Source organism: Mycobacterium colombiense (genome assembly GCF_001953985.1).
GTDB classification, from domain to species: Bacteria; Actinomycetota; Actinomycetes; order Mycobacteriales; family Mycobacteriaceae; genus Mycobacterium; species Mycobacterium colombiense_B.
Genome location: NZ_MBEI01000046.1, coordinates 1 through 56434 on the forward strand (window position 1 = coordinate 1; position 56434 = coordinate 56434).

Sequence of the window (56434 nt, forward strand, 5' to 3'; positions counted from 1 at the left end):
AAGTTCGGTCAGTCGGTCACCAACGCCAACGCCTTGCTTGATGATGTGAATCCGCAGCTGCCGCAGGCGCGCAAGGACATTCAGCGGTTGGCGGCGTTGGGCGACACGTACGCGAACGCGTCGCCGGATCTGTTCGACTTTTTGAACAACGCGGTGATCACCTCGCGCACGATCAACGCCCAGCAGAAAGATCTGGACCAGGCGTTGTTAGCGGCGGCCGGGTTCGGCAACACCGGCGCGGAGCTGTTCAACAAGGGCGGCCCGTATTTGGTCCGGGGCGCCGAAGACCTGGTGCCGACGGCGCAGCTGCTGGACACCTACAGCCCGGAGATTTATTGCTTGATGCGCAGCGAACACGATGCGCTGCCCGCCACCGGCGCGGCCGAGGGCGGGTTCAACGGCTACTCGTTGAACATGGACACCGAGGTGCTCTCCGGCCTGGGGCTGATCGCGAACCCGGTGTCCGCGGTGCCCGTCATCGCGTCGCTGGTGGGCGGCATCGCCGGAGTCGTCGGCGGCGCGCCCAACCCGTACATCTACCCCGAGAACCTGCCGCGGGTGAACGCTCGCGGCGGCCCCGGCGGCGCCCCCGGGTGCTGGCAGCAGATCACCCGCGATCTGTGGCCGGCACCCGAGCTGATCATGGACACCGGCAACAGCATCGCCCCCTACAACCACCTGGACACCGGATCGCCGTACGCGATCGAATACGTCTGGGGCCGCCAGGTCGGCGACAACACCATCAACCCATAACATTGTGCGCCGGCTGGCGCGGTGCGGTGAAAATGCTTACCGGGCAAGGTAATGCGTCGGCCGCTCAGGCTTGGGAGGCGGCCTTCGGCCTGGCGCTGGCCTTCACGTCACGCCCCGCGCCGGCCGACATGGAGGCGGCCTCGCCGCGAGCCAAGCCGATCGTCGCCACGATCACCACGACGAGCGTCGCCGCGAGGACAAACCACTCCCAGCCGCCGGCTGCCAACGTCTCGGCGAGCACGACGATGCCGAGGATCCCACCCACCACGGGCTTCGCCACGATGATCGTCGGCAGCGAGGCGGTGAGCGCGCCGGCTCGATAGGCCGACTGGTGATAGATCATTCCGGCGACCCCGCAGAACACCAGGGCGTACAGCTCGAAGCTTTGCCATATGTGGCCCGGCTGGTGTTCCAGGATGTCGACGACGCCCTTCATCAGGACCGCGAACACCGCCAGAAAGGTGCCCGCCACCGCCGCCAGCAGCAGCGCCGCGACCGGGCGATCCGACCAAATTCGCGCGCCCAGCAAACCCAGCAGCAGCAGTGGTCCGATCACCACGGCCACCACGATCCACGTGTGCAGCGGCGCCCGCTGCTGCCCGCCGGTCGGGTCTCCGACCGCGATGAGAAAGGCCAGCGCCACCGCCAGCACCAGCGCCCAGCTCCATTCCCGCCGGGTGATGGGGTTACCGGTCATCCGCGTGTAGATCGGCAGCGCGAACAGGAGCGCCGTCACCTGCAACGACATCACCAGCAAAACCGAGCCCTTGTCCAGCGCGGCGGCCAGCAACACATAGCTGCCGATGTCGCCCAAACCGCCCAGCCACCAACGCTTGTCGCGCAGCAGCATGCCGAACAACGTCAGGTGGCCCACCCGTTTGTCGGTGACCTCCTGCGCGGAACGTTGCCGGACGACGTTGCCGATCGCGGACGCCAGCGCGGCGCAGAGGGCGAGAATGGCCGCCAGATTCGCGTCCGACATGGCATTTCCTCCTCGCTGGGTGCGGTCGCGCTATCCATCCAATCTAGCCGTGGCCCGCGCGGTGGGCGTGCCGCAGGGTTGCCCGGGCCGTAGGGCGGGGGCGGCGGGGAAGCCTCAGAGCGGGAATTTCGTCCCGGTGAGCCGCTCGGACAGTTCCCAGAGAGCGGTTGCGGTGCCGGCACGCTTTGCCGGCCAGTTGCGCCACGTCGGCTGGGTGCGGCCGTACAGTCCGAATCGCGGGCCGACGAAGGTGTCGCCCGGCAAATCCTGCGAGACCGCGTACAACGTCTGGCGGGCGCCGAAGTCGGCGTCGGTGGACACGATCCGGTCGACCGCCAGGACCGCCGCGTCGCCCAGCTTGCGGCCGGAGTTTCCCTGCAGGTTGGTGTGCGACCAGCCGGGGTGGGCGGCCAGCGCGCGCAGCGATGTGGGGACGCCGTCCAGGCGCCGCTGCAGTTCCTTGGTGAACAGCAGGTTGGCCAGCTTGGACTGGCTGTAGGCCAGCCAGGCCGAATACGGCCGGGACTGAAAGTTGAGGTCTTTGAGGCTGATGTAGCCGAAATGGTGCATCAGCGAGGACACCGTCACCACGCGGTCGGTCAGCTTGGGCAACAGCAGGTTGGTCAACGCGAAGTGGCCGAGGTGGTTGGTGCCGATCTGGCCTTCGAAGCCGTCGACGGTGACCGCGTGCTTGGTGGCCATGATGCCGGCGTTGTTGATCAACACGTCGACCGATTCGATGTCCTCGGCAAAGCGCCGCACCGAGGAGAGGTCTTGCAGGTCGAGCCGGCGTACCTCGGCCGTCCCAGCCGTCTTCCCGGTCGCCGAATCGGTCATGCGCGCGGCGGCGGCCCGGCCCTTGTCGGTGTTGCGGACGGCCAGGATGACGTGGCCGCCGACCCGAACCAACTCGCGGGCGGTGATCTCGCCCAGCCCGGCGTTGGCCCCGGTGATGATGACGGTTCGGCCGGCGAACGAGGGCAGCTCCGCTGCGGTCCAATCGGGCATGGCAAACACCCTAACTTCGCGATTGCGGCGGGGGCCCGCGGGCCGCGGCGCCGTGTGGCTGTGTACGGGAGCGTTACTTGTCCACCGGTACGCCCGGGTATCGTGCCTGGGATGTCCAGCGAAATCCCACCTGAGCGGTTGCCCGAAGGGCGGAATTTTGTCGGGTACGCATCGGGGATCGCCGGATGTATCTAGGCGTCATCGTCAATCCGAAAGCGCGGAAGAATCGTGCCGCTTCCGCCGACCGCATCGCCGAACTGCGTCGCATCGTCGGCTCCCGCGGCGAGGTGCACGAGACCAACTCGATCGAGGAACTTCGCGACGCCATCCGGCAGCTCGCGCCACGGGTCACCCATCTGGTGGGCGACGGCGGCGACGGCGCGCTGCACTGGTTGATCAACGAGATTGAGCGCTGCATCAGCGATCCGCAACGCTGGCCCGCGTTCGTCCCGACCAACGGCGGCAGCGTCAACGCCGTGGCCCGGAAGGCCCGGGTGCGTGGGCGGCCCGAAAGGATCATCCGTGCGCTGACGGCCGCCGCCGAGGCGGATCGACCACCACCCGACGTGAGCCTGGACACGTTGTCGCTCGACGGCGAAACCGCCGACGGCGCGGCGTTTCACCGGCTCTGCTTCGGGCTGGCGGCCGGCGGGGTCGGAAACCGGTTCTACGACCGGTATTACGACTCACCCGATCACGGTCGGCTGGCCGTTGCGCGGGTGATCGGCCGCAGCTTCGGCGACTACATCACCTCCAAGGTCGCGCCCGGCCACGTGAAGACGCCGAATTACGCGTCCATCCTGTTCACTCCGACGCGAGCGCGCGTGGTGATCGACGGCGACGAGGTCCCCGCGCGCATGCACAGCCTGCTGCACGCCGGCGCGATCGACCTGCGCATCGGTGGCCCGCTTCGGTTGTTCCCCAAGGCTTCCGAGCCCGGAGCGCTGCATTTTCAGGCCGGAAACCTGCGGCCTTCCAGGATCGTGGCGCAGCTCCCGATGGCCCTGACCAACGGCATGATGCGCGGCGAAGGGCTACGCGATGTCATCGGCCACGAGATGATCATCGAAGCCGAGGACGAGCCGCTGTCGCCCATCATCGACGGTGAGCGTTTCCTCGGCATCGTGAAATTGGTGGCCCGCGCGGGTCCGCGCATCCGCCTAGCCCGGCCCGCGTAGCCGGCTACGGCCGGCGCCCGGCCCGCCGATGGCTTGCCGGGCCCGCTGAACCTCGTCGGAAATTGGCGTTTTTCGCTTTGCGACATCGTCAATAGGCGTGGCGAAGATACAAAACTTAATTTGAGTCGGTCGCGCGTTCGGCTGCGAATAGTAAATCCGTGAATTCGTAGATACGTAGTTCAGTATTTCATGCGTGAGAGCCGTAGTAATGCCTGGTCGTACACCACTGAGATACTGAAGTGCGTATGCGCGTAGATCAGGATCCGTGCAATTAATTTTGGCCTCTAAGTTTATCCTGTGAATGTAGTGTGCGATGGCCATTAATGCTGGTCGATGTTTTGCTCAGGCCAGGTGCGCGGCGCTACATTGGATTTATCTTTTCGACGGAAGTCGTTCTCGGGCTAGGCCAACCTGGAAGGGGGATCACTCCTACGATGGAGACGCTGATCGATTACCTGCAGATGTGGGAAGCGCAGAGGCCGGACCAGACCCTTTTCCGGTTTGTCGACGCCGACGGCCGCGAACTCGAGCACTACACCTACCAGGCCTTCGCCGAACGCAGCCGCGAGCTGGCCGCCTACCTGTCCCAGGAGGCCGGCCTCAAGTCAGGCGAACGGGCGCTGCTTGTTTATCCGCCCGGCCTGGAGATGATCGCGGCGCTGTATGCGTGCGCGCGCATCGGGGTGATCGCCGTTCCGGTCAGCCCTCCCTTGCCGATGTCCTTCGATTCCGGGCTCGCCAAGCTCAGCTTCATCGCCCGCGACTGCCAGGCCGTGGCCGTGCTGTCGACGAAGCAGTTCGAGTACGACTTCCGCCAGCTGCTAGGGCAGCGCCCTGACGAACAGGTCTGGACGGGCGGGACCAACGCCGGCCTGCCGGAGCTGCCGTGGTACGCGACCGACGGCGCACAGGACTTCGGCGGCGCCCCGGTCGCGGACACTCCCGGCGAGGTGCTCTTCCTGCAGTACACCTCGGGCTCGACCAGCGATCCCAAGGGCGTGATCGTCACCCACGCCAACATCATCGCCAACGGCTTCGCCTTCAGCGGCGGCGAAGTGGTGCTGGCCTCGTGGCTGCCGCAGCACCACGACATGGGGCTGATCTCGGCCTACATGTTCGTCATGCTGTTGGGCGGGACCACGCACGCGATGTCCCCCCTGGACTTCCTCGCCCGGCCGTCGTCCTGGCTTCGGCTGATCAGCGACGTGCACGCCACGCACACGCCGGGACCCAACTTCGCCCTCGAGTACTGCCTGCGCGAGGACAAGCTGCCCGCCTCCGAATTGGCCGGCGTCGACCTGAGCAGCCTCGAATGCATTGTGGTGGGCGCAGAGCCGCTGCGCGCCAACACCTTTGCTCGCTTCCGGCAGCGGTTCGCCGAGTACGGTCTGCGGCCCGAGGCGCTGACCGGCGCCTACGGCATGGCCGAATTCACCTTGACCGTGTCGATCCGCGGGCGCCAGACCATTGCGGTGAACAAGCGTGGGCTCGAGCGCAACGTCGCTCGCGTCGAAAAGGCGCTGCCGGAAAACAGCAACCAGGTCACTCTGGTCAGCTGCGGCAAGCCCATCGACGGAGCCCTGGTTCGCATCGTCGATCCCGAATCGCGGCAGGCGTTGCCCGACGGCCGGGTCGGTGAGGTCTGGCTGGCCGGACTTTCGAAGGGGGCCGGGTACTGGAACCGACCGGAGCTCACCGCGGAGATTTTCGGCGCGCGCGTCGTCGGCGATGACGAGCACACCTACCTGCGGACCGGCGATCTGGGCTTCCTCTACGAAGGCGAGCTGTTCGTCTGCGGCCGTAGCAAGGACCTGATCATCGTCCGCGGCGTCAACTGCTATCCCTCCGACATCGAAGCCGTCGTCGAGCGCACGTCCGCGCAGGTCCGTAACGGCTGCGTCGCCGCCTTCTCTGTCGAGCACGATGAGTCCGAAGCGCTGATCGTCGTCGCCGAGGTGCGCGACGAGCACAACCTTCCGGACGCCAAGGCCATGGCCCGCGCGATCCGCCGGCACTGCCACATCGACCCGCACGCGATCGTCTTCGCGCCACCGCGCAGCATTCCTAAGACCACGTCGGGCAAGATCCGGCGTTCGTCGACACGTCAGCTGTGGCTGGACGACAAGCTGCCCGCCTTCACGAGCTGGATCAACCAGTCGGCCAACCGGACTCACGATGGCGTGGCTACGGGTCCGTTGGAGCGCTTCCGAAACCTCATCGAGAGCTACGACCTCACGGGCGACGAGGACTGCTCGTTCGCCGATCTCGGCATCGACTCGCTGGCGCTGGCCGAACTCCGCACGGACCTGCAGGCGCTGCTGGAAGAGAACGGCGCGGGCGAGCTGGCCGACGAGGTCAACACCCGCCTGTTACAGCGGCTGACGGTGTCCGAATTCTTCGGGCTGATAAGCCAATTCGGCGCAGGCTCCGGGCAGCCGCTCGACGCCCTGCGCCGGGCGCTGGATCAGATCTCCGCCGAGTACGAGGCCAACGAGGCCGCCCAGATGCGGGCCGACGCGGCACTTCCGCTGCCGGAACTGGCGCCCGCGCGGCCGGGTGAGCCCACCGACCTGCTGCTCACCGGGGCGACCGGATTCCTGGGGCCGTTCCTGGTGAGCAGCCTGCTGACGCGCACCTCCTACACGGTGCACGCACTGGTGCGCGCCACGGACGCCGCGCACGGTCTGGACCGCATCGTCGCCTCGCTGCGCCGCGCCCAGCTGTGGACGCCGGCGCTGGAAGCCGACGTTCGCGCACGGGTCCGCATCGTCTGCGGCGATCTCGCCGAGCCCGCGCTGGGCATCGGCGAGGCGGCCTTCCAGCAGCTGGCGCAGGACGTCGATGCCGTCGTGCACAACGGCGCCCTGGTCAACTACGTCCGTACCTACGACGCCCTGCGTCCCGCCAACGTGGAGGGCACCCGCGAGCTGTTGCGGCTGGCAATGACCAACCACCGCAAGGCTTTCCACCTCGTCTCCAGCACGTTCATCTACGGCTGGAGCACCCAGCCGGTGGTCGGGGAGTGGGACGCCAACGAAAAGATGGCCGGCCTGGACTTCGGCTACTCGCAGACCAAGTGGGTCGGCGAGCAGCTGGCACTGGCCGCGCAGCGCAAGGGACTCGACGTCCGCATCTACCGGCCCTCGCTGATCTCGCCGACCCGCGCGGGTTTCGGCAGCCAGGACGACATCCTGGTGCGGCTGACGGCGTTCATGATCGAGCACGGCGTCGCCGTCAACGCGCTCAACCAGATCAGCCTGCTGCCGGCGGACTTGATCGCGGACCACATCGTCACGCTGATGGGCCTGCCCGACGAGTCGGGCAGCGTGTTCAACATGACCGCGGACGACTACTACAACCTCACCGACGTCACCCGGATCCTGTCCGAGCGGTACGGGTATCGCTTTGAGTACCACGACATCCCGTCGTTCACCGAGCAGCTGAACCGCCGCTGCACGCCGAACGACCAGATGTACCCGCTGGTCGACTTCCTCACCCGGTCGGCGGACAAGATCGCGGCGATGCGGGACAAGCGCTACGACAACACGCAGTACCGCCACCGGCGGGGGCTGACCCAGGTTCGCCTGCGCGAGCCGGCCCTGACCGAAACGGTCGATCATCTGGTCCGGTTCTTGCGCAGCGAGCGTTTGATCACTGAGGTGGAGGACGAGGCGCAGCGCAGCGCCTAGCCTTACGATCTGACGGAAAGGGATGGCGACGATGTTCACCGTCGATGACAAGGCAACGGGCCCGCACGACGCTTCGCTCGACCATGAGCGGATCGTCCTGCAGGCGCGTGACGTCGACTTCGACTGGTCGACGTTGCCGTTCTACTACGTGCCCAACGAACCCTTCACCACCCACTTCTGCAACGTGCTGCACCTGTTGCTGCCGGCGGGCGAGGAGTTCATCGTCGACGCCTTCAAGGACACCTTGCCGCTGATCAAAGACGATCAACTGCGACGCGACGTGCAGGGATTCATCAGCCAGGAGGCCATGCATTCCCAGGCGCACGCGGGGGTGCTCGGACATTTCGCGGTCAAAGACATCGACGTGACGCCGTTCACCGACCAAATGCGTTGGCTGTTCACCCAACTCATCGGCGACCGGCCGCGGTGGAGTCCGCGCCGGCGCCAAAGCTGGTTACTGGAGCGGGTATCGATGGTGGCCGCACTCGAGCACTACACCGCCATCCTGGGCGAATGGATTCTCGACACCCCGCAGCACGACGCCATGGGCACCGACCCGGTGATGCTGGACCTGTTGCGCTGGCACGGGGCCGAGGAAGTCGAGCACAAGGCGGTCGCCTTCGACACCATGAAGCATCTGCGCGCCGGCTACTGGCGGCAGGTGCGCACCCAGCTGCTGATCACACCGGCGCTGCTGTGGTTGTTCGTCCGCGGGGTGCGGTTCATGTACTCCGTGGATCCCTACCTGCCGCCCGGCACCAAGCCGCGCTGGCGAGACTACTTCCGCGCTGCACGACGGGGTTTGGTGCCCGGGCCTTTCCAGTTCCTGCGGGTCATCGGCGCCTACTACACGCCGAGTTTTCATCCATCCCAACTGGGCAGGGTGGGCCGCGCGGTCGACTACCTGGCCCGCTCACCCGCAGCCCGCGCATCGCACTGACGATGACGACCGAAGTGGCTTCAACCACGGTCGCCGCCTCCGACGGCGTGCGACTGGCGGTGCACACCTATACCGACATCGATCCCGGGCGCCCGACCATCCTGGCCATCCACGGCTACCCGGACAACCACCACGTGTGGGACGGGGTGGCCACGACATTGGCTCGCCGATTCAATGTCGTGGCGTACGACGTACGTGGCGCCGGCCAATCCTCAACGCCGGCAGACCGTTCGGGGTACCGGCTGCCACAGCTGGTCGCCGACGTCGGCGCGGTGATCGACCGCCTGGGCGTGGACAACGTACACCTGCTGGCCCATGACTGGGGGTCGATCCAGGCCTGGGCGGCGGTCACCGACGACGCGGTGATGGGCAAGATCGCCTCGTTCACCTCGGTCTCCGGTCCCCACCTGAATTACGCGGGCAAGTTCTTGCGGTCAGCGCGCACCCCGCGGGCGCTTGTGGACGTGGCCAAGCAGATCCTGGCCTCGTCCTACATCTGGTTCTTCCTGTGCCCGGGCGTACCGGAGCTGGCGATCCGGTCCCGGGCGACCGTGAAAGTCTTTGAGGCGGTTGAGCGCATCGGTGGATCGGGCGGGCGCGGGGCGGCATACCGCTCCGCCGACGACTACCTCAACGGGCTTAATCTGTACCGCGCCAACATGCCCGCACCGATCCTGTCACCCCCTGCGCAATTGCCGCAGACCACCGTTCCGGTGCAGGTGCTGGTCGCCCGCCAGGACTACTTCGTATCGCCTGCCCTGCAACGGTTTACCGGGTCCATCCCGCAGGGCAGCAGGGTCGTCCCGATCGAGGGCGGCCACTGGGTGGTCAGCGCCTATCCCGACGTCATCGCACGGCTCACCGGTGAGTGGGTCGACCTGATCGCCCAGTCCACCGACCGTCGCGGCCTCGGCCAGATGTGAGGATGATTGTGGCACAGACTATTTGGAACGGAATTCCGGCCGACTTGTACGGCCGCCGTAAGCGCGACCGGATGTACACCGCGTTGTACGGGGTCGGTGCGTTGTTCGGCGGCCTGGCGTCGGCGTCGCGGTGGACGTCCTCGCGGGTGCAGTCCGTGCAGCGCACCACCACCGCGGTCGTCACGCACCGCGAACTGCTGGCGCCCGATGTGGTCGCGCTGACACTGGCCGACCCGGCCGGGGGGTTGTTGCCGTCCTGGACGCCCGGCGCACATATCGACGTTCGGCTGCCATCGGGTCGCCGCCGGCAGTACTCGCTGTGCGGTTCGCCCGGACGGCGCACCGACTACCGCATCGCGGTGCGCCGCATCGCCGAGGGCGGCGGTGGCTCGATCGAAATGCACGAGACCTTCGAGGTGGGCGACAAATTCGAGTTCGAAGGGCCGCGCAACGCATTCTATCTCGTGACCGACGAGCGCGAGGTGCTGTTCGTGATCGGCGGCATCGGAGTGACACCGATCCTGCCCATGATCCAGACGGCCCAGCAGCGCGGAATCAATTGGCGCGCCGTGTATGCCGGTCGCGGCCGGGAGTACATGCCGCTGCTCGACGAGGTGGTGGCGGTGGACCCCGACCGGGTCACGGTGTGGGCCGACGACGAGCGCGGCCGATTCCCCACCGCGTCCGACTTACTTGCCGAAGCCGGGCCCACGACGGCCGTCTACGTGTGTGGCCCCACCGCCATGCTGGAATCGGTGCGCAGCGCGCGTAACGAACACGCCGATGCGCCGCTGCATTACGAACGTTTCGGCCCTCCACCGGTGGTCGACGGGGTTCCCTTCGAGCTGGAGCTGGCCCGCTCGCAGCGGGTGCTCAGCGTGCCGGGGAACCGGTCGGCGCTCGACGTCATGCTCGACCGCGATTCGACCACCGCGTACTCCTGCCAGCAGGGGTTCTGCGGCACCTGCAAGGTGAAAGTTCTTGGCGGGCAGGTGGATCGCCGCGGGCGTACCGCGGAGGGTGATGACGAAATGCTGGTCTGCGTTTCCCGCGCGAAATCCGGGCGCGTGGTGATCGACGCCTGAGCGCTCAGATGCGCCACGTTTGACCCCGCACCGTGCAAAATGACCACGTGCAGGGATTTGGCTTTCACACCTTGGCGCTGCTGACCGCTGTCGGTTTCGCCGGTCCCCTGCTGGCCTCCGTGCCGCGCCTGCGGATACCGGTGATCGTCGGGGAATTCCTCGCGGGCCTGGTGATCGGCAAGACCGGCTTCGGCGTCATCGATGCCACCGACCCGACCTTCCAATTGTTCGCCAACATCGGCTTCGCGCTGGTGATGTTCGTGGTGGGCAGTCACGTCCCAGTCCGCGACCCCGGGATGCGTTCGGCCGTGCCGAAGGCGTTGGCGCGGGCGGCCCTGGCCGGCGCCGCCGCGGCCGCCCTGGGCTTCGGGCTGGCCACGCAATTCGGCATCGGACACGCCGCGCTCTACGCCGTGCTGATGGCCTCGTCCTCGGCGGCCATGACGCTGCCGATGATCGACTCGCTGCGCCTGCGCGGCCCGCAGGTACTGTCCGTGACCGCGCAGATCGCCATCGCAAACGCGGCCTGTATCGTATTGCTGCCCTTGGTCATTGACTTCCGTCACGCGGCGACGGCGGCGCTGGGCGGGTTGGCGATCACGGCCTGCGCCGCGCTGCTTTACGTGGTGCTGCGCTGGGTCGACCGCCGGGACTGGCGGCAGCGCATGCACGACTATTCGCACCGGAATCAGCTGGCGCTGGAATTGCGGATCAACCTGCTGGTGCTGTTCGGGCTGGCGATGCTGGCCGTCAGCACCGACGTGTCGATCATGCTGGCGGGCTTCGCGCTGGGTCTGGTGATCGCCATGGTCGGTGAACCGAGGCGGCTGGCGCGCCAGTTGTTCGGCATCACCGAGGGTTTCTTCAGCCCGGTGTTCTTCGTCTGGCTCGGCGCCTCGCTGCAGGTGCGCGAGCTGGGATCGCAGCCGAAATACATTCTGCTCGGCGTCGGCCTTGGGCTGGGCGGTGTGCTGGCGCATTGCGCGGGAAGGCTGCTCGGCCAGCCGCTCACGTATGCGGTGATGTCCTCCACTCAGCTCGGCGTGGCGGTGGCCGCCGCCACCATCGGCACCCAGCAGCACCTGCTTGCCGCGGGCGAAGCGTCGGCGTTGATGTTCGGTTCCCTGCTGACCATCGCCTGCACGTCGATAGCGGGCGCGATCGCGGCGCGCGGCCAGGCCGCAACCGACCCGGGGGAGCCCGCCAAGGCCGCCAGGTCCGTTCCGTAAAAAGACCTCGCGGCGGACCCGGCCGCGGATATTGGCCAAAAGTCCCTTGAGCTAGAGCCGTCGTGCTCTCGTGGGGCCGCCGAGAACGCGTGATCGTGGATACCGGCAAGGCGCTAGGCGAGAGGGGACGGGTATGGACACCCGCTTTCCGGACGCCGGAACGATCCGGACGGCCCTGACTTTGGCATCGCGCGCCCCGTCGGTGCACAACACCCAACCGTGGCGGTGGCGCGTCGACACGACGAACCTGCAGCTGTACGCCGATCCCGGCCGTCAACTGCCCAACACCGACCCCGATGGCCGCGACTTGATCCTGAGTTGTGGCACGGCGCTGCATCACTGCGTTGCGGCGTTCGCGGCGGTCGGATGGCGATCCCGGGTGAGCCGGTTGCCGAACGACGACGACCCCACCCACCTCGCCACGATCGAGCTCTCCCCTCATGTCGCCGATTACGTCGACATCGCACTCGCGGCCGCCATCCCGCGGCGGCGCACCGATCGGCGCCACTACAGCTCCTGGCCGGTGCCCATGGGTGATATCGCGCTGATGGCGGCGCGCGCCGCCCGCACCGGCGTCACGCTGTGCCAGGTGGAAGACATCGACAGGCTGCACGACATCGTCGCCGAATCCGTCCGCGATCACCTCACCCAGGACTATCTCGCCGAGCTCACGGCGTGGAGCGGGCGCTACTTCTCGGTCGCGGGCGTTCCCGCGCACAGTGCGCCGATATCCGATCCGGACGCCAAGATCCCGAGTCGCCTGTTCGCCGGTGCGGTCCTGCCGATGGCACCGGACTCGTCCTCGGCCGACGACAACGCCGTGGTGCTCGCGCTCGGCACCCGCCACGACGACCGGCTGGCCCAGCTGCGCGCCGGGGAAGCCACCAGCGTTGTGCTGCTCACCGCGACGTCGACGGGACTGGCCAGTTGTCCGGTCACCGAACCTCTGGAGATGGCCGCAACCCGCGAAGCGGTCCGCTCCGACATCTTCGGCGACAACAACTACCCGCAGATGCTGCTTCGGGTGGGCTGGGCGCCGATCAACGCCGACCCGCTGCCGGCGACGCCGCGACGCGACCTCGGCGACTTCGTCGAGTGGGCGAACTGATCGCGGGCGCTAAACGTCACCCGGCGGTGACCCGAACTGGAACCGGCGGCCGGTGACGCTCTGGGGAACGATGCGCACATAGTGCGTCTTCTCCGGCCTGGTCCACGGCAACACCTGCGCGCGCTCGGCCTCCTCGAGTTCCTCGGGCGTGTGCAGCGACCGCGCGGTGCCCCGGACGATCACGCTCCACGCCTCGGCGACGTTGTGGTCGTCGACCTCGAACAGCACCTTGTTGTTGATCGCGGAGCTGACCAGCTTGGTTCCCGCCGCGGTGCGGAACAGCACGGTCCGGCGCTGAACGACGTAGTTGACCGGAAAGATGTCGGGCTGACCGTCGGCGTAGGTGACCAGCCGGCCCAGTGCCAGGCTGCCGAGCAGCTCCCAGCACTCGTGCACCGGGAGGATGGTGACTCCGTCATCGGTCATCAAGATTCCTTCCCGCGAACGCGACTGCCGTCCACAATGGGCCACTGTCGCAATAGGCCACTGCCGCAAGGCTATTGACGCGCCGCTCGCCGGAGCGCCGGCCGAAGGTCCTCAGCCGTGGGGACCAAAGTCGTTGAACCCGTTGCTTCTCGACGGCTCCCGTCGAGAATATGGGATATTGGTTTGGTCTGCCGCAAATCTTTCCAGTTGCGAGACCGGCAGGAAAGGGCCCGTCATGGTCAAGGTGTTCCTGGTCGACGACCACGAAGTCGTCCGCCGCGGTCTTTCCGATCTGCTCGCTTCCGACCCCGACCTCCAGATCGTCGGCGAGGCCGGAACGGTGGCCGAGGCAAAAGCCCGGATACCGGCGTTGCAGCCCGACGTGGCCGTGCTCGACGTTCGCCTGCCCGATGGCAACGGCATCGAACTGTGCCGCGACCTGGTATCGGATCATCCCGACCTGCGCTGCCTGATGTTGACATCGTTCACCTCCGACGAGGCGATGCTCGAGGCGATCCTGGCCGGTGCCAGCGGGTTCGTCGTCAAGGACATCAAGGGCATGGAGCTGGCGCACGCGATCAAGGAGGTGGGCGCCGGTAAGTCGCTGCTGGACAATCGGGCGGCCGCGGCGCTGATGGCGAAGCTGCGCGGCACGACCACGCGCGAGGACCCGCTGTCCGGACTGACCGAGCAGGAACGCACCCTGCTCGGACTGCTCAGCGAAGGATTGACCAACCGGCAGATCGCCTCGCGAATGTTCCTCGCGGAGAAGACGGTGAAGAACTACGTGTCGCGGTTGTTGGCCAAACTCGGCATGGAGCGCCGCACCCAGGCGGCGGTGTTCGCGTCGAAACTCAATCAGCGGTCCGGCCCACCGTCGACGCCGCCGGACTGGTCTGGGTGACCGGCGGCGAAAAGGGCTCGGCATTCGCCGGACTCGGACAGCGTGGGCTGGTCAGCAAGATGCATGCCCAGCTCGACGAGATCCTGGCCGCGCGCGATCAGATGGAGCAATTGCTGCGGGTGATCGTGGAGATCGGCGCGGACCTCGACCTCGACGCAACGCTGCACCGGATCATCAGGGCGGCAAGGGAATTGACCTCTGCGCCGTACGGCGCCCTGGCCATCCGCGATAGCGACGGCAACTTGGTGTCGTTCGTCCACGAGGGCATGGACGCCGAGACGGTTCGGCGCATCGGGCACCTCCCGGTCGGCAAGGGGCTGTTGAGTTTGTCGCTGTTGGATACGCCCGCGCTGCGGATGGACGATCTGACCACGCACCACGCCGCGGTCGGTTTTCCCGAACACCATCCGCCGATGCGCGCCTTCCTCGCGGTCCCGATCACCATCCGCGGCACCGTGTTTGGCAACCTGTATCTCACCCACGTCGATTCGGCACGCGTGTTCTCCGAGTCGGATGAGGTGGCCGCGCGCGCGTTGGCGTTCGCGGCAGCGGTCGCCATCGACAACGCGCAGGTCTTCGAACGCGAACGGACATCGGTGAAGTGGATCGAAGCCAGCCGCGAGATCACCACCGCGCTGTTGTCGCGCCGCGAACCGCACCGGCGCCCCTTGCAACTGATCGCCGAACGCGCGCGCGTGTTGACCGACGCCGAGCAGGCCATCGTGCTGGTGCCGGCCGACTCCGACGCGCCCGACGACGAGGTGGACACGCTGGTGGTCTCCGCCGCGGTCGGTATATACGCGTCCGATGTGCTCGGTCAGCGAGTCCCGGTGGACGGCTCCACCAGCGGCGCGGTGTTCAGGTCCGGCGAACCGCTCATCACCGAGGAGTTGCGGTACCCGATCCAGTCTTTCACCGACGTCGGGCAGCGGCCGGCGATCCTGATGCCGCTGCGCGCCCGCGACGAGGTCGTCGGCGTGATCGCCATCGCCCGCGGCGCCGACCAGCCGCCGTTCGACGAGAGCTACCTGGACCTGGTCAGCGATTTCGCCACGCACGCCGCGATAGCGCTGGCGTTGACCTCGGCGCGGGAGGACGCCCGGCAGCTGACCATTCTGGCGGAGCGTGAACGCATCGCGCATGACCTGCACGACCATGTCATCCAACGGCTTTTCGCGGCCGGCATGAACCTGCAGGGCACGCTGGCCAGGGCGCGCTCGCCGGAGGTGGCCGACCGGCTCAATCGCACGCTCGACGACCTGCAGACCATCATCGAGGAAATCCGGACCACGATCTTCGCGCTCAAATCCCCGCTGGCCGCCAGCGGTGATTTCCGGCAGCGCATCCAGCGGGTAGTCGCCGACCTGACCGAAAACCGTGACCTCGTCACGACCGTGCGGCTGGACGGGCCGATGTCCGCCGTGGGCACCGAGCTCGCCGACCACGCCGAAGCGGTCACCACCGAGGCCGTGAGCAATGCCCTGCGACATTCGGGAGCATCGCGGCTGACCGTCGAGATCAGCGTCGCGGACATGTTCATCCTCAACGTGATTGACGACGGATGCGGCATCCCGGCCGGCAACACTCGGCACAGCGGGCTGGAAAACATGAAGCGGCGCGCCGAGCAACTCGGCGGCACCTGTGAGATCACCAGTCCGCCCGAGGGCGGCACCCGGGTGCATTGGGTCACCCCACTGATCGATCACTGAGGGCGAACGGCTCTGGCCTGCAGTCGGTTTACTCCTGACCGTTGGTGGAGCGGACGCGCTGGTGCGCCGTCAGCATCAGGTGGTCGAATTCGGACTGTGTGTTCAGCGGCAGGCCGGCGCGGCGGAAGTCTTCGGCGATCTGCTCGGCCAGCGGCCGCAGCTTGATATTCGCTTCCTGGGACAGCCACTTGAGCAACTCGAAGGCCGCGCGTTCGCCGATGCCGTAGATCAGCATCAGCATGCCCTTGGCTTGTTCGATGCCCGCGCGGTTCTCGCTGATCTCAGCGAGTTTCGCGCTCATCTCCTCCTCCCGCATGCGCTCGCGGGGACCGGAGACGTCGATGTAGAACCCGTGCGTTCCGATCACGTCGCCGTCGTCGTCGAAGATCCGGTCACCGACCACCACGACGTGGTGCACATCCCCCCGGGTATCGACGATCCGATGGCGCGTGCTGAAAGCCTGGTGCGTCTCCACAATCTGCTCGATGGTGGCCGCGACGTGTCCACGGTCCTCGGGATGCTTGTGTGACAGCACCAGTTCGGTGGTCGGAGAGACGCTGCCGGGCTCATACCCATGCATGCGTTGCACCTGATCCGACCACTCCCAGCGCTGGTCGGTGAAGTAGAACCGAAACCAGCCCGCCGGTTGCGCGGCACCGCCGGCCAGCGCTTGTTCCACGTTGGCGGTCTGGCCGTCGAGTTCCCATTTCATCGTGCAATCCGGTCTCCGTCGCACCGGCGCGAGACGTTCGCACCGGTGGCCTGGGGCCGGCGGCGGGCGGCGGTTGGAGTAGTCGGCACGCGGGCGCGTGCCGGAGGCCCCGCCGCCCGGCCCGCCGGTCGGTCAGGCGTTGATGACCTCGCGCTGGGCGCCGCTGTCCCGGACGGCCCGGGGTGTGTCGCCGCGGCCGACGGCGATCTTGCGCGGCTTGGCTTTCTCGGCCACCGGAACATGAAGGCGCAGAACGCCTTCGGCATACGAGGCCTCGATCTTGTCGGTATCGAGATTCTCGCCGAGCACCAGCTGGCGGCTGAACACGCCGCGCGGCCGCTCGGTGGCCAGCATCTCGCGGTTGGGATCGACGGCCGGTCGTTCGGCGCGCACTGTCACCACGTTGCGCTCGATGTCGATGTCCAGCGAGTCGGCATCGATACCAGGCAGGTCGAACTCGACGACGAACTTCTCGCCTTCGCGCCAAGCGTCCATGGGCATCACTGCCGGCCGGGCGGCGGTACCGAGGACCTGGTGGGCGAAGCGGTCGAGCTCACGAAAGGGATCTGATCGCATCAGCATGGTGGTCACCTCTCACTCCAATCTAGGCGGTGGGTCGGCAATTTCCTATGTCTAATGACATAGATTTGATATATCATCATCGACAGAATGACGCAAGTGTGCTAAACAGATTTTTCGAGCTGATAGTGAAGGAGACGCGCGATGGCCGACCACCGCGGCGACGCGGGTGCCCCGTCGTCTGACCATGGTGTGTACGGCATCTCGGTGGCCGCCGAATTGTCCGGGATCGCGGTGCAGTCGCTGCGGCTGTATGAGCGCTACGGCTTGATCAAACCGGCCCGCAGCCGGGGCGGAACCCGCCGATATAGCGCCGACGACCTGATGCGGCTCAGGCGCATCAGCGAGCTGGTCGAGTCCGGGGTCAACCTGGCCGGCGTCGCACGCATCCTGGATCTGGAGGACCACAACGCCACGCTGTCGGCGGCCAACACAGACCTGCGGTCCACCAACCGCACCTTGCGAGAAGCCGCGAAGACGGCCAAGCCCGCCGACCCTGGCACCGTGTAGGGCCCGTCACGGATTGCACCGGCCGGCGCCGGGTATCCGTCCCGCTATGCCTTTGAGGAGAAGCGATGGGTGAGTTGACGGAAGCCGGTGCTCAGGTCGCGGGCAGCGCACGCCAGGAAGCGGACGCCTACCGCGGCGATAACGAGCGGCCGCTGGGCGGCTACCTGGCGGTGATGGCCGTCTACGGCGCCGTGGTGACCGTTGCGGTGCTGGCCGCGCTGGCCAGCGGGCGCAGACTGCCGGCCCGGTGGCGGGTCCAAGACCTGCTCCTGCTCACCCTTGGCACCCACAAACTGTCGCGCACCTTGACCAAGGACGCGGTGACCAGCCCGCTGCGGGCACCCTTTACGCACTACAAGGGCACGGGCGGACCCGCGGAGGTCCAGGAAGAAGTCCGCGAGCAGAGCCAGCTCCGGCACAGCGTGGGGGAGCTGTTGACCTGCCCGTTCTGCCTGGACATGTGGGTCGCCACCGGGTTTGCCATCGGCCTGGTCTTCGCGCCCTGGTTCACCCGGCTGATCGCGGGCGTGTTCAGCGCGCTGGCCGGCGCGGATTTCCTGCAGCTCGCCTACGCCATGGCGCAGCAGTCGGCCGAAGGCTGAGGCCCGCGGAATCGCGCCGCGTCAGCTCGTCTTCGGCATCGGAATGCCCTCGCTGGCGGTGAATTGCGCGTCGTCCTCGGAGGACAATCCGATCGAGACGACGGATCGGGTGAACATCGCGTCGGTCAGGTACGCCAGCGACACCGCCCACCGGTTGACGCCCCGCGGGATCGCATACAAGTGGTAGGACCGGGTGACCGCTTTGGCGGGCAACCCGGACAGATGGATGTTGAGCGGGTTGGCCACCGCGTAGCGCGGTCCGAGGTCGACCACCAGGCCCAGGTTGCGGTGCTTGTATTCCTTGCTGCTGCCGTAACCCAGGCTGGCCGCGACATTTCGGGCCAGCGCCTTGCCCTGCCGGGTCGCGTGCTGGGCGGTCGGCGGTGTGACCTTGCCCGGCTGAGTCAGATCGGGAACGGCGGCCGCGTCACCGGCGGCGAACACCTCGGGGTGATCGGGCACCTGCAGGTCGGCCTGCACTGTGAGCCGGCCCTTTTCGGTCGGTAGTCCCAGGTTCTGGATCAACGGGGCGCCCGTCACTCCCGTCACCCAGGCGATGGTTCGGGTCTCGATACGCGAATCATCGCTGAGCACAACGTGATCGGCGTGCGCCTCCTTGAGGGTGATGCCGAGCCGGACGTCGATGCCGCGCTTGCGTAACACCTTGAGCGCCGCGTCGCCCAGCTTCTTTCCCACCTCGGGCATCACCTGGTCGGCCAGGTCCAGCAGCAGGAACCGCACCTCGGCGGGGTTGAAGCCCATCTGTTTGGCCGCCGCGTCGGCCAGCGCCCGCAGCTGGGCCACGAGCTCGGTGCCCGAATACGACGCGCCGACCACAACGACGGTGCGCCGGGCCGCGGCCACCCGGGGATCGTCCTCGATGTGGGCCAGCTCCAGCTGTTCGACGAAATGGTCTCGCAGGTAGAGGGCCTCGGCGGTGGTTTTCAATCCGCGCGCGTGTCTGGCCAGCCCCGGGACATCGAACAACCGGGTCACCGAGCCCGGCGTCAGCACCAGCCGATCCCAGGACATCGAATGGCTGCGCTCTTCGGGATCGCAATAGGTCAGCGTGCTTTGGTCGAAGTCCACGGCGTCCACGCGGCCGCGCACCGCGCGGACGCCCTTGAGCGAATTGGCCAGTGGGACAGCGACAAAGCGGGCATCGACCACGCCGCCGGCGACGTCCGGCAACAGCGGCGTGTACAGCATGTAGTCGACCGGCGAGATGATCGTGATGTCGACGGGTGCACGCCGTCGGCGCACAATTCGGGCCAGCCGACGGGCGCAGGTGAATCCGGTGAAGCCGCTTCCCACGATCACAATGGAGGTCACTGCCCCGAGTGTAGGCGGCCTTCGAGGGTGGACCGTGACCCGCATCCCGGATTCGCGGCGCCATTGTCACGAAAAGCATTGGCTGGCAAGTGTTTTGAGGCGGATTCGACGATACAAGCCCCGGGCCTCCCTTCTCGGCGGCCAGCTCCCCGGCGAATACCTGGACCCATTCGTTATCTGGCCTTGCGCTTCGCTGAATGGCTCATAGACTTCTTGTTGGGTATTGACAATCGCAAAATTGTCGATGTCACCGTGACGCCTGTGGGAAAGGGGCTGCCCGGCCGGGACGGCTTTCGGAGGTGATGTTGATGCGAGACGGCAGTGCCACCATCGCCACCCAGCTCGTCGAGCTGGTGACGAATCTGGAGCGCGACGAAAGCGACACTACGTCTGGGCTGAGCGAGCTGATCGAAAACGGGGTGCACCACGTCACCGGCGCCCAATACGCGGGAATCACGCTGGCCGAGAAAAGCAGGTCGGTCAGCAGTGTGGTCGCCACGCATCGCTACCCGATGATTCTGGACGCGATTCAGAACAGGTTTGCCGAAGGGCCGTGCCTCGCCGCGGCCTGGGAGCACCACGTCATGCACATCGCCGACCTGAACGCCGAACAGCGCTGGCTGCGCTACCGGCGGTATGCGCTCGAGCAGACCCCGATTCGCTCCATCTTGTCGTTTGAGTTGTTCGTCAACGGCGGCAGCATGGCCGCGCTCAACTTCTATGCCGACACAGCGCACGCATTCAGCGCGGAGTCGGTGGAGCTGGGCACGGTGTACGCCACCCATATCGCCCTGGCCTGGTCGATGATGCGCCGCCAGGACCAATTCCGCAGCGCCCTGGCCTCACGCGACGTCATCGGCCAGGCCAAGGGCGTGGTCATGGAGCGCTTCAATCTGGATGCCGTCGAGGCGTTCGAACTGCTCAGGCGGCTCTCGCAACAGTCCAACACCCGGCTGGTCGACATCGCCGCCGCCCTGATCGACAGCGAACATCCGCTCAAACACCGCCGGCGCTGAATCTGGTCGTCGGCAGGCGGTTTTCGCGGTAGTCAGTTCATCGGGACGGGCGCGGGCCGACCCTCGGCGATAAGCCGCTCGCCGAGGTCGTAGTCGTCGTCGGCGTTGTAGGTCAGGACGCCGACGACGGCGTTCCCCGACTCGTACCACACCGTGAAGCTGTCGCCATGGTCGAGCATCCGGCTACGTTCGTACCCGTCGCCCCACGCATGGTACTTCAGGGTGGCATCGCCGATGCTGGTCCAAAAGCCCGGTACCGCATCCCATTTCGATCGATGGCCCGCTACGCAGCACCCGGCCACCGTCCCCTGGTCAGTCGCGTCCTGCCAATGCTCGGTGGCCACCCGCCGTCCGGCGATTTCGTGGTGAGCCAGCGCAACGTCGCCCGCGGCGTACACACCAGGAACCGCGGTGGCCATGTCGGAACCCACCACGACGCGCGACTCACGGACCTGCAGGCCGGCCTCGGCGGCGATCCGGCTCTGGGGCGCCACACCGGTTGCCGCGAGCACCAGGTCGCAGTCGATCGTGACGCCGTTGTCCAGCCGCACACCCGCTTCGGTGATTTCCTGCACCGTGACCCCGCCGACGTGGCGCGCGCCGGCGTCGCACACCAGGTCGCGCAACCGTGCGGCGGCCTCGCGGCCCAGCCGCTTCTGCTGCGGAAGTTCCGACGGGGCAACGATAGTCACCGAAATGCCGCGCTTGGCCAGCGATGCCGCCGCCTCACAACCGATGAATCCCGAGCCGATCACCACCGCGGATGAGGCGTTCTCGGCCGCGGTGCGCAGCGTGTTGGCATCGGCCAGGGAGCGCAACGACAGCGCGCGTTCCCCGCCGGGAAATGGCGGTGTAACGGGTGCCGCGCCGCAGGCCAGGATCAAGGTGTCGTAGCCGTACCGCTGATCGCCGGCGAACACGGCACGTTCGGCAAGATCCAACCGATCGATTCGCACTCCGCCGACGAGGTCGATCGACCGATCGCCGAACCACCGTGCCGGGTGCAGTTCGACGTCGTCCGTCTCACCGCGCAGGTACTCCTTGCTCAACGGCGGCCGGGCGTAGGGCGGATCGATGTCCGCCGTGAAGATCCGCACCGGCGTATCGGTGTCGTTTTCACGGAACGATTCTGCTGCGGCGACACCAGTTGGTCCGCTGCCCACGATGATGAGCCCCGGCTGCTTCATCACGGGGTGATACCCGCGCAGCACGGGCTCAACCGGTAGCAGTGCCGGCGCCGTTTCGACGGATGCGAGACGGGTATCGCCCTTCCCATGAAGGCTGTTACCTGGCACGGCAAGCGCGATGTACGGGTGGATTCGGTGCCGGACCCGAAGATCGAGCAACCCACCGATGCCATCGTCGAGGTCACCTCGACCAACATCTGCGGTTCCGACCTGCACCTCTACGAGATTCTCGGTGCATTCATGAACGCCGGGGACATCCTCGGTCACGAGCCCATGGGCATCGTGCGCGAGGTCGGCAGCCAGGCGGGCGACCTGCGGGTGGGGGACCGGGTCGTCATCCCGTTCCAAATCTCTTGCGGCAGTTGCCACATGTGCGGCCAGCGGCTCTACACCCAATGCGAGACCACCCAGGTGCGCGACCAGGGCATGGGAGCGCAATTGTTCGGCTATTCGGAGCTCTACGGTTCCGTGCCGGGCGGACAAGCCGAGCTGCTTCGCGTCCCGCAGGCCCAATTCACCCATATCAAAGTCCCTGTGGGCCCGCCGGATTCGCGGTTCGTCTATTTATCGGACGTGCTGCCCACGGCGTGGCAGGCGGTCGACTATGCGAACATCCCGGACGGTGGCTCGGTCACCGTGCTCGGGTTGGGTCCCATCGGGGACATGGCGGCGCGGATCGCCGATCACCTGGGCTACCGCGTCATCGCCGTCGACCTGGTGCCCGAGCGCCTTGGTCGCTTGGCCAAACGTGGCATTCACACCATCGATTCGAGCCGGCTGGACTCCTCCCTCGGTGACGCGATCCGCGACCTGACCGATGGCCGGGGCACCGACTCCGTTATCGATGCGGTGGGCATGGAGGCGCACGGTTCTCCGGCAGCCAAACTGGCGCAGCAGGTCGCCGGGTTTTTGCCCGATGCGCTCGGCAAACGGGTCATGCAAACCGCCGGCGTGGACCGGCTGTCCGCCCTCTACTCCGCCATCGACATCGTGCGGCGCGGCGGAACGATCTCACTGATCGGCGTGTACGGCGGCATGGCCGATCCGCTGCCGATGCTCACCTTGTTCGACAAGCAGCTGACCCTGCGGATGGGGCAGGCCAACGTCAAGCGCTGGGTCGACGACATCATGCCGCTGCTGACCGACGATGACCCACTCGGGGTCGACGACTTCGCCACCCACGTGCTGCCACTTGATGAGGCCCCGCACGCCTACGACATCTTCCAGAAGAAGCAGGACGGTGCGGTGAAGGTCATACTGAAGCCGTGATCGGCTATGCCCCAAAGCTTTCCGGTTAGCCCCGGCAATAAGGGACGCGGCGCACAGTTTGACGGCCATGTAGGCAGGGTATTGAAAGCGCCATGACCACCGCAGATGCTCTCGCTCCCACGCCCACCGGAGAGGTGTGGCCGGGTAGGGCCTACCCGCTGGGCGCGACCTACGACGGCGCGGGCACCAATTTCGCCGTGTTCAGCGAGGTGGCTGAGCGGGTGGAGCTGTGCCTGTTCGACGCCGAGGGCGCCGAGAGCCGCGTGCCGCTGCCCGAGGTCGACGGCTTCATCTGGCACGCGTACATCCCCAACATCGAACCGGGTCAGCGCTACGGCTACCGCGTGCACGGTCCCTACGACCCTGCCGCGGGGCAGCGCTGCAACCCGAACAAGCTGCTGGTCGACCCGTATTCGAAAGCTATCGACGGCTCGTTCGAGTGGAACCAGTCGCTGTTCAGCTACAACTTCGGCGACCCCGACAGCCGCAACGACGACGACTCGGCCGCCAGCATGCCCAAGTCGGTGGTGATCAATCCCTACTTCGACTGGGGCAACGACCGGCCGCCGGACCGTCACTACGCCGACACCGTCGTCTACGAGGCGCACGTCAAGGGTCTGACCCAAACCCATCCCGACATCCCCGAGCAGCTGCGCGGCACCTACTCCGCGGTTGCGCACCCGGTGATCATCGAGCACCTCAAGAGCCTCGGCGTCACGGCCATCGAACTGATGCCGGTGCACCACTTCGCCAACGATTCCACCCTGGTCGACAAAGGGCTGTCGAACTACTGGGGCTACAACACGATTGGCTTCTTCGCGCCCGACTTCAAGTACTCCAGCGCCACGACGCCGGGCGGGCAGGTGCAGGAGTTCAAGGCCATGGTGCGCTCGCTGCACGAAGCGGACATCGAGGTCATCCTCGACGTGGTCTACAACCACACGGCGGAGGGCAACCACCTGGGCCCGACCCTGTCGATGCGCGGCATCGACAATGCCGCCTATTACCGGCTGGTCGAAGATGACAAGCAGTACTACATGGACTACACCGGCACCGGCAACAGCCTCAACGTCGGACACCCGCACGCGCTGCAGCTGATCATGGACTCGCTGCGCTACTGGGTGACCGAGATGCACGTCGACGGCTTCCGCTTCGACCTGGCCGCCACGCTGGCCCGCGAATTCTACGACGTCGATCGCCTCGCGACGTTTTTCGAACTCGTGCAACAGGATCCGACGGTCAGCCAGGTCAAGCTGATCGCCGAGCCGTGGGACGTCGGCCCGGGCGGATACCAGGTGGGCAACTTCCCACCGCAGTGGACGGAGTGGAACGGCAAGTACCGCGACACCGTCCGCGACTTCTGGCGCGGCGAGCCCGCCACCCTCGACGAGTTCGCCTACCGGCTCACCGGATCGGCCGACCTCTACGAGCACACCGCGCGGCGGCCGGTGGCGTCGATCAACTTCGTCATCGCCCACGACGGTTTCACGCTGCGCGACCTGGTGTCCTACAACGAGAAGCACAACGAGGCGAACGGCGAGGACAACAACGACGGCGAAAGCCACAACCGGTCCTGGAACTGCGGTGTGGAGGGGCCGACCGACGATGCGGAGGTCAACCAGCTGCGCGCCCGCCAGCAGCGCAACTTCCTGACCACCCTGCTGTTGTCCCAGGGCGTGCCGATGATCTGCCACGGCGACGAGCTCGGCCGCACCCAGAACGGCAACAACAACGGCTACTGCCAGGACAACGAGCTCACCTGGATCGACTGGTCCAGCGCCGACGCCGGATTGATGGAATTCACCCGGACGGTGTCGGCGCTGCGCGCCGAGCATCCGGTGTTCCGCAGGCGCCGGTTCTTCTCCGGCAAGCCACTGGGCCGCCGGGGTCAGGACGGGCTGCCCGACATCGCCTGGTTCACCCCCGAGGGCGCGGAGATGACCGACGAGGACTGGGGCGCCGGATTCGCCAAATCGGTCACCGTGTTCCTCAACGGTCACGGCATCCCCGACCGCGATGCGCGGGGACAGCGGATGCTAGACGACTCCTTCCTGCTGTGCTTCAACGCCCACTACGAGCCGATCGAATTCACGCTGCCGCCAAAAGAATTCGGTGCCTCGTGGCGGATTGTGGTCTTCACCGGACCCGAAGAGGCCACGCCGGCCGACGAGGTGCCCGGGGGAGGCACCTTCACCGTGGACGCGCACACCGCCGTGGTGCTTCAGGCCCTTCCCTCGGACTAGCCTTTCGCGACACCCATAGCCGCGTCTGTGGCGGCATCCCCCCGTTTCTGCGGATCGAGCGGATTGCTCGCGCCGAATAGGCGACATCGGTTAGCTTTTGCGCACAGTATTGTTGCCGCGTCGATGCCGCCAATGCCGCGGCCGCGCCCCGACTGCCGGGAACGAAGGGACAGCCGATGCACAGGCCCGGCTTCGACACGCGCGTGGGAGCCGCGATGGCGTGGGGCGGTCGCGCCGCCGTCATCGTCGTCCTCGCCGTCGCGGCGTCGACATGGGTGGGTTGGACGGCTGATATCGAGCGGCTGACGCGGGTCTATCCCACCTGGCCGCAGATGATGCCGTGGACCGCCCTATGGCTGGCCGCGCTGGCCGCGGCGATTCTGGCGCAGTGGGGGCGTCCGTCCCGCGAACGCATTTGGGCCGGGCGCGGCCTGGCCGCGGCCGTGGGCGTTTTTGCCGTGATCGTCCTTGCCGAGTACATGTGCGTCAGCTCATTCAGCTTCGACCGGGTTTGGTTTGGCGATGCGGTCGGCAGGTACCAGTGGTCCTGGCCGGGGCGGCCGAGCGTTCAAACCGCGTTGTCCGCGGTGCCTTTGGCGACCGCCGTCGCGTTGATACGGGTGGATCGTCGGGCCCGCGTGGTCTGGCCTCTGTGCATCGCGGGTGCTGCGGTCATCCCGTTCGTCACCGTCGCGGCCTACCTGTTCGACGCGCTGGCACTGGTTGGTGTCTCGCCGTCGAAGGGTCAGGCGTTCTTGTCGGCCTTGGCTCTACTGCTGCTCGTCGCTGCAACATCGCTGGCACGTCCCGACCGGCTTCCGCTCGCGTGGCTGTTAGCCCGACCCGACCGGCGGTCACTGGTGCGGTTGGTCGGTATCCTCGCCGGATTTCCGCTGCTCGTCGCCCTGGCGAGGCCAATTTTCCTGCAGCTCGGTCTCGGTGAGCATGCCGAGTGGACGTTCTCGATCCTGTTTGGGACCGCGGTCATGGGCGTGGTCACGTTCTATTTCAGCCAGCGAGAGCAGCAGCTGCTGATCGCGAAGGAACTGGCCAGCGCCCAGCGCGCCGAGGCCGAGATGCGGTATCGCATTCTCGCCGATAACGCCGTCGACATCATCGTTCACCTCCGCGATGACGAGGTTGTGTGGGTTTCGCCATCTGCGGAAGCTGCGTTGGGCGGGCCGCTTGAGCGATGGACCCGCTCGGGTTTCGCCCGTCGCATCCATCCCGAGGATCGTGACAAACTCGTCGCCGCCGTCCGCAGGATCGTTGGCGGCGAACAGGTTCTGCAACGGTTCAGGGTGTGTTCGGTCGACGGCGATTACCACTGGCTCGACGGTCACGGAAAGCCCTACACCGACGCCGAGGGCAACACCGATGGGCTGATCGCGGCGCTACGCGTGGTCGATGATCAGGTCGAGGCGGAACAGCGGCTGGAACGGTTGGCGCGATTCGACACCCTGACCGGGCTGGTGAACCGGGCCGAGGCGCTCAGCAGGCTCGAGTGCGCGCTGGGCGAACCGCAGCCCGCCGGGACACACGTCGGCGTCCTGTTCTGCGACGTCGACCACTTCAAGGCGATCAACGACACGTGGGGGCACGGCATGGGGGACTTCGTGCTCGCGACGCTTGCCGCCCGTATCCGGGCGAGCGTTCGCCGCGGCGACACGGTCGGGCGGACAGGCGGCGACGAAATGCTGGTGCTGTTACCCGGTGTCAGCAGCAGCGCCGAGCTCACCCAGATCGCCGAAAAGATCCGCTCTCGTGTCGGTGAGCCGATCCACTTGTCCGGCAACACGATTCGCGCGACCTTGAGCATCGGCGCCACGCTTGCACGCTCCGCCGAGTCCGTCGACACCGTCACGGCGCGAGCGGACGAGGCCATGTACCGAGCCAAGTCGGGCGAGCGGAATACCGTCGTTCCGAATTAAGCGGCCGACCGATCACCACGCGACGCGTCAATCCGGTAGGTTTCTCGCGACAGCGTCTTGCGTTACAAGAGAGGGCGAAAATGTCAAGGACAGTGGTGGTCGGTGCCTCGAGCGGGTTGGGGCGTTGCATAGGTGTCGGCCTTGCGAAGCGCGGTGATCAGGTCGCGTTGTTGGCCCGGCGCCGGGAGCGCATCGAGGCCGCGGCCAAGGATGCCGGCGCGAACGCCATCGCGATCGAATGCGACGTCACCGACCAGGCGTCCTGCCGCTCGGCCATCGACCGTGCCGCCGAAGGGCTCGGCGGCATCGACAACATCGTCTACACGCCCGCCGTCGGGCCGCTGGTCCGCATGGTGGACACCGACGCCGACACGTGGCGGCGCATCTTCGACACCAACGTCATCGGCGCGTCGCTGGTGACGGCCGCGGCGGTGCCACACCTGACCGCGTCGGCCGGCAAGGCCGTGTACCTGTCCTCCGACGCCGGCACCTTCGGGCCGCCGTGGCCGGGGCTGGGCGCGTACGGCGTCAGCAAGGCCGCCCTGGAACGGCTCGTGGAAGCGTGGCGGGCCGAACACTCCGACATCGGCTTCACCAACCTGATCGTCGGGGAGTGCGCGGGCGGCGAAGGCGACGGCCAGACCGGCATGAACGAGGGCTGGGACATGGACCTCGCGATGAAGGCGGTCCCGTTGTGGTCGTCGCGCGGCTGCATGCCCGGCAAGCTGATGCCCGTCGAGGACCTCATCGACGTCGTGCACACCATCCTGCGCACCAACGCCTCGACGTCGATGCCGTTGGTGGTGGCCCGCGGCGCGCCGGCCAGCCCCGCCGCATTCGCCGAGGCCAACCAGTCTTAAGCGCGGCCGATTTTCTCCTTGGCCAGGTCGGTGAGGAAGCGCGCCGCCGACGTGGGCCGGAAGGCCAGGGCCGCCTCGGTGAGCGCGTCGCGCGATGCGGTGGGCAGTTCGATGTCGGCCGCGGCGACGTTGAACTCGAGCTGCTCGACGCTGGACGCGCCGGGAATGGCCACCACGCCCGGGTAGCTGATCAGCCAGGCCAGCGCCACCTGCGCCGGCTTGGCGTCGACGTCCTTCGCGACGTCGCGCAAGAGTTGCAGCATCGGCTCGACGCGGCGCAGGTTCTCCGTGCCGAACAGCGAGTTCACCGCGCGGACGCCGCCCGGACGGTTGTCGACACCGTATTTGCCGCCCAGCAGACCCTGTTCCAGCGGGCTGTAGGCGATCACGATGCGGTTCTCCCGCTCGGCGAACGGCACCAGGTTCTTCAGCGCCTTCGGGTAGGCGAGCGAGAAGTGCACCTGGTTGCTGATCACCGGCCGGCCGAGCGCGGCGTCGGCCTTCTGCCACCGCTGCAGCGAATAGTTCGAGACGCCGGCCGCGCCGATCTTGCCGCGTTCCAGCAGGTCGCGCATGCCCGGCATGATCACCGAATCGGGAAACACCGGGTTGGGCTGGTGAATCTGGTACAGGGGGATGCGGTCCAGGCCCAGCCGCTGCGCGCTGGCGCGGAAGCGCTGCTTGACGACGGCGGGGAAGGGGGCGACCGGCATGATCTTGCTGGCCACCGCGACGTCGGCGCGCTCGTCGCCGAGGGCCTCGCCCAGGATCCGCTCGCTCTTGCCCAGGCCGTAGACCTCGGCGGTGTCGAACAGCGTCACCCCCAGGGCGCGGGCGCGGCGCACGATGTCGCCCGCGGCGCCGGCGGCGTAGCTGTCCCCGTAACCCCACTCGCGTGAACCGAACTGCCAGGTGCCCAGGCCGATTCGGCTGACCCGGCCGACCCCGTCGACGTCGACGAATTTCATGCGCTCAGCCTAGTGGCGATCGCAAGCGCGGCGGGCCGGGCGCAGCGGGTCGCCACGCATTCAGCCTAGTGGCGATCGCAAGCGCGGCGGGCCGGGCGCAGCGGGTCGCCACGCATGGGCCCCGCAGCCAGCCGCCGATCCGTGTGGGTCGCTCAGCCTGGAATCTTGCCGAGGATGTAGTTGGCGATGCTGACCGCCGCCGCGCGGGGTGGCGCGCTGTCCGTGGTGCCGCTGGCGGACACGTTCAGGTCGATGACGACGTTCGCCTTGGCGGCGATCGCCCGTGCCGAGCGCACCTGGATCCCCTTGGGCGTCAGGTCCAGGGTGGTGATGCCGTTGCCGGCGTCGGCGGGCGCGCTCACCGACATCGGGATCGGCTGCCCGCCGGGAGCGCTCACGGTGACGGTCGAGCCGCCGCACTTGTGCCAGCCCGACAGTAGGGTGCCCAGTTGCGCCTGGGCCGCGCCCGGATCGCGGAACGCCGCCACGCCCTGGATGACCTGCATGGACTTCATCATGCTGCGCGTGTCGGTGAACTCCCCGGCGTGATATCCGGCCAGCGCCCCTGGGGTGTAGGCATCCGGGCTGCCTGCGGCGATGCTTTCCCAGCACTCCGGGCGGTCGATGCTGCCGTCATCCGGGGAACGGCCCGGGCTGTTCCACGTCGGGCCGACGTCGAGGTTCGCGTCGGCGGTGATGTTGCGCAGCGCGTCGAGCCCGGGCAGCAGCGTGGCGATGGTCTCCGGCGGGACCGTGGGGGGCGGGGGTCCGGCGGCGGAACTGGAGCCGGGCGAGGCCCGGTGTGACGAGGTCGAACCGGAAAGCGTGGCCCACCCGGCCAGGGCGACGACCGCCAACATGATGAAGATGTACGACAGCGTCACGCCCACCAGGGCACGGTCCCGGCCGAGTTCGCCGGTGCGGCGGATCTGCGCAAGCCCGAGATGTCCGAGAATCGCTCCCACGGGCGCGAACAGGAACGCGAAAACCAGCGACAGCGTCGCCAGGGTGTTGACCGGCGGGCGGTAGGGCGCGGGAGCGGGCGGCGGCGTGAACGGCGGCGGCTGCATGGCGGCCGGCTGCTCGGTGGGCGGTTCCAGGTCGGGAGGCGGGACGCGGCCGAGCGGGTCATAGCTCAGCGGGTTTTGCCAATACGGGTCCTGCGGGTTGGTCACCCCAGTGCCTCCTTACCGGCGAACCTGCCCGAAATGTAGCCGACGAGGGCCCTCCTCTAAACCGAGACCGTCACAGCCGTGGCTTGGCGACGCTGACCACGTAGGGCGCGTGCGCGAAGGTCAGGTAGACCCGATGCGGCCCGACGGCCATGCCCGAGAGTTCGGCCGCCCGGGCATCGGCCGGCAGCCCCGCCCGGTAGTCGATGCTGCGGAGCACGGAGATTCGCCCGTCCGGAAAGCCGGTGAAGCTTGCCGTTTCGAGCGTCACCAGCTCGTGGTCGGTGGCGGCGTAGATCCTGGTGTCGTCGGTGCCGAGTTCGCGGATCGGCGAGGGTAACCGAGTGCTGGCCAGCTCCTCCAATCCCTGTCCGCCGCGGCGGGAGTCGATCGCATGCAGCGTGTTGTCGTCGCGGCCGGCGACATAGCTGCGGGTCACCGCGGTGCCGTCACCGGCCGAGACCGCAACGTTGAAGTCCAGTGACCCGCGTTGCGCCGCAGGCGAGGACGTCCCCTGGAAGTGGCGGATGCCCGACGATCCGAACAGGTGGTAGTCGAGCTTGCGGCCGCGGTTCGCGCCGTCGATGGTGTCGGCGCTGGTGTCGGTGACCGCGGTGGGCAGCTTGCGGTAGCCATACTGATCCACCGGCGTCACGGCCTTTCCATCCGACGACAGCGCCAGCAGCATCCGCAATCCCGCGTCCTCGGACAGGTAGGCCGGGGCCGGTCCGGCGTCGAAATCGTTGACCTGGCGCAGACTTTCCAGGTCGACAACGGCCACCCTGCCGCGCTCGGGCTGCGGCACGAAGACGTCACCCTCGTCTTTCCGGCTGATCTGCAGATTGCGTCCGGACGCCATGGGTGCGGAGAACCTTGTCTTGGCATCGCCGCCGCGGTCACCGGCGGTGACCTCGGCCAGCCGATGGTCGTCGGTGAGCGCGACCAGGGCGTGCATGCGGTAGGACCACACCGGCTCGTGCAACGCGACACCGGCCCGCCAGAGTTCGACATCGGGCTCGGATTCCAACGACGCTCCCGGGTGTGAACACCCCATGGTTATCGCGGCCGCCGCGACCGCTCCGACGACTCCGCAGCGCAGCAACACCCGCGTGCGCTGGCCCGCGCGGAGACCCATTCCGGCGCCCATCGACCGCGTGCTCCTTCCGCTGTTTGTCCAGGACATACCCCCTACGGACGCGGCCACACCCCGTTTGACGGTCGGAATCGTCGGGTAGCCGATTCAGCGAGCGCGCACAGCCCCGCGCGCCGAACCAAGTAGATGGGAGGGACACACTGTGGCACCGACCGCCATCAAGTCACCCACCGACGTGGTCGACTTCCTCGTCAGTCAGCACAAGCAGATCAAGGCGATGTTCGCCCAAACCCTGGCGGCGTCCGGGAAGGCCCGTGAGGAGGCCTTTGTCGAGCTTCGGCGGATGCTCGCCGTGCACGAGACCGCGGAGGAAGAGGTCGTTCACCCCCGCGCCAAGCGCAAGATCTCCAACGGCACCACCGTGGTGGACAAGCGGCTGAACGAAGAGCACGAAGCCAAGACCGTGCTGCAGAAGCTGGAAAAGCTCGACGTCAACAGCGAGGAGTTCACTCGCGAATTGACGAAGCTGCGCGACGCCGTGATCGACCACGCCGAGCACGAGGAGCGCGACGAATTCGCCAAGCTGGGTGAGGAATTGAGCGGCGAAGAGCTCGAGCGCATGGGCCGCGCCGCCAAGCTCGCCGAGGCCATTGCGCCCACCCGGCCGCACGCCGGCGTCGAATCCCAGGTGGCCAACCTGGCCGCCGGTCCGTTCGCCGCGATGCTCGACCGGGCCCGCGACGCCATCGTGGGCAAGGGCTGACACAACCAAAGGCGTGGTCCCCCCGCTCGGTGGGGGAGCGGGGGTACCCACGCCCTCCGTCTCATCATGGCCGCAACATCGAACGCACCCGGGGCCGCCCGCTACCTCCCAGAGGAGCGCGGCCTCGACGCGCTGCGCGATGCGGCCGAAACCTGCCACGGCTGTTCGCTTTTCGAGGATGCCACCCAAACGGTGTTCGGCAATGGGCACCCCGGCGCCCCGATCATGCTGGTGGGCGAGCAGCCCGGCGACCAAGAGGACCGCGCCGGCGAACCGTTCGTCGGCCCGGCCGGACGACTGCTCGCCCGCGCCCTCGAGGACGCCGGCATCGACCCGGCGATGGTCTACGAGACCAACGCCGTCAAGCACTTCAAGTTCACCCGCAAGGGCGGCAAGCGACGCATCCACCAAAAGCCCGGCCGCACCGAAGTGGTCGCCTGCCGACCCTGGCTGATCGCCGAAATCGAGGCGGTGCGGCCACAGGTCATCGTGTGCCTCGGTGCTACCGCCGCACAGTCGTTGTTGGGAGGAACATTTCGGGTGTCCACCCAGCGCGGCCAACAACTGCGGCTGCCCTCAACCGTCGACGTACACCTGACACCCGAGCCGACCCTCGTGGCGACGGTTCACCCCTCATCGGTGTTGCGCGACCGCAGCGACCGGCATGACGAGGTCTACAAGGCGTTCGTCGACGACCTGCGCAGCGCGGCAGCAGGGCTGGGCAGGCGCGGGTGAGTTGACCCGCTGTGGGTCAACTCTTCTTGTGCGGCAAGAACTCCTGGGCCTTGGTCTTCAGGCCGACCTTGACGAAGCCCACGCGATCCTCGTCACCGGAGAGCACCGCCGTGGTCGCCGACTTGAACTGCTCCCAGGTCGCGTGCGGCGGGATGGGTGGCATGTCCGGGTCGGTGTAGACGTCGAGCACCGTGGGACGATCCGCCGACAGCGCCTTGCGCCAGGCGTCCGACAATTCCTCCGGATCCTTGATGGCCACGGCGCTCAGGCCCAGGCTGGCCGCGAACGCGGCGAAGTCGATATCCGGAAGGTTCTGGGACTCAGCGAATTTCGGCGCACCGGCCATGGCGCGCATTTCCCAGGTCACCTGGTTGAGGTCGTTGTTGTGCAAGATCGCGATGATCAAGCGGGGGTCCTTCCATTCGTTCCAATACCGCTTGATCGTGATCAGTTCGGCCATGCCGTTCATCTGCATGGCGCCGTCACCGGCGAACACGATGACGGGCCGGTCCGGGTGGCCGAACTTGGCGCCGATGCCGTATGGAACCCCGGGACCCATCGTGGCCAGCGTGCCCGACAGCGAGCCCCGCATGTTGCCGCGGAAACGCAGGTTGCGCGCATACCAGTTGGCCGACGAGCCGGAATCGGCTGTGACGATGGCATTGTCGGGCAACTGCGGCGACAGCTCGGAGAACAGCCGCAGCGGATTGACCGGGTGGGCGCTGACCATCGCTTCCTTGTCCATGGTCTCCCACCAGCGGGCCACGGTCTTCTCGATGCCCTCGCGCCACGAGCGGTCCTCCTTGCGACGCAGGTGCGGGATCAGCGCCCGCAGTGCGGTTTTCGCGTCGGCGACCAGGTTGACCTCGTATGGGTAGCGCATGCCGATCATCCGGCCGTCGACGTCGATCTGCACCGCGCGGGCCTGACCGAATTCCGGCAGGAACTGCGTATACGGGAAGCTGGACCCGACGGTCAGCAGCGTGTCGCAGTCGCGCATCATCTCGTAGCTCGGGCGGGTCCCCAACAGCCCGATCGAGCCGGTGACCCAAGGCAATTCGTCCGACAGCACGTCCTTGCCCAACAGCGCCTTCGCCGCGCCCGCACCGAGCAGGTCGGCGACCTCGGACAGCTCTTGGTGGGCGCCGCGGGCGCCGGTGCCCACCAGGATGGCGACCTTCTTGCCGGCGTTGAGCACGTCGGCCGCGCGGGCGATCGCGGTGTCGTCGGGGGCGATGTCCGGGTACTCGATGCCAAGGCTGGAGGGCACCATCTTGAACGCGTGCTCGGGCGGCGAGTACGGCAGCTCTTGGACGTCGCTGGGGATGATCAGCGCCGTCGGCGCCCGCTGCGTCATCGCTATCCGGATCGCGCGGTCCAGCACATTCGGCAATTGCTCGGGGACGGTGACCATTTGGATGTAGTCGCTGGCGACGTCCTTGAACAGGGTCAACAGGTCGACCTCCTGCTGATAGTTCCCGCCCATTGCGCTGCGGTTGGTCTGACCCACGATGGCCACCACCGGAACATGGTCGAGTTTCGCGTCGTAGAGGCCGTTGAGCAGGTGGATCGCGCCGGGTCCGGACGTGGCGGCGCAGACCCCGACCCTGCCGGTGAATTTCGCGTAGCCGACCGCTTCGAAGGCGCTCATCTCCTCGTGGCGCGACTGGATGAACTTGGGCTTGTTATCCGCGCGGCCCCACGCCGCGAGCAGCCCGTTGATGCCGTCGCCGGGGTACCCGAATACATGTTCAACGCCCCATGCCCGCAAGCGCTCTAGCAGATAGTCGGAAACCTCTTTTTTAGACATGTTTTCCCTCCTCGGCAGACGGATCTCAGTGCTGGCGGATGGGCATGTGTGGCTATTGTTTGAACCACCTGCAAGGCAGCGCCGTCGAGTCGCGGGCCAACCGATGACGGACGCCGCTGACAGACGTGACCCATGCAGGCTGCCGCCGCGTGGGCGGCTTGGGCACTTCCCACACGAGCCCGATTACCCGCATTCGCCGTTGTTATTCGCTGAAACGCGGCGGGTCAGGCGACTCTCAGCCAGTTTTCAGCTGGCGGATTGCTCAGGCCGACTTGGGCAGCGCAGATGATCCACCGGCGATGTTGCCCTTGGCCACTCGCCGGATCAGCATGCGGGTCGCCTTGTCCAGGATCTCCTGGGCCACATCGGGTTTACGGACGCGTTCGGCGCGCTGCGCCGCGGCGGCGATGGTCAGTCCCTGCTCGTAGCCGGTGACGACGCGCGGGTCCACGTAGGAACCACGCGCCACCGCCGGGGTATTGCCCAGTTCCTCGGCCACCTCTTTCATCACCGCGGATTCGACGCGCTTGGCGACGCGGCGCGACACCGGCGGGTCGGCGTCGGCGAACGCCGCGGCGGCCAGCACCGTCCCATGCCAGGTCCGCAGGTCCTTGACGGTGTATTCGTCGCCGACCAGTTGCTTGAATCGGTCGTTGAGGTCATCGGCGCGTACATCGAGCCAGCCGGATGCGGTGCGGCACACCAGAAGTCGATCGCCTCGGTCGGGCCGGCGCATCAGCGCGCGCACCGCCCGGACCACTTCGGGGTCCTCGATCTCCACGGTGCGCCGGACCCCGCTTTTGGCCGGAAAATCGAACTCGACCGCATCACGCCGGACCACGACGTGCTCACACAACAGGGTGGACAGACCGTAGGACTCGTTTTCCTCGGCGTATTGCTCACCGCCGGCGCGAAAGTAGCCGCGATCGAGCAGCCGCAGCGCGAGCGCCAATACCCGCTTGCGGGTCAAGCCCTTCCGCGTCAGGTCCTTGGCGATCTCGGTGCGCCACGCGGGTAGCCGGGTGGACAGTTCCAGCACGCGGTCGAACTTCTCCTCGGCGCGTTCCTGCTGCCAGGCGGGGTGGTACAGATACTGCCGACGGCCGGCGGCGTCGACGCCCACGGCCTGAATGTGGCCGTTGCTATACGGCGAAATCCAGACCTTCTTCCAGGCCGGTGGAATAACCAGATCCTTGATGCGCTGCAGGGTTTCCGGATCGGACAGCACTTTGCCGTCCGGCCGGTAATAGGAGAAGCCTTTACCGCGTCGCTTGCGCGTGATACCCGGCTTGCTCAGCACGCTACGGCGCAGCCGCATTCTCGTCCTCCAGTTCTGGTAGCTGACTGCACAATTACCCGCCGGAGAAGTTGTTCACACCGTGCAAAAACACGGCCGACGTGGAAACGACCCGCCACAGCGTTGTGGCGGGTCGTCTCGGACCGGGATCAGCCGGCCATGAACTCCTGGTAAGCCGACTCCAGGTAGGGCGGCAGGGCGGTGACGTTGCACTGCCGTTCGGTGTCGCCGATCGGTGCCAGGATGCCGCGCAGGTCGTTGTACTCCTGCGGGTGGCCGGTGAAGTAGCCGCGCAGGCTGGATTCGGCCTCCGGCCGCGGCTGCCCGTAGGCGGCCGTCACCACCTGGTTGGCGCCCGGGTGCGCCGCCAGATACTGCTCTGCCGAGCCCTGCACCGAGGAAACGGTGTTGTTCACACCGGCGGGGCTGCAGTCGGGTGCCGCGGCCGCCGATGGCGCTCCGACGATGCCCATGGCCATTCCCCCGAGCAAGCAGCCGGCACTGATCCCGGCAATTTTCCGGCGCGCGACAATACTGCTGATTTTCATGATGTTTGCTGTCCTTCGAAACGAAAATGATTTCTCTCGCCAGAGGCTCCCGATCCTCGGAATCCAAAGTAGCGGAAGCCAACAGTGGCAGTGTTCGCTGACGACGACCGAAGGGCGCCGCTAGGGCGGCTCCAGGGGTCTTTCGCTAAGCGAACGATCAAGCGATCCCCGGATTTTTAAGAAAAGCGGGTGCTCTCTTAGGGAATCGCCATCATGATCGTGACGCAATCGTTATCCGAAGTGCCGCGGTTACCTGCTCGATCGCGGCCTCAGCTCGCCCGCACGAGTATGCCTCGGTTGATCTTCTTGCCGGTGGGTACCCCGTCAGCCCGGCGATGCGTGGCGATTGGGTCGTTGGTGACCCGCGACGCGGATGGCGAAAGGTGGGCATTGCGATGCGTGCGCGGCCGACTTTGGCGCTGGCTGTCTGGGCTTTCTTGGTGTGGATTCTGCTGAGCTGGACGGCGACCGTGGAGAACGTGCTTGTCGGTGCTGTGGTCGCCCTGGGCTGCGGGTTGGTTTTCGCACCGCTCGGCGAGGTGGTCGGGCCCTGGACGGCATTACGGCCGCGTCGCCTCGTCGCGCTGGGGATGTTGGGCGCCAGCTGCGCGGCGCGCATCGTGGTCGCCAACCTGTCGCTGACCCGGCGCATTCTGTCGCCGTCGCGGCCGCTGCATTCGGGCATGGTCATCGTGTCGACCGAGGCTCGCTCCGACGGCGAGCTCGCGGCGACGGGCCTGCTCACCTCCTTGGTGGTGGACAACCAGTTCGTCGACCTCGATCGCGACCGCCGTCAGCTGCAGTATCACGCCATGGCCGTTCCGAATGGCCCAGCGCGCGAATCGGTGAACGCGCCGCTCGAAAGGCGTGTTATCGCCGTGGCTCGATCTCGAGAGAGGAGAAGTCAATGACCGGGGTCTTGATGGGTGTATGCGTCGCGCTGCTGTTGGTGGCCTGCATTCTGCTGATCCGACTGGCGCGCGGACCGTCGGTCTCGGACCGGGTGGTCGCGCTCAACACCATCTCGACGGAATGCGCGCTTGTGGTGCTGTTCTACGCCGCAGTCGCCGACCGCACCATCTACCTGGACGTGGCCCTCTGGCTGGCCTCGTTCAGTTACCTCGGTGCGCTGGTGTGGGCGCGATACCTCGAGCGGGGTCTACTATGACCGCCGCGTTGATTATCGTCTTATGCGTTGTGGGGGTGTTCTTTTCGCTCAGCGGTGCGATCGGCATCGTGCGAATGCCCGATGTCTATACGCGAATTCAATGCTCTTCCAAGACAATCACCGCCGGTGCCCTACCGCTTCTTGCCGGTCTGGTGCCGATCAAGGGCCCTGTCACCGAATACGGGTCCAGGGCACTACTGGTCGCCGTGCTGCTGCTGCTCGTCAACCCCATCGCCGCGCACGCCCTGTCGCGGTCGGCGTACAAGACCGGGGTGCCGATGTGGCGCGGTGCGGTCGTCGACCAACCTGGCCGGCTGCCTCGGACATCTGGAGGAGGCCGGTGACATCCTTTTGGGTGGTTGACTATTTGGCCTTGGCGCTGGTGACGGCCAGTGCCGCATTGGTGGTGTTTCTGCGCAGCCTCACCGGGTCGGTGATGGCGCTGTCGGCGGTGGGTACCGTCCTGGGAGCGCTATTCGTCGTGTTGGCCGCGCCCGATGTCGCGCTGGCCGCCGTCGTGGTCGGCGCGATCGCACAACCGGTGTTGTATCTGATCGCGATAGGGAAGATCCGCACCGACGTATTCGACCGCGGCGATCTGGGTGAGGCAGTCGAGGACGGTGGTGCGCGCCGTGTCCGATGAACGACTGCCCCGCGGCGCCGCTTGGCATCGCCCCTGGCTGTCCGGGGTGCTGGTGGGTGCGTTTGCGACGGTTGTGGGCATCGGCGTCACCGCGTTGCCCGACGCTGCAAAACCCTTGCCGGACATCGCGAGACACGCCATGGCCATCGCACTACCCCGATGGGGCACCACCGAAGTGGTCAGCGAAGTGGTCTACGGCAGCCGGGCATTCGACACGTTCGGGGAGACGTTTCTGTTGCTCGCTGCCGTGGTGACGGTGCTGGTGTTGTCGCGCGGCCGCGAACCGCGATCGGAGTTTGTCGGTGAGGCCAGCGCAGGGCGCGTCGAGCAAGCGCGGGCCGACCCCGATGAAGGCCCCGACGCGCAGGAGACGGAGGCGCGGGCCGCGGAGGATCAGGAGCGCGACGACGCGCCCGCACCGGAAAGCGCCGACGTCGACGCGCTCGGCTCAGCGGCACCCGAACGGGCAGTAGGCATGACGGTGGTGGTGCGCGTCGGCGCGCGCGTCGCGGCGGTCATCCTCGCGGTGGCCGGGGTTTACCTTGCGGCCTCGGGCTACACGCCGGGTGGCGGGTTCCCCGCCGGGGTGGTCTTGGCCGGGTGCATCGTGCTGGTGTACACGGCGCTCGGCCACCGCGCGGTACGCGCTGCGGTGCGCCCGTCGACGCTGGAGATCGCCGAATTGGTAGGTGCTGCAGGCATTGTCGTCGTCGGACTGGTGGGCATGTGGCTGACCGGCTCGTTTCTGGACAATTGGCTGCCGCTGGCTCCCCAGCAGACAATGCGCGCCGGTGGCACCTTGCAGGTGATCTCGGCCGCCGAGCTGGTGGAGGTTGCTACCGGCATAACGATCGCGGTGTTCGCGCTCCTGGGGATGGGACATGACTGGACGCCCGACGAGGATGAGTCGTGATCGTCGCCAACTACGTCACCGCCGGTGTGTTGTTCTGCCTCGGCCTGTTCGCGGTGCTGTCCCGGCGCAACATAATCAAGATCGTTCTCGGCCTGTCGCTGATGGAGTCCTCGACCTACCTGCTGCTGGTGTCGATGGCCTACCGCAAGGGATCGACCGCGCCCGTGTTGGCGGGGCTGCCGCAAGGTAGATCCCAGAGGGATTTGATTGCCGGGAATGTGGCCGATCCGGTGCTGCAAAATTTCTGCATCACTGCGGTGGTCATCGGCGTGGCGGTCACCGCGGTGTTCCTGACGGTGGTGGTGCGTGCGGCCCAGCACTACCGCAGCGTCGACGCCGCCGACCTTACCGAGCTGCGAGGCTGACCCGGCGATGACGCCGACGCAGTTGCTCCCGCTGGCGGTGGTGATCCCGCTGATCGGCGCGGTGCTGGCGCCGCTGGCCGCCCGACGGGCGGCCCGCGCGCCGTTGTTGGTGGCGGTGACCGCCCTGACGGCGTCATTGGTGCTGCTGCTGACCACAGCCGCGCGGGTGTTCGCCGGCACCGGGCAACTCGTCACGCACTTCTTATCCAACGAACGCCCGGTGCGCGGCGCGGCGCTTGGTATTGCGTTGGTATGCGACCCTTTCGGCCTCACATTCGCGATCCTGGCCACAGGCATAGGTATCGCGCTGCTGGTCAGCGCGCTGTCCGAACTCGGCCATCTCGGCCGGCGCGAACTCGGCGGCCTGGCCTGCCTGTTTCAGCTGCTGCTGGCGGCGCTGGTGGGCGCCGCCCTCACCGCGGACACGGTCAATCTGTTCGTCTGGTTCGAGGTGGCCGCGTTGGCCAGTTACGGATTGACCGGCTTCTTCTTGGAACGCCCGATCGCGCTGGAGGCAGCCTTCAAAAACCTTGTGCTGACCAGCATCGCCGGTTTCTCGGTCTTCATCGGCAGCGCGATGCTCTACGCGGTGACCGGGGCACTGAACTTCGGACAGCTGCACGGTGCGCTCAGCGCCGGTGCCGGCCGAGCCGCGCTGCTCGCGGTCGCCTTTCTGGTCGCAGGCTTTGCAACCAAGGCCGGTCTGGTGCCGTTTCACACGTGGCTGCCCGACGCCCATACCCCTGTTCCGGGTGCGGTCTCGGCCCTGTTCTCGGCGCTGATGGTCGACCTCGGGGTGGTGGCGCTGGCCCGGATCCGCTTGCAGCTCTTCCCTTTTCTGCCGTCGCTGCCGACACTGCTGACCGGGCTTGGTGTGGCGTCGGCGCTGCTCGGTGCGACGATGGCGCTGCTGCAAGATGACCTGAAGAGACTGCTGGCTTGGGACACCGTCGCCCAAACCGGGGTGCTGGTAACCGGATTCGCCAGTGGAACCGCGGCTGGTGTCGCGGGCGCGGTGTATCACCTCGTCAATCATGGCCTGTTCAAGGCACTGCTATTCCTGTGCGCCGGCGCGGTGGTGCACTCCACTGGCGTGACGACGCTGTCCGACATGGGCGGCCTGGCGCGTCGGCGCCCCCTGCTGACCGCAGCCTTCACTGTGGGGGTGATATCCATCGCCGGGATGCCGCCATTCAACGGATACGCGTCACTTGGATTGATACACAAGGGTTTATCGAACCATCCCATTGTGCTGGGCTGTGCGCTGCTCGCGCAGGTCCTCACCGTCGCGGCGCTGGGTCGTGCCGCATACCTTGGCTTCTATCGGCGGCGGAAGCATTCATACGAGCACCTCGAGCCGATCCGGCTGGGCATGAAGGCGAGCCTGAGTCTGTTGAGCGTGGGCTGCGTGGCCTTCGGTGCCCTCGCTGTCCCGTTCGTCCGGCATGTCGCCGGACCCGCATCCGCAGGACTGTTGGACCCCGCCGGTTACGCGGCGGCCGCGCTCGGGGCGCCGGTCACGCTACCGGCGGCCAATGCGAACTTTGACTACCTGGCTCCGCAGACGTTGATAATCATCGCGATTGAGATCGTCGCAGGCTTGGCGTTGCTCGCGCTGGCATTGCGCGGAGATACCGTGGCGAGGCGGTTGGCCGTGCTGCGACGCGTCCACACCGGCAACATCAACGATTACGCCGCGCTCGCCGCCGTCGGCATGATCGTCGTCAGCTGCGCCCTGTTGCTGTGAGAACCCGTCGCCTAGCCTCCGTCGCTTCCGCCGTGCCCGTCCGCTGCGTGGTGCCCGTCGGTGCTGGGCGGGGCCAGGGTCTGTAGCCACGTGTCGACATCGGGGCCGACGACTATCGCCTGACCCGAAGCGAGCAATGCTCCCGCCCCCAGCGCGGCGACCGCAGGTTCCACGGCTCGCACGTCTCGCCTATCGCCTTGTTGGGCAAGCAATTTCGATGTCAGGTCCGGCAACCGAATAGCGCTTGGGCCGGTAATGGTGCGAGGCGAATGCGTCTGTCCCAGGGCTGACTCGACCAACACGTCGGCGACGGTGTCGGCGGCAATGGGCTGAATCAGCCAGTCCTCGACGATCACCTCGTCGGCGCTACAGGTCACCGCGTCGTGGTTGGTCGCGAATTCGTACCACTGCGTCGACTTGACGATCGTCGTCGGTACGGGACCGTCGAGCAGGATTTCCTTGGCTTTCCGCTTGGCTTCGTAATAGGCGAAGCCGTCGAATACCGGATCTTCGATGCACGCCATCGTCGACACCACCAAGCGCTGCACTTCCTGCTGGGCGCAGGCGCCCATGATGTTGCGCGAGGCGTCGGCGAGCGTCTGGGTGATGTCGGACCGCCCATCGCGCGGCACCGGATTCGATACATCGATGGCGACGTCGACCCCCTTGAGCGCTCGCGAAAGGTCACGCCCGTTGAACAGGTCGACGCCGTGCTCACGCGAGATCTCGACGATCGTGACGTCGCGCGATTTCAGCCTGGCCACAACGCGGGACCCGGCGGTTCCGGTTGCCCCGATGACGGCGATGGTGGTCAATTGCTCTCCCCCTTCGAAGCCGCGGCCTAGTTTTACCCAGTAAAACCTCGTTCAAACGGATTGATCGGCCGGCCGATACGTGAGCTCGGGCCGCAACCGCCGTTGACGTGATCACGCGCACATCAACCCGCGGGTGTCCAGGCTTAACGCGGACCCGGGGCGTTTGACGGGCCGACCGGTGGGAACGCCCTAGGTGCCATCGAGCGCAAGCTCAGTAACCACCGAGAGGGAGGTCGAACCCATGGGGGATGACAAGAGCGGGCCGGCAGAGGCGGTCAAGGGCGCCGTCGAAGGCGCGAAGGGGAAGGCCAAAGAGGCCGGCGGCGCCGTGCTCGGCCGTGATGACCTGAGCAGAGAGGGCAAGGCCCAGCAGGACAAAGCCGACGCCCAACGCGATGCGGGCAAGAAGGAAGCCGAAGCCGAGTCGGCGCGGGCCGGCGCGGAGGCGGCCGAAGAGCGCCAGAAGAAGAACCAGTAGGCCACCCGCAAATGGGGGCCCGGTCCGGTTATCGGGCCGGGCCCTTTTCGCGCGTAGGGTATTCCGACGGCGCTGACCGCCAATCGTTGGTTTCAAGCCGCTCTACCGGGTAATCCACGGCTTGGGTCGCGTTTGGCATGGGGCGTGCGGCGGATGAGCGAGGTGGAAGATGGGCCTGCGGGATCGGGTATTCAGCGTGGTCGCTTTCCTGCGAGCGGGCTACCCCAGGCGGGCACCCGAGGCGGGATACGCGCCGCTGCTGGCGCTGTTGCCGCCGCGGGTGTCCGACGACGAAGTCATCGCCATCGCCAAACGGCTCCTGACGCCGCGCCGGCACGCCATCGACTACGCCGACGTCGGCGTGGAAATCATCGGCGTCACCGACGAGATGCCTTCCGCCGAGGACATCCAGCGCGTTCTGGTCGCGGTGCAAGCGGGCCGCCACCGCGCCTGAACCGTCAGACCCGTTGCAGATCCACCGCCAGCGGGCGGTGGTCGGAAATGCTCATGAGATCGGATTCCACGGGACCGCCGCGTAGTCGGTGATCGTCGGTCAGGATGTGGTCGAGCTGGCGGTTGGGCAGGTCGGCGGGAAACGTCTGGGCGGCCGCCAGCGCTCGCATTCCCGACCAACGGCGCACAGTCTTCGGGGTCATGTTCAGGTCCCCGGTCAACAACCGCGGTCCCGGGAAGCCGCGCAGGTCGTGAATCAGTCGGCGCAGCTGGCGCCGGTTCCAGCCCGGGACGAACGACAGGTGCGTATTGGCCACCGTGAGCCCGCCCAACGGGGTACGTAACTGCGCAATGACCGCCGCCCGCGGCTCCTCGTCGACGACCATGATCCGGTTGGGACCCGGCAGATACATCGGGAAGCGCATCGGGATTCGGGGTAACCGCACCACCTGCCAACTGTCCACCGGATATCGGGACAGCAGCGCGATTCCGTATGCGGCGGTACCGGGTTGCTCGCGGCCGGTCGCGGCCATCCACGTTGCCCCGGGCGTTCCCGAAATGGCCGCCACGAACCGGTGTTCCACCGCGCCCATGGCTTCGGCCGCCGCGGCGGTCAGGTCCGCGCGCTCGGAGCGGGGCTGATCACAGTCGACCTCTTGCAAGCTGAGCACGTCCGGGTCGAGGCGTTGCACGCAGTCACGCAACCGCTGGACGACGACGCCGTCACCGACGGTGCGCCCATGCAAGATGTTGAACGTCGCGACACGCATAGGTTTTCACCTACCCACTTTCCCCGTCGTGCAGTCACCGCGGCATGCGCGTCGGGGATCAGTGCGCGCCGGGGACCCCCTCGCGAGCCGCCACCGACCGCCCGTCGCCGGTGTCGAACACGTCGATGACGACATCGCTGTCGCGGTAGCGGCCGATCGGCGTCAGCCCCGGTGTTTGCGCGATGACGTCGTGCGCCGCGTCACCGGTGAGCGGGTAGTCGGTGACGGGGTGACGCCAGTGCGCGGCAACGATATTGGCGCCGGGCGCCATCCTCGGGCACTCCCGTCGCAACACCGCGGCCAGGGTCTCGGCCTGCAGGTAGTAGGCGACCTCGCTGAGCACCAGCAGGTCGAAGGGCCCGGCCGGCCAGGCCGCGTCCAGCGACGAGCGGATGAGCGTTACCCGCTCGCGGCAGCCGGCTTCGCGCAGCCGGGCATCGGCGCGGCGCCGCGCCGCGTCGGCGACATCCACCGCGGTCAGGTGGTCACAGCGGTGTGCCAGCTGTGCGGTGAGTGTCCCGATCGAGCAGCCCGGCTCGAACCCGTGGCGGTAGCGGCGTCGTGGCAGCAGGCCGAGGGTGATCGCGTACTTGCGTTGTTCGTACCACCTGGTCGACAGCTGCCAAGGATCCTCCTTGCCGACATACATCTCGTCGAAGTAGGCGTCCGGCAGCCGTGCTGTCACCGAAATACGACCTCGCCCACCGCGAGCAGTCGCGGAAGCACGTAACCCGGCAGGATGGGCGTCGATTGGCTTCCATTGGGCTCGAACTGACTTCGATAGAAGTGCGCGGCGCGGCGCTTGCGTTCCGTCGGCCAGCCGGGCGCGGGTACGGAATAGGCCTGGTCCCACGGCACGGCCGGGTCGTCCGGAATTGCCCAGTGCCACATCCACACCGGGTATTCCAGCAACGCGGCACCGCTGCGCGCACACGCCGCCGCTGCCGCCCGTCCCACGGCTTCATGATCGGGATGGCCGTCGCCCCGCCACGTCGCCGCGCACCAGGTCGCAGGCCCCGCGGCCTCCAGGATTTCGGTCAGCCTCTCGGCGAGCCTGTCTTCGTGATCGGTCAGCTCACCATCCGGCAAACCCAGGGATATCGGGGGCGGGGTGCCTAAAAAGGTTGTGGCCCTGCGTAATTCGTACCTACGGGTAGTTTCCATACGAAGCCGGTCCGAAGCTGACGCGCCGGGATGCGCGGCTCCGCCGTCGCTGACCGAGACGACCTGAACGGCAACTCCGGTCGCGGTCAGTTGTGCGATCGTCGCGCCCAGACCCAGGGTTTCATCATCGGGGTGCGGGGCCACCACGATCAGCCGGGGGCACTCCGTCGGATCCAGTGTCGGCAGCGGCTTCTCCGCAAATGCGGCCAGCCACAACGGGGCCGGCGTGCCACCGTGGGTCAGCGGCTTGACCGCAAACCTTGCGCAGTTGCCTGCAGGCAGAGTCTTCATGAAGTACTCATCGCCCGCTGGCCCGCCAGCCGTCCGAGCTCGGCCAGATCCCGCTCGGCATGGCTCTGCCGGATGTAAATGCTCAGGTCGGCGACCCGCTGCGCGTGCCTGCCGTCCTGGCATAGCGGGCCGGGGCCCAACGCGCGTCCGGTGCGGGTGATGGCTTCATCGACGGCGTGTTCCACCACCGTGCGAACGCGACGAGCCAGCAGTTGCGCCCTGCCGGACTTGTCGAACGGGTCGTCGTCGACCTGACTTGCGGCCGTCGCCAGGATCGCGTCGCTGGCCGCCAGCGCGGCGTCCACCGCGCCCAAGTGCGCCAGCGAGTACGCGTCGGCCGATTGGCTTGCGGCGCAGCGATATAGCGGGTCGGCGACCCTACGGGCACCGCCGAGCCAGCAGGCGGCCACGCCGATGGCGCCGTGCCAGAAACCGGGCCGGGTCAGATAATCTCCGGGGTCGCCTACGGCGACGGCCTGGGCGTTGGTGAACTGGACCGGCCTGGTGTCGCTGCCGGCCATCCCGGCGTTCCACCAGGTGCTGGGCAACGCCTTGATCGTCGGGTCGGTCGCGGTGACCGCGAACAGGCCACGTGTCCCGTCGTCGAATCGCGCGGTCACCAGTGCGTGAGTGCAGAAGCCCGCGCCCGAACACCACACCTTGGTGCCGTTCAGAGTGTACGCACCGTCGGTATTGGTAGCGGTCAGCATCGCGTCCGGGGCCTCCGCCGCCCACACGCCCCACAGCTGCCCCGGTTCGGGCGGCTTGCCGCCCAACTCGTGAAGTATCGCGACGGCGTCTACGTGGGCCTCCGCGATCCTGGCCGCGACGATGTTGTCTTCGGCCAGCTGTGCCAGCCGGTGCCAGCGTTCGGCTGTCCGACCCGAGGCGGGAAGCGGCAACTCGAGTCGACCGGACTCCAGCCAATGCTCAACCATCCCCGCGGTCACACGCAATCACCCGCCACCGTTCTCCCCAATTGCTCGAGGTGATGGGCGAATCCCAATGGGGCCCGGGCCCGAGTTCGCGCCGACGTGATCACCGAAAGTTCTGTGTCACGGTGTATGCGATAGCCGGCGGCTTCGAACCGCTCGACCAAGTCGACGTCCTCGCCGGTCTGCAAGGTGTGGAAGCCGCCCACGCGCCAATACGCCCGGGCGCTGAAGCCCATGTTGGCACCGTGGATGTGGTCGTGATCGCCGTTTCGGCATGCGAGATGCGCTTGGTAACAACGCATGTAGCGGTCTACGAGGTCGGCATTGTGCTGACGCCAATCGGTTACGCGCACCACGCCCAACACCATGTCCGCGCCGACGCTGAGTTGGTGGAGCAGCCAGCCGGGGTCGACCCGGCTGTCGGCGTCGGTGGTGGCGAACCAGCTTCTGGCGTCGTCGCCCAGTAGCGATCGCGCGTAACCGAAGCCGACCGCGCGGGCCGTCCCGACGTTGTGCACGTCGACGCTGATGAAGTGCACATCGGGGCCGTACTCGCCGGCCAGCTCGTCGCTGCCGTCCTCGCAGCCGTCGAGCACCACCACAATCGTGACCGGAATCGGTGCACATAGGGCGGCGGTCAGTACCGCGCGTAGGCAGGTCGGCAGCTTTGCCCGCTCGTTGTGAGCGGGGATCACGACGGCGGCAGCATCGTAAACGCATGGCACGGCAGCTGACATAACCCAAGATTTCCCAACTAGCCACAAGTTAAACGGCTTTACCACCGTTGCAGGTTGTTTCAGCCGCAGGCCGGGTATGACCTATGCACCATGGCAGCCATCGACGCCCACCCCGACGCTCCCGGGTGCACCCCGCAGTTGCGGGACGCGCTGCGCGCCGCGGCGTCGGCGCTCAAGGAGAACGGGCCACGATTCGCGTTGGCCGGCAGCTACGCGCTATGGGCTTACGGCGCACCGGAACCCAGCCACGACGTGGACTTGGTGGTAGCGGAGCCCGATGTGGAAGCGGCCGTGGCAACCCTGGCCGGAGCCGGGTTCGTCATCGAGCGCCCGCCGGAGGATTGGCTGTTCAAGGCTCGCATCGCCGACACGCTCGTCGATGTCCTGCATCGCATCAACGGGGTGCCGGTCGACACCGGCACGCTGGACCGTGCCGAACAGTATGACGTGCTGGCCATCAAAATGCCGGTGCTGCCGCCGACCATGGTGCTGGTTCAGCAGCTGCGCTCGCTCGGTGAGCACCATTGTGACTTCGCCAAGTTGCTACCGGCCGTGCGCGCGGTGCGCGAACGGCTGGACTGGGATGCGATCAGAACGCAGACCGCCGACAACGACTACGCGATCGCGTTCCTGGTCTTGGTCGACCGACTCGGCCTGACGAGTCAGTGATTACGCAGTTTGGCGACCAGCTTGTCTTTACTCAGGCTCGAATAGCCCGACATGCCAAGCTCTTTGGCGCGCTTCTTGAGCTCGGGCACGGTCCAGTCCTGGTACGAACCGGACTTGCCGCCCCTGCGGGCGACCTTCGACTTACCCTGTCCGGCGGCCGCATTCGAAATCCGTGCGGCCTTCTCTTTGGAGTCGCCCTTCTTGCGTAAATCTTGGTACAACTTTTCGTTCTTGATCGACGAACGCGGCATGATTCATCCTCCTGTCCACGATGAGACGCCTGACTCTCCGGGTGCCCGCACTGGGCGCATAAAAAACCACGTCCTAGGCGGGAACCGGGTCTGTGCGCCGTTCCCAGCACCGGTGCCGGGCAAGAGCGGCGGCGAATTCCTCGACGAAGCGGTCCGGCAACTCATCGGCCGCGGCCTTGGTGGTGATGACGGATTGATCGTTGAGCACGTCGGTGTCCTCGGCCAGGCGGTTGGTGACACCGGCGGTGCGCAGCAGGTCAACGCCCGCACCATAGGCACCGATCGGCTTCAAGTGTTTGTAGGCCTCGGTCACGAAGTGCACGGCGTAGCCGTCATTGGACAGGGTCGATACGGACCGCGGCCCACACGCGACCACGACGGCGTCGTACAGCACCGACGCCATCGACGTGAACGAGCGGTCGACGGGTAGCTCGCCGCCGGATCCGCCCTCCAATGTGCCGCCGGCGACCGGGGCCAGCACCTCGACCATCGCGCCGCGTTCGCCCATCTGCTCGATGAAGCGTTGGGTGCCCACTACGTCAACCCCGTCGGCTGCCAGGACGGCGATCTTGCGCGAGGCGATGGTGTCGCTGACGCCGATTTGGGACAGTGCCGGTGACGCGACCACTTGGTCGTCGACTGGCTCCTCCGGCGGCTCGGGTAACCCCAGCTTGGCCGCCACCCGGGCGGCCAGCCCGCCGTCCACCCGTGCGAGTTGTTCCACCACGGCCGAGCGGATCTCGGGCATTTCGACCTTGCCGAGTTCGAAGGCGAACGCGGCGACGATGTGTTCGGCTTCCACCGGCGACATGCTCTGCCAGAACATTCGCGCCTGACTGTAGTGATTCTCAAACGACTTGGCGCGCTTGCGCATTGCCTGCCCGTCGAGCCGCTCGGTGTAGTGGCGGAAGACATTCTCGTCGGCCAGAGCGGGGCAGCCGCCACCGATGCTGTTCTTGAAGTAGCTCGAGCGCCCCTGCGGGATCGCGTGCTGCCCGTAGCCGTCGTGCTGATTGGTCCGGACCTCGGCCACCGGCCGGTTGATCGGCAGCTGAGCGAAGTTGGGGCCGCCCAAGCGGATCAGCTGAGTGTCCAGATAGGAGAAGTTGCGGAACTGCAGCAGCGGATCGTTCGTGAAGTCGATGCCGGGCACCACGTTGGCCGTGTGGAACGCGACCTGCTCGGTTTCGGCGAAGAAGTTGTCCGGGTTGCGGTTCAGCACCATCTTGCCCACCGGCCGTACTGGAACCTGTTCCTCGGGAATGATTTTCGTCGCGTCAAGCAGGTCGAAATCGAACTTGAACTCATCGGCCTCGGCGACGAGCTGCACGCCGAGCTCCCACTCCGGGAACTGGCCCGACTCGATCGCCTCCCACAGATCGCGGCGGTTGTAGTCGGGATCCTTGCCGGCGATCTTCTGGCATTCGTCCCAGATCAGCGAGTGCACACCGAGCCGCGGCTTCCAGTGGAACTTCACGAAAGTGCCTTCCCCGCCGCTGTTTACCAGTCGGAAGGTATGCACGCCGAAGCCCTGCATCATGCGGTAGCTGCGCGGCAACGCCCGGTCGGACATCAGCCACATGATGGTGTGCAGGGTCTCGGGCTGCAGCGACACGAAGTCCCACAGCGTGTCATGCGCCGACTGCGCCTGCGGAATCTCGTTGTGCGGCTCGGGTTTCACCGCGTGTACGAAGTCGGGGAACTTGATGCCGTCCTGGATGAAGAACACCGGGAAGTTGTTGCCCACCAGATCGTAATTGCCTTGTTCGGTATAGAACTTGGTGGCAAAGCCGCGCACGTCGCGGACCGTGTCAGCAGATCCGCGCGACCCGGCCACCGTGGAGAACCGGACGAACACCGGAGTCTGAACGCCCGGAGTGGTCAGGAATTTCGCCGCGGTGTAGTCCGCCAGCCAGTCGTCGTACGGCTCGAAATAGCCGTAGGCGCCGGCGCCTCGCGCATGCACCACGCGCTCCGGAATGCGCTCGTGGTCGAAGTGAGTGATCTTCTCCCGGGCGTGGAAGTCCTCCAGCAGTGTCGGGCCCCGCTCGCCGACCGTCAGCGAATCGTCGGTGTGGTCGACGCGGACGCCCTGCTGCGTGGTCAGGTAACCGGTGTCGCGACGGAACCGCGCCGGCTCCAGATCGCGTTGTTTCGGGTTCTGCTCGGTGGCCATGGCTCGCTCCTTTCAACGGAGGGGAATACCACCGGCCGCTCGGTGCAAACGGCGCTAGCGCCCAGCTATTCAGCGGCCGCCGGATTACCTACGATCTATAGGGGTAGTCGAAAGTGGTGATCGAGACGGCTGAAGTCGGCGCCCTGCAAGGTGTGGTAGCGATCGGTGCGTCGGCCGGCGGAGTCGAAGCGCTGTCGAATTTTGCCGCCGGTTTATCGCCGGACGTGCCCTATGCCTACATGATGGTGCTTCATGTGCCCGCCGGTGCGCCCAGCATCCTGGCCCGGATCGTCGACCGCAGCGGTCCGCTGCCCGCAGTCGCTGCCCAAGACGGCGCGCGCCTCGAGCCGGGCCACATCTATGTCGGCATTCCGGATCGCCATCTGCTGGTCGCCGACCATCGGGTGTTGCTGTCACAGGGGCCGACCGAGAACGGGCACCGGCCCGCCATCAACGCGTTGTTCCGGTCGGTCGCGCTGACATTCGGCCCCCGCGCCATCGGCGTGCTGCTCTCCGGCGTGCTCGACGATGGCGTGCTGGGAATGGCCGCCATCCGCTCGCGGGGCGGCACGACCATCGGACAGTCGGCCGAGGACGCTTTGTTCCCGGCGATGCCGACCAACGCCCTGGACGCCGGTGTGGTGGATCGGCAGGCTTCGGCGGCCGACATCGGCGCCGTCCTCAAGGAGCTGTCGCACCGAGAAATAGAGGATTCCGATATGGAGCGCGACTCTGCGATGGAGCTCGAGAACCGCATCGCCAAGATGTCACGGTTCGCGACCGACTTCGACACCGAAAAACTGGGGCCCCCCTCTGGCTATACCTGTCCCGACTGCAACGGCTCGCTGGTTTCCATCAGCGAGGGCAACTTCCGTTGTCAGGTGGGGCATGCCTGGACGGGCGAGGCGCTGCTCGGCGCGCGCGACACCGAGCTCGAGACGGCGATGTGGATCGCCGTGCGCAGCCTGCGGGAAAAGGCGAAGCTGGCCCGCGACATGGCCGGCAAAGCCGGCACGGGGCTGCTGTCGCGGCGCTACGCCGCGATAGCGGAGGAGACCGAACGCGCGCTGACCCTGCTCAGCGACCGCCTGTCGACGACCGCTGAGCACGAGGGTGAAGCAGGATGAACGACCTGAACCCCGCCGTTCTGATCCAGGGGGAATCGCAAGAGGACGTGCCCACGCTGGTGGTGGCGGGCGTGCTCGACAGCTCGACTTATCGAACCGTCCGCGATGCCGTCATCAAGGCCGCGATCGACGAGCCGCACGCGGTCATCGTCGACATCAACCGTCTGCACGCGCCATCGGCTTCGGCCTGGGCGGCATTCACCAGCGCCCGCTGGCACGTCAGCGTCTGGCCCGACGTGCCGATCCTGCTGGTGTGCGCCGAACCGCGGGTGCGGCAGGAGATCGGCGCGGCCGGCGTCACCCGTTACGTGCCAGTGCATTCCACCCTCGAGCTCGCGCTGGACGCCGTGCGGGGCCAGACCCTCCAGTTACGGCGGCGGGCGCGCACCGAACTTCCGCGCAACATCAGCAGCCTCGATATCGCTCGCAGCGCCGTTACCGAGTGGCTTACCCAATGGAATATCCGTGAGGTCATACCGGTCGCGGCGACGGTGGCGACGGTCTTCATCGAGAACGTCCTCGACCACACCGAGAGCGCCCCGGTGCTGATCGTCGAGAGTTACCAAGACAGCGTCACCGTCGCGGTCGAGGACCACAGCTACCATCTGCCGGGCCGGCACGAGGACGCCCACCGCGGCGCCGACATCGTCTCCGGACTGGCCATCGTGTCCGCGCTGTGCCGGGCGTGGGGCACCACCCCCACATCGTCGGGGAAAACGGTGTGGGGATCGGTCGGGCGGCAAGACCAGCTCTGACGCCGCGAGTAGTGTTCAAGTCCTTCGGTGGACCCCTTATCCGGACGGGACTTGCATGGAATCCACGACAGACGAGGCGTTCGAGGCCCTGTTGCGCTACATGCGCGATTCCCGCGGCTTCGACTTCACCGGTTACAAGCGCACGTCACTGATGCGCCGCGTCCGGCACCGGATGGACCAGGCGGGCTACATCGCGTTCGACGAGTACCTCGACTTCCTGCAGGCCAGCTCGGACGAGTTCACCGCGCTCTTCAACACCATCCTGATCAATGTCACCTCGTTCTTCCGCGACCCGGATGCCTGGGAGTTCGTCAGTGCCGATGTCATTCCCCGGCTGCTGGCCGAGCGGGGCCCCAATGACCCGATCCGGGTATGGAGCGCCGGCTGCGCCTCGGGGCAGGAGGCCTACACCCTGGCCATGCTGCTGGCCGAGGCGCTTGGACCCGACGGCTTCCGGCAGCGGGTCAAGATCTACGCCACCGACGTCGACGAGGATGCGCTCAGCGAGGCGCGCGTCGCCTCCTACGACGCCAAGGCGGCGGAATCCGTACCGACGGATCTACTGGGCCGCTACTTCGAACAGGTCAACGGCCGCTACGTCTTTCACAAGGAGCTGCGCCGCGCGGTGATCTTCGGCCGTAACGACCTGGTCAAGGACGCGCCCATCTCGCGCGTCGATCTGCTGGTGTGCCGCAACACCCTGATGTATCTCAATGCCGAGACGCAGCGAAACGTATTGGGACGCCTGCACTTTGCGCTTGCGCCGCAGGGCACGTTGTTCCTCGGACATGCCGAGATGCTGTTGAGTCACGGCGATCGGTTCGCCCCGCTGAACTTGAAACACCGAATCTTCCGCAAGGCGGCCGGAACCCACGGCGGCGTGGATCGCTACGACCCGAACGCCGCTTTCTACGAACGCAACATAGACCTGTCGGGGTTGACGACGGTGCGCGATCTGGCCTTCCGCGCCAGCCCAGTGGCCCAGATCGTGGTCACCGGCGAGGACACCGTCGCGATGCTCAACCAGCAGGCGGAGACCATCTTCGGGCTCTCGGCGCGCGACATCGGCCGGCTGCTGCGCGACCTCGAGGTGTCCTACCGTCCGGTGGAGTTGCGCGCCTACCTGGAGCAGGCCAAGGTGGAGCGGCGCTCGGCGCGAATCCAGGACGTCAAATGGCAGCGGCCGGGCGCTGAGACGGTGTGGTTCGAGATCCACGTGAACCCGCTGGTGGACGCCGAGAACGGCTTGCTCGGTGTGTCGATCGTGTTCTTCGACGTCACCGCGACCCGCGCGCTGCTGGACAAGGTCGTCCAGACCAACCGTCAGCTGGAGGCGGCCTACGAAGAGCTGCAATCGACCAACGAGGAACTCGAGACCACGAACGAGGAACTGCAATCCACGGTGGAGGAACTCGAGACCACGAACGAGGAGTTGCAGTCCACCAACGAAGAACTCGAGACGATGAACGAGGAGTTGCAGTCCACCAACGACGAGCTGCACACCATCAACGACATGTTGCGCGAACGCAGCCTGGAACTGGACGAAGCGAAGCTCTTCCAGGATTCGCTGATCGACTCGGTTCGAATGGGCATGGTGGTGGTCGACCGGGAGATGAAGGTGATCCTGTGGAACCGCGGGTGTGAAGAGCTTTGGGGGTTGCGCGCCGATGAGACGACCGGCACCGGGCTGACCAACCTGGACATCGGCTTGCCGCTCGACGCCGTGCGGCCCCTGATCGGGAACGCGTTCGTCGACCCGGAGAGCTCCGGCCAAGTCGTGGTGGAGGCGGTCAACCGGCGTGGCCGGCCGGCGACGGTGCGCATCACCTGCACGTCGTTCCGTTCGAGTGAGGGGACGGTCGGCGGGGCGCTGCTGCTGATGGAGGTCGTCGGGTAGTCAGCCGCGGCGTCGCGGTTTGACGTTGCGGCTGGACGCTTCCTCGGCGGCCTCGTGAGCCAGTTGGGCGCGGCAGCGTGACTCCTCGGCCCTGCGCCGTGCCACGGCAACCGTCTCCTGCGTGGCACCGAATCCCACCGTCAGCTGCTTGCGGCGGCGTTCGAGCTCGCTCGCGCGCAGCCGTGCCAGCTCACCTCGCGCCGCCGCACTGTTCGTGCCGAACCTCGGGGCCAATGGGCCGAGGATGCCGTACGTAGTAGCGGTGGCAGCGGGTTGGTCCACAGCAGGTTCTGCCTGCGGTTCTCGCCGCGTGGGAAGCTGTGCCCCTCCGACGATGGCGGTCAGGACGCCGGCGATCTCGGCGACGTCCAGCACCAGATCGGCACCGGCGCGCGCGGCAGCGATTGGCATCGACGGGTACTGTGCGGTCTCCGGACTTTGGGCGATGACGACGGCGCCGGCCCGCTTCATCGCGACGGTGCCCGCCGCGCCGTCATGTCCGGAACCCGACAGCACCACAGCGACGCTGCGGGGGCCGTACGAGCCGGCGATTGATGCCAGCAGCACGTCGAACACCAGCGCCTGATGCCGCTGCGCATCTTGCAGGCGACAGCAGCCCTCCGAGGTGATTTCCAACAGCGCGCTCGGTGGACTGACGACCACCTGCCCTGGTCTCAGGAGCAGCCCGTCGTGCGCCCAACCGATCGCACGTCGCGTTTGCCTGCGCAGGATCGTGGTCAGCAGGCTGTCGTGACCGCCCAGGTGTTGCTGCACGACGACGGCCGCGGGAAAGTCGGAAGGTAGATCTCGCAAAACAGTCGACAGAGCTTCCAGACCCCCTGCCGACGCCAGCAGGACCGCCAGCTGAACGCCCCTGCCATGCCCGTCAGTCGTCACCTCTCAAGTCTCCACCTTGTCGACCCGGCGCCATAGCCCTGAGGTGGACGATCCCGCGCCGGCGCGTTCCAGCAGCTCACCCGGCGTATCCTCGGCCAGCTGCATAGAGGCGGTCCATCCCGTTTTCGTGAGTATCGGTCAGGGTATGCCACCTGGTGTGGGTGGATGGATGATGGTGCGCGGAGGGATTGCAGTTGAGGATTGCAATTGTCAGCGGCGATGACGTTGTCGGGGAGGATCCGGAGCAGCTAGGTGCCGCGCTGGCGGACCAGGGGCATGACGCAACGGTGTGTCTCCGACGAGCCGGTCGACGCTCGGTACAGGCAGCCGCCGACGGCTACTACCGCTGTCTGTCGGTTCCCGTTGGCCCCCGCAAATCCGCATCGCCCATCGAGGTCCTGCCCTATGTGGGGGACTGGGCCGCCAAACTCGAGCGGGCCTGGTCAACGGAGCGACCCGACGTCGTGCACGCCTATGGCTGGCTGGGCGGTTTGGCCGCTCAGCTTGCCGCTCGCCGTCGGCGCATCCCCGTGGTGCAGACTTTTCTGGGTCTGGCCGCCACATCCCGCGGCCACGCCGACGCTGTATGCAAAAGCGAACGCGAGCGCATCGAACCGCTGTTGGCACGCAGCGCGAGTTGGGTTACGGGCGAGAGCGGCGTCGACGTCGACGCGCTGGCCCGACTGCGCCACCGTCGAACCGGGGTTTCCGCCTTGACCTGCGGCGTGGATGCCGAGCACTATGCCCCGACCGGTCCGGCCATCTCGCGTAACGGCCTGCGGCGCATTCTGTGCGTGGCACCAAATCCTTTGTGGCGCAACGGTATCGATATCGCAGTCCGCGCTTTGCCCAAGGTGCTTAATGCGGAGCTGGTGATTGCCGAGAATGACGCCACGAACGCCGACCACAATGACGCGCGGGCCCGGTTGCGGCATCTCGCGGAAGAGCTGGGTGTGGCCGACCGCGTCAGCTTTGCCGGTACGGTCGCCGATGACGAACTGCCGAAACTGATCCGGTCCGCCGACGTCGTGGTGTGCACTCCCCGCGAGCCGCCCCGCGCCACCACGGTGTTACAAGCCATGGCCACCGGGGTGGTGGTTGTCGTGGCCACCGTGGGCGTGCTGGCCGACGTCGTGCTCGACGACATCACCGGACTCATACTGTCGCCGGAGAACCCGGTTGGCTTGGCCGCGGCGTTGAGAAGGCTTCTCGCCCATAGCTTTCAATGCGAGAGCATGGGCGCGGCGGGCCGCAGTCGCGCAGTGTCACGCTTCGCTTGGGAGCGAATAGCACTCGATGCGCTGAATATCTACGGCTGCATCAGCTCGCCGGATCGGGCACCGATAGGTACGGCACGGTGATGCGGGCGCTCGTGGTCTTTTCCCAGGGCCGGCCGTGACCACCGCGACGAGCGGGATCGACAGCAAGGTCCCCCCGCTGGTCATCGATTCCGACGGCGAGACATCCCCGGGGAAGCGGTCCGACTTCTGCCCGTCCCGTCCTGTGCTCGCAGCGGATGCCGAGCATGGGTTCCGCCCGGCCGCAGTGCAGTACAAGCAGTTTCGCACCGCCGATGCGCATGCGGCACGTCGCTTCTTCGCCGGCGCGTATCAGCCGGGCTG

56 protein-coding genes (1 of these 56 cut by a window edge) are annotated in these 56434 nt (G+C 66.9%); 34 read left to right on the forward strand and 22 right to left on the reverse strand.

Annotation, left to right across the window (positions count from 1 at the left end):
- Positions 1–753 (forward strand): MCE family protein (locus tag A5732_RS10100; protein WP_171974998.1); only part of this gene is annotated, 753 nt, incomplete at its 5' end.
- Positions 754–817: 64 nt separating this feature from the next.
- Here the strand turns inward: A5732_RS10100 and A5732_RS10105 are convergent.
- Together A5732_RS10105 and A5732_RS10110 are read right to left on the reverse strand one after the other, a co-directional pair.
- A complete protein-coding gene (locus A5732_RS10105; protein WP_076052508.1) occupies positions 818–1735 on the reverse strand; it encodes a DMT family transporter in 918 nt (305 codons plus the stop codon).
- A 114-nt stretch (positions 1736–1849) separates the two neighbouring features.
- Positions 1850–2743 carry an oxidoreductase gene (locus A5732_RS10110; protein WP_065055858.1) on the reverse strand — a complete coding sequence of 298 codons (894 nt, stop codon included), beginning with the start codon at positions 2741–2743 and terminating at the stop codon, positions 1850–1852.
- A gap of 185 nt (positions 2744–2928) precedes the next feature.
- Here A5732_RS10110 and A5732_RS10115 point away from each other — a divergent pair, with 185 nt between their 5' ends.
- The 7 genes from A5732_RS10115 to A5732_RS10145 all read left to right on the forward strand — a co-directional run bounded on the left by A5732_RS10115 (position 2929) and on the right by A5732_RS10145 (position 12895).
- A complete protein-coding gene (locus A5732_RS10115) occupies positions 2929–3921 on the forward strand; it encodes a diacylglycerol/lipid kinase family protein (RefSeq protein ID WP_076102115.1) in 993 nt (330 codons plus the stop codon).
- A 434-nt stretch (positions 3922–4355) separates the two neighbouring features.
- Positions 4356–7610 (forward strand): thioester reductase domain-containing protein, encoded by a 3255-nt coding sequence (locus A5732_RS10120; protein WP_076102116.1) that lies wholly within the window; start codon positions 4356–4358, stop codon positions 7608–7610.
- A gap of 31 nt (positions 7611–7641) precedes the next feature.
- Positions 7642–8550 (forward strand): metal-dependent hydrolase, encoded by a 909-nt coding sequence (locus A5732_RS10125; protein ID WP_076102216.1) that lies wholly within the window; start codon positions 7642–7644, stop codon positions 8548–8550.
- A 2-nt stretch (positions 8551–8552) separates the two neighbouring features.
- Positions 8553–9473, forward strand: a complete 921-nt coding sequence (locus A5732_RS10130) for an alpha/beta fold hydrolase (RefSeq protein ID WP_076052512.1) — start codon at positions 8553–8555, stop codon at positions 9471–9473.
- Positions 9474–9475: 2 nt separating this feature from the next.
- Positions 9476–10558: a PDR/VanB family oxidoreductase gene (locus tag A5732_RS10135; RefSeq protein ID WP_076102117.1), complete on the forward strand. Its 1083-nt coding sequence runs from the start codon at positions 9476–9478 to the stop codon at positions 10556–10558.
- Between the two features lie 32 nt (positions 10559–10590).
- Positions 10591–11787, forward strand: coding sequence for a cation:proton antiporter (locus A5732_RS10140; protein WP_076102118.1), 1197 nt, complete (start codon positions 10591–10593; stop codon positions 11785–11787).
- 133 nt (positions 11788–11920) lie between these two features.
- Positions 11921–12895 carry an Acg family FMN-binding oxidoreductase gene (locus A5732_RS10145; RefSeq protein ID WP_076052515.1) on the forward strand — a complete coding sequence of 325 codons (975 nt, stop codon included), beginning with the start codon at positions 11921–11923 and terminating at the stop codon, positions 12893–12895.
- Positions 12896–12904: 9 nt separating this feature from the next.
- On the opposite strand, the gene A5732_RS10150 is transcribed toward A5732_RS10145, so the two are convergent.
- On the reverse strand, positions 12905–13321 hold the full coding sequence (locus A5732_RS10150) for a pyridoxamine 5'-phosphate oxidase family protein (protein WP_065074416.1): 417 nt from the start codon (positions 13319–13321) through the stop codon (positions 12905–12907).
- A 235-nt stretch (positions 13322–13556) separates the two neighbouring features.
- Between A5732_RS10150 and A5732_RS10155 the strand changes: the two genes are divergently transcribed.
- Together A5732_RS10155 and A5732_RS10160 are read left to right on the forward strand one after the other, a co-directional pair.
- A complete protein-coding gene (locus A5732_RS10155) occupies positions 13557–14225 on the forward strand; it encodes a response regulator (protein ID WP_076102119.1) in 669 nt (222 codons plus the stop codon).
- 59 nt (positions 14226–14284) lie between these two features.
- A complete protein-coding gene (locus A5732_RS10160; RefSeq protein WP_076102217.1) occupies positions 14285–15934 on the forward strand; it encodes a sensor histidine kinase in 1650 nt (549 codons plus the stop codon).
- A gap of 28 nt (positions 15935–15962) precedes the next feature.
- On the opposite strand, the gene A5732_RS10165 is transcribed toward A5732_RS10160, so the two are convergent.
- Both A5732_RS10165 and A5732_RS10170 read right to left on the reverse strand, forming a co-directional pair.
- A complete protein-coding gene (locus A5732_RS10165; RefSeq protein WP_076102120.1) occupies positions 15963–16646 on the reverse strand; it encodes a PAS and ANTAR domain-containing protein in 684 nt (227 codons plus the stop codon).
- Positions 16647–16778: 132 nt separating this feature from the next.
- Positions 16779–17228, reverse strand: a complete 450-nt coding sequence (locus A5732_RS10170) for an Hsp20/alpha crystallin family protein (protein ID WP_064884653.1) — start codon at positions 17226–17228, stop codon at positions 16779–16781.
- Between the two features lie 141 nt (positions 17229–17369).
- Between A5732_RS10170 and A5732_RS10175 the strand changes: the two genes are divergently transcribed.
- Both A5732_RS10175 and A5732_RS10180 read left to right on the forward strand, forming a co-directional pair.
- On the forward strand, positions 17370–17735 hold the full coding sequence (locus A5732_RS10175; RefSeq protein WP_065055990.1) for a MerR family transcriptional regulator: 366 nt from the start codon (positions 17370–17372) through the stop codon (positions 17733–17735).
- A 65-nt stretch (positions 17736–17800) separates the two neighbouring features.
- Positions 17801–18337, forward strand: coding sequence for a DUF1360 domain-containing protein (locus A5732_RS10180; RefSeq protein ID WP_076102121.1), 537 nt, complete (start codon positions 17801–17803; stop codon positions 18335–18337).
- A gap of 21 nt (positions 18338–18358) precedes the next feature.
- Here A5732_RS10180 and A5732_RS10185 read toward each other — a convergent pair whose 3' ends face one another.
- The gene (locus A5732_RS10185; RefSeq protein WP_076052519.1) at positions 18359–19669 is read right to left on the reverse strand and encodes an NAD(P)/FAD-dependent oxidoreductase; all 1311 of its coding nucleotides are present in this window, start codon (positions 19667–19669) and stop codon (positions 18359–18361) included.
- Between the two features lie 308 nt (positions 19670–19977).
- Here A5732_RS10185 and A5732_RS10190 point away from each other — a divergent pair, with 308 nt between their 5' ends.
- Positions 19978–20685 (forward strand): GAF and ANTAR domain-containing protein, encoded by a 708-nt coding sequence (locus A5732_RS10190; RefSeq protein ID WP_076052689.1) that lies wholly within the window; start codon positions 19978–19980, stop codon positions 20683–20685.
- 32 nt (positions 20686–20717) lie between these two features.
- Here A5732_RS10190 and A5732_RS10195 read toward each other — a convergent pair whose 3' ends face one another.
- A complete protein-coding gene (locus tag A5732_RS10195) occupies positions 20718–21872 on the reverse strand; it encodes an NAD(P)/FAD-dependent oxidoreductase (RefSeq protein WP_076102218.1) in 1155 nt (384 codons plus the stop codon).
- Between the two features lie 87 nt (positions 21873–21959).
- Here A5732_RS10195 and A5732_RS10200 point away from each other — a divergent pair, with 87 nt between their 5' ends.
- The 4 genes from A5732_RS10200 to A5732_RS10215 all read left to right on the forward strand — a co-directional run bounded on the left by A5732_RS10200 (position 21960) and on the right by A5732_RS10215 (position 28175).
- Positions 21960–23141, forward strand: coding sequence for a zinc-dependent alcohol dehydrogenase (locus A5732_RS10200; RefSeq protein ID WP_076052520.1), 1182 nt, complete (start codon positions 21960–21962; stop codon positions 23139–23141).
- A gap of 92 nt (positions 23142–23233) precedes the next feature.
- Positions 23234–25384 (forward strand): glycogen debranching protein GlgX, encoded by a 2151-nt coding sequence (glgX, locus tag A5732_RS10205; RefSeq protein ID WP_076102122.1) that lies wholly within the window; start codon positions 23234–23236, stop codon positions 25382–25384.
- 176 nt (positions 25385–25560) lie between these two features.
- On the forward strand, positions 25561–27315 hold the full coding sequence (locus tag A5732_RS10210) for a sensor domain-containing diguanylate cyclase (protein WP_076052522.1): 1755 nt from the start codon (positions 25561–25563) through the stop codon (positions 27313–27315).
- A gap of 92 nt (positions 27316–27407) precedes the next feature.
- Positions 27408–28175, forward strand: coding sequence for an SDR family oxidoreductase (locus A5732_RS10215; protein ID WP_081396020.1), 768 nt, complete (start codon positions 27408–27410; stop codon positions 28173–28175).
- On the opposite strand, the gene A5732_RS10220 is transcribed toward A5732_RS10215, so the two are convergent.
- The 3 genes from A5732_RS10220 to A5732_RS10230 all read right to left on the reverse strand — a co-directional run bounded on the left by A5732_RS10220 (position 28172) and on the right by A5732_RS10230 (position 31450).
- The gene (locus A5732_RS10220; RefSeq protein WP_076102123.1) at positions 28172–29143 is read right to left on the reverse strand and encodes an aldo/keto reductase; all 972 of its coding nucleotides are present in this window, start codon (positions 29141–29143) and stop codon (positions 28172–28174) included. The genes A5732_RS10215 and A5732_RS10220 overlap by 4 nt on opposite strands.
- Before the next feature lie 152 nt (positions 29144–29295).
- Positions 29296–30318, reverse strand: a complete 1023-nt coding sequence (locus tag A5732_RS10225; RefSeq protein WP_076102124.1) for a sensor domain-containing protein — start codon at positions 30316–30318, stop codon at positions 29296–29298.
- Between the two features lie 70 nt (positions 30319–30388).
- Positions 30389–31450 (reverse strand): hypothetical protein, encoded by a 1062-nt coding sequence (locus tag A5732_RS10230; protein WP_081396021.1) that lies wholly within the window; start codon positions 31448–31450, stop codon positions 30389–30391.
- A gap of 160 nt (positions 31451–31610) precedes the next feature.
- On the opposite strand from A5732_RS10230, the gene A5732_RS10235 reads away from it, so the two are divergent.
- Together A5732_RS10235 and A5732_RS10240 are read left to right on the forward strand one after the other, a co-directional pair.
- Positions 31611–32171, forward strand: coding sequence for a hemerythrin domain-containing protein (locus A5732_RS10235; RefSeq protein ID WP_076052526.1), 561 nt, complete (start codon positions 31611–31613; stop codon positions 32169–32171).
- Between the two features lie 66 nt (positions 32172–32237).
- Positions 32238–32906, forward strand: coding sequence for a UdgX family uracil-DNA binding protein (locus A5732_RS10240; RefSeq protein ID WP_076052527.1), 669 nt, complete (start codon positions 32238–32240; stop codon positions 32904–32906).
- 16 nt (positions 32907–32922) lie between these two features.
- Here the strand turns inward: A5732_RS10240 and A5732_RS10245 are convergent, their stop codons facing one another.
- From A5732_RS10245 to A5732_RS10255, 3 genes are all read right to left on the reverse strand, one after another.
- The gene (locus A5732_RS10245; RefSeq protein WP_076052528.1) at positions 32923–34716 is read right to left on the reverse strand and encodes a thiamine pyrophosphate-requiring protein; all 1794 of its coding nucleotides are present in this window, start codon (positions 34714–34716) and stop codon (positions 32923–32925) included.
- Between the two features lie 262 nt (positions 34717–34978).
- Positions 34979–36034, reverse strand: a complete 1056-nt coding sequence (locus A5732_RS10250; protein WP_076052529.1) for a DNA topoisomerase IB — start codon at positions 36032–36034, stop codon at positions 34979–34981.
- 128 nt (positions 36035–36162) lie between these two features.
- Complete coding sequence (locus tag A5732_RS10255; protein ID WP_076052530.1) at positions 36163–36561, reverse strand: heme-binding protein; 399 nt, start codon at positions 36559–36561, stop codon at positions 36163–36165.
- Positions 36562–36956: 395 nt separating this feature from the next.
- On the opposite strand from A5732_RS10255, the gene A5732_RS10260 reads away from it, so the two are divergent.
- Genes A5732_RS10260 through A5732_RS10290 form a run of 7 tightly spaced genes read left to right on the forward strand, consistent with a single transcriptional unit; the run spans position 36957 to position 41397 of the window.
- Positions 36957–37472 (forward strand): Na+/H+ antiporter subunit E, encoded by a 516-nt coding sequence (locus A5732_RS10260; RefSeq protein ID WP_253189038.1) that lies wholly within the window; start codon positions 36957–36959, stop codon positions 37470–37472.
- Positions 37469–37729 carry a monovalent cation/H+ antiporter complex subunit F gene (locus A5732_RS10265; RefSeq protein WP_076102127.1) on the forward strand — a complete coding sequence of 87 codons (261 nt, stop codon included), beginning with the start codon at positions 37469–37471 and terminating at the stop codon, positions 37727–37729. Before A5732_RS10260 ends, A5732_RS10265 begins: the two co-directional genes overlap by 4 nt.
- Positions 37726–38073, forward strand: coding sequence for a monovalent cation/H(+) antiporter subunit G (gene mnhG, locus A5732_RS10270; RefSeq protein ID WP_253189039.1), 348 nt, complete (start codon positions 37726–37728; stop codon positions 38071–38073). The genes A5732_RS10265 and mnhG overlap by 4 nt, the downstream gene beginning before the upstream one ends.
- The gene (locus A5732_RS10275) at positions 38070–38372 is read left to right on the forward strand and encodes a hydrogenase subunit MbhD domain-containing protein (RefSeq protein ID WP_076052534.1); all 303 of its coding nucleotides are present in this window, start codon (positions 38070–38072) and stop codon (positions 38370–38372) included. The genes mnhG and A5732_RS10275 overlap by 4 nt, the downstream gene beginning before the upstream one ends.
- Positions 38362–39285: an MnhB domain-containing protein gene (locus tag A5732_RS10280; RefSeq protein ID WP_076102220.1), complete on the forward strand. Its 924-nt coding sequence runs from the start codon at positions 38362–38364 to the stop codon at positions 39283–39285. Before A5732_RS10275 ends, A5732_RS10280 begins: the two co-directional genes overlap by 11 nt.
- Positions 39282–39650: a sodium:proton antiporter gene (locus A5732_RS10285; protein ID WP_076102128.1), complete on the forward strand. Its 369-nt coding sequence runs from the start codon at positions 39282–39284 to the stop codon at positions 39648–39650. Before A5732_RS10280 ends, A5732_RS10285 begins: the two co-directional genes overlap by 4 nt.
- A 7-nt stretch (positions 39651–39657) precedes the next feature.
- Positions 39658–41397, forward strand: coding sequence for a complex I subunit 5 family protein (locus A5732_RS10290; RefSeq protein WP_076102129.1), 1740 nt, complete (start codon positions 39658–39660; stop codon positions 41395–41397).
- Positions 41398–41408: 11 nt separating this feature from the next.
- Here A5732_RS10290 and A5732_RS10295 read toward each other — a convergent pair whose 3' ends face one another.
- Positions 41409–42212, reverse strand: coding sequence for an SDR family oxidoreductase (locus A5732_RS10295; protein WP_076102130.1), 804 nt, complete (start codon positions 42210–42212; stop codon positions 41409–41411).
- 241 nt (positions 42213–42453) lie between these two features.
- Here A5732_RS10295 and mbp1 point away from each other — a divergent pair, with 241 nt between their 5' ends.
- Together mbp1 and A5732_RS10305 are read left to right on the forward strand one after the other, a co-directional pair.
- Positions 42454–42690: a microaggregate-binding protein 1 gene (mbp1, locus tag A5732_RS10300; RefSeq protein ID WP_076052538.1), complete on the forward strand. Its 237-nt coding sequence runs from the start codon at positions 42454–42456 to the stop codon at positions 42688–42690.
- 169 nt (positions 42691–42859) lie between these two features.
- Positions 42860–43144 carry a DUF3349 domain-containing protein gene (locus tag A5732_RS10305; protein ID WP_076052539.1) on the forward strand — a complete coding sequence of 95 codons (285 nt, stop codon included), beginning with the start codon at positions 42860–42862 and terminating at the stop codon, positions 43142–43144.
- A 4-nt stretch (positions 43145–43148) separates the two neighbouring features.
- Here A5732_RS10305 and A5732_RS10310 read toward each other — a convergent pair whose 3' ends face one another.
- The 5 genes from A5732_RS10310 to A5732_RS10330 are packed head-to-tail and all read right to left on the reverse strand — an operon-like array spanning position 43149 to position 46998.
- Positions 43149–43913, reverse strand: a complete 765-nt coding sequence (locus A5732_RS10310; RefSeq protein WP_064954751.1) for an endonuclease/exonuclease/phosphatase family protein — start codon at positions 43911–43913, stop codon at positions 43149–43151.
- A 58-nt stretch (positions 43914–43971) separates the two neighbouring features.
- The gene (locus tag A5732_RS10315) at positions 43972–44598 is read right to left on the reverse strand and encodes an SAM-dependent methyltransferase (RefSeq protein WP_253189040.1); all 627 of its coding nucleotides are present in this window, start codon (positions 44596–44598) and stop codon (positions 43972–43974) included.
- Entirely contained in the window at positions 44595–45368 is a 774-nt protein-coding gene (locus tag A5732_RS10320) for a PIG-L deacetylase family protein (RefSeq protein ID WP_076052540.1), read from the reverse strand. The genes A5732_RS10315 and A5732_RS10320 overlap by 4 nt, the downstream gene beginning before the upstream one ends.
- The gene (locus A5732_RS10325) at positions 45365–46318 is read right to left on the reverse strand and encodes an acyl-CoA dehydrogenase family protein (RefSeq protein WP_076102131.1); all 954 of its coding nucleotides are present in this window, start codon (positions 46316–46318) and stop codon (positions 45365–45367) included. The genes A5732_RS10320 and A5732_RS10325 overlap by 4 nt, the downstream gene beginning before the upstream one ends.
- The gene (locus tag A5732_RS10330; protein WP_142254517.1) at positions 46315–46998 is read right to left on the reverse strand and encodes a glycosyltransferase; all 684 of its coding nucleotides are present in this window, start codon (positions 46996–46998) and stop codon (positions 46315–46317) included. The genes A5732_RS10325 and A5732_RS10330 overlap by 4 nt, the downstream gene beginning before the upstream one ends.
- A gap of 132 nt (positions 46999–47130) precedes the next feature.
- Between A5732_RS10330 and A5732_RS10335 the strand changes: the two genes are divergently transcribed.
- A complete protein-coding gene (locus tag A5732_RS10335; protein ID WP_076052543.1) occupies positions 47131–47709 on the forward strand; it encodes a nucleotidyltransferase in 579 nt (192 codons plus the stop codon).
- Here A5732_RS10335 and A5732_RS10340 read toward each other — a convergent pair.
- Positions 47703–47960 (reverse strand): DUF7218 family protein, encoded by a 258-nt coding sequence (locus A5732_RS10340; RefSeq protein WP_064954745.1) that lies wholly within the window; start codon positions 47958–47960, stop codon positions 47703–47705. The genes A5732_RS10335 and A5732_RS10340 overlap by 7 nt on opposite strands.
- 73 nt (positions 47961–48033) lie before the next feature.
- Positions 48034–50136, reverse strand: coding sequence for a catalase (locus A5732_RS10345; protein ID WP_076102133.1), 2103 nt, complete (start codon positions 50134–50136; stop codon positions 48034–48036).
- Positions 50137–50249: 113 nt separating this feature from the next.
- On the opposite strand from A5732_RS10345, the gene A5732_RS10350 reads away from it, so the two are divergent.
- From A5732_RS10350 to A5732_RS10360, 3 genes are read left to right on the forward strand one after another with little or no spacing between them, the layout of a single operon-like run.
- The gene (locus tag A5732_RS10350) at positions 50250–51263 is read left to right on the forward strand and encodes a chemotaxis protein CheB (protein ID WP_076102134.1); all 1014 of its coding nucleotides are present in this window, start codon (positions 50250–50252) and stop codon (positions 51261–51263) included.
- Positions 51260–52018: an STAS domain-containing protein gene (locus tag A5732_RS10355; protein ID WP_076102135.1), complete on the forward strand. Its 759-nt coding sequence runs from the start codon at positions 51260–51262 to the stop codon at positions 52016–52018. The genes A5732_RS10350 and A5732_RS10355 overlap by 4 nt, the downstream gene beginning before the upstream one ends.
- A gap of 55 nt (positions 52019–52073) precedes the next feature.
- Positions 52074–53915 carry a CheR family methyltransferase gene (locus tag A5732_RS10360; RefSeq protein WP_076102136.1) on the forward strand — a complete coding sequence of 614 codons (1842 nt, stop codon included), beginning with the start codon at positions 52074–52076 and terminating at the stop codon, positions 53913–53915.
- Here A5732_RS10360 and A5732_RS10365 read toward each other — a convergent pair whose 3' ends face one another.
- Positions 53916–54812: a chemotaxis protein CheB gene (locus tag A5732_RS10365; protein WP_076102137.1), complete on the reverse strand. Its 897-nt coding sequence runs from the start codon at positions 54810–54812 to the stop codon at positions 53916–53918.
- A 194-nt stretch (positions 54813–55006) separates the two neighbouring features.
- Between A5732_RS10365 and A5732_RS10370 the strand changes: the two genes are divergently transcribed.
- Positions 55007–56173, forward strand: coding sequence for a glycosyltransferase (locus tag A5732_RS10370; RefSeq protein ID WP_076102138.1), 1167 nt, complete (start codon positions 55007–55009; stop codon positions 56171–56173).
- Between the two features lie 55 nt (positions 56174–56228).
- Positions 56229–56434 carry the beginning of a helix-turn-helix domain-containing protein gene (locus A5732_RS10375; RefSeq protein WP_142254519.1) on the forward strand. 868 nt of this gene lie beyond the right edge of the window, so the window shows 206 of its 1074 coding nt (coding positions 1–206); the start codon lies at positions 56229–56231; its stop codon lies off the right edge, out of view.

Excerpts from the sequence above, each read along its gene's own strand:
- A5732_RS10150 (WP_065074416.1), bottom strand. The coding sequence starts at position 13,321 with ATGACCGATGACGGAGTCACCATCCTCCCGGTGCACGAGTGCTGGGAG.
- A5732_RS10345 (WP_076102133.1), bottom strand. The coding sequence starts at position 50,136 with ATGGCCACCGAGCAGAACCCGAAACAACGCGATCTGGAGCCGGCGCGG.
- glgX (WP_076102122.1), top strand. The coding sequence starts at position 23,234 with ATGACCACCGCAGATGCTCTCGCTCCCACGCCCACCGGAGAGGTGTGG.
- A5732_RS10125 (WP_076102216.1), top strand. The coding sequence starts at position 7,642 with ATGTTCACCGTCGATGACAAGGCAACGGGCCCGCACGACGCTTCGCTC.
- A5732_RS10165 (WP_076102120.1), bottom strand. The coding sequence starts at position 16,646 with ATGAAATGGGAACTCGACGGCCAGACCGCCAACGTGGAACAAGCGCTG.
- A5732_RS10305 (WP_076052539.1), top strand. The coding sequence starts at position 42,860 with ATGGGCCTGCGGGATCGGGTATTCAGCGTGGTCGCTTTCCTGCGAGCG.
- A5732_RS10135 (WP_076102117.1), top strand. The coding sequence starts at position 9,476 with ATGATTGTGGCACAGACTATTTGGAACGGAATTCCGGCCGACTTGTAC.
- A5732_RS10245 (WP_076052528.1), bottom strand. The coding sequence starts at position 34,716 with ATGTCTAAAAAAGAGGTTTCCGACTATCTGCTAGAGCGCTTGCGGGCA.
- A5732_RS10340 (WP_064954745.1), bottom strand. The coding sequence starts at position 47,960 with ATGCCGCGTTCGTCGATCAAGAACGAAAAGTTGTACCAAGATTTACGC.
- mnhG (WP_253189039.1), top strand. The coding sequence starts at position 37,726 with ATGACCGCCGCGTTGATTATCGTCTTATGCGTTGTGGGGGTGTTCTTT.
- A5732_RS10265 (WP_076102127.1), top strand. The coding sequence starts at position 37,469 with ATGACCGGGGTCTTGATGGGTGTATGCGTCGCGCTGCTGTTGGTGGCC.
- A5732_RS10105 (WP_076052508.1), bottom strand. The coding sequence starts at position 1,735 with ATGTCGGACGCGAATCTGGCGGCCATTCTCGCCCTCTGCGCCGCGCTG.
- A5732_RS10130 (WP_076052512.1), top strand. The coding sequence starts at position 8,553 with ATGACGACCGAAGTGGCTTCAACCACGGTCGCCGCCTCCGACGGCGTG.
- A5732_RS10360 (WP_076102136.1), top strand. The coding sequence starts at position 52,074 with ATGGAATCCACGACAGACGAGGCGTTCGAGGCCCTGTTGCGCTACATG.
- A5732_RS10115 (WP_076102115.1), top strand. The coding sequence starts at position 2,929 with ATGTATCTAGGCGTCATCGTCAATCCGAAAGCGCGGAAGAATCGTGCC.
- A5732_RS10335 (WP_076052543.1), top strand. The coding sequence starts at position 47,131 with ATGGCAGCCATCGACGCCCACCCCGACGCTCCCGGGTGCACCCCGCAG.
- A5732_RS10180 (WP_076102121.1), top strand. The coding sequence starts at position 17,801 with ATGGGTGAGTTGACGGAAGCCGGTGCTCAGGTCGCGGGCAGCGCACGC.
- mbp1 (WP_076052538.1), top strand. The coding sequence starts at position 42,454 with ATGGGGGATGACAAGAGCGGGCCGGCAGAGGCGGTCAAGGGCGCCGTC.
- A5732_RS10260 (WP_253189038.1), top strand. The coding sequence starts at position 36,957 with ATGCGTGCGCGGCCGACTTTGGCGCTGGCTGTCTGGGCTTTCTTGGTG.
- A5732_RS10250 (WP_076052529.1), bottom strand. The coding sequence starts at position 36,034 with ATGCGGCTGCGCCGTAGCGTGCTGAGCAAGCCGGGTATCACGCGCAAG.
- A5732_RS10160 (WP_076102217.1), top strand. The coding sequence starts at position 14,285 with ATGCATGCCCAGCTCGACGAGATCCTGGCCGCGCGCGATCAGATGGAG.
- A5732_RS10145 (WP_076052515.1), top strand. The coding sequence starts at position 11,921 with ATGGACACCCGCTTTCCGGACGCCGGAACGATCCGGACGGCCCTGACT.
- A5732_RS10240 (WP_076052527.1), top strand. The coding sequence starts at position 32,238 with ATGGCCGCAACATCGAACGCACCCGGGGCCGCCCGCTACCTCCCAGAG.
- A5732_RS10290 (WP_076102129.1), top strand. The coding sequence starts at position 39,658 with ATGACGCCGACGCAGTTGCTCCCGCTGGCGGTGGTGATCCCGCTGATC.
- A5732_RS10355 (WP_076102135.1), top strand. The coding sequence starts at position 51,260 with ATGAACGACCTGAACCCCGCCGTTCTGATCCAGGGGGAATCGCAAGAG.
- A5732_RS10200 (WP_076052520.1), top strand. The coding sequence starts at position 21,960 with ATGAAGGCTGTTACCTGGCACGGCAAGCGCGATGTACGGGTGGATTCG.
- A5732_RS10320 (WP_076052540.1), bottom strand. The coding sequence starts at position 45,368 with ATGAAGACTCTGCCTGCAGGCAACTGCGCAAGGTTTGCGGTCAAGCCG.
- A5732_RS10310 (WP_064954751.1), bottom strand. The coding sequence starts at position 43,913 with ATGCGTGTCGCGACGTTCAACATCTTGCATGGGCGCACCGTCGGTGAC.
- A5732_RS10170 (WP_064884653.1), bottom strand. The coding sequence starts at position 17,228 with ATGCTGATGCGATCAGATCCCTTTCGTGAGCTCGACCGCTTCGCCCAC.
- A5732_RS10120 (WP_076102116.1), top strand. The coding sequence starts at position 4,356 with ATGGAGACGCTGATCGATTACCTGCAGATGTGGGAAGCGCAGAGGCCG.
- A5732_RS10195 (WP_076102218.1), bottom strand. The coding sequence starts at position 21,872 with ATGAAGCAGCCGGGGCTCATCATCGTGGGCAGCGGACCAACTGGTGTC.
- A5732_RS10175 (WP_065055990.1), top strand. The coding sequence starts at position 17,370 with ATGGCCGACCACCGCGGCGACGCGGGTGCCCCGTCGTCTGACCATGGT.
- A5732_RS10230 (WP_081396021.1), bottom strand. The coding sequence starts at position 31,450 with ATGGGTCTCCGCGCGGGCCAGCGCACGCGGGTGTTGCTGCGCTGCGGA.
- A5732_RS10220 (WP_076102123.1), bottom strand. The coding sequence starts at position 29,143 with ATGAAATTCGTCGACGTCGACGGGGTCGGCCGGGTCAGCCGAATCGGC.
- A5732_RS10110 (WP_065055858.1), bottom strand. The coding sequence starts at position 2,743 with ATGCCCGATTGGACCGCAGCGGAGCTGCCCTCGTTCGCCGGCCGAACC.
- A5732_RS10155 (WP_076102119.1), top strand. The coding sequence starts at position 13,557 with ATGGTCAAGGTGTTCCTGGTCGACGACCACGAAGTCGTCCGCCGCGGT.
- A5732_RS10255 (WP_076052530.1), bottom strand. The coding sequence starts at position 36,561 with ATGAAAATCAGCAGTATTGTCGCGCGCCGGAAAATTGCCGGGATCAGT.
- A5732_RS10190 (WP_076052689.1), top strand. The coding sequence starts at position 19,978 with ATGCGAGACGGCAGTGCCACCATCGCCACCCAGCTCGTCGAGCTGGTG.
- A5732_RS10210 (WP_076052522.1), top strand. The coding sequence starts at position 25,561 with ATGCACAGGCCCGGCTTCGACACGCGCGTGGGAGCCGCGATGGCGTGG.